Here is a 55,414-nt window from a genome sequence, read left to right on the forward strand (position 1 = left end):
TTCGCTATAATGGCTTTCGATTACAGGAACGAATTACTGAAAGAGGAATCACCATGAACGAGATCATTTTGCTCAAGCTGGGGGAGCTGGTCCTGAAGGGCCTGAACCGCCGCACCTTTGAGGACAAGCTGATTGCCAACGCCAAGCGCCGGCTGAAGCACCACGGAGATTTTAAGGTGTACTGTAAGCAGTCCACCATGTATGTGGAGCCCAAGAACGACGACTGCGATCTGGACGGGGCCTGGGAGGCCATGACCAAGCTCTTCGGCGTGGTGGGGCTCAGCCGGGCCCGGGCCTGCGAGAAGGACGCCGATGCCATGCTGCGCACCGCCATCGAGTACCTGGGGGACAAGCTGGCCGCCGCCCATACCTTTAAAGTAGAGTCCAAGCGGGCCGACAAGACCTTCCCCATGACCTCCATCCAGCTGTCCCAGTATGTGGGGGGCGAGCTGGACGAGAAATACCCCAACCTGAAGGTGGACGTGCACCATCCGGAGCTCACCGTCTATCTTGAAGTACGGGACTACGCCGCCTATGTCCACGCCGATCCCGAGCCGGGCGCCGGCGGTCTGCCGGTAGGCGTGGGAGGCCGGGCGGTGAGCCTGCTCTCCGGCGGCATCGACTCCCCGGTGGCCTCCTGGATGATCGCCAAGCGGGGCATCGCCCTGGAAATGGTCCACTTCTTCTCCTATCCCTACACCTCCGAAGAGGCCAAGCAGAAGGTGCTGGATCTGGCCAAGCTGCTTACCCCCTGGTGCGGACGGCTCACCGTCCACGTGGTGCCCTTCACCGCCATCCAGGAAGAGCTTCGTCGCAAGTGCCCCGAGGAGCTCTTCACCGTGCTCATGCGCCGGTTCATGATGCGCATTGCCGAGGCGGTGGCCGCCCGGTGCGGCGCCGGGGCCATTGTCACCGGCGAGTGCCTGGGCCAGGTGGCCAGCCAGACCATGGAGGCCATGCGGGCCACCACCGCCGTGTGCTCCCTGCCCATTCTGCGCCCGGTGGTAGGCATGGACAAGGAGGAGATCGTGCGCATCGCCCGCAAGATCAACACCTTTGAGACCTCCATCCTGCCCTATGAGGACTGCTGCACCGTGTTCACCCCCCGCCATCCCCGGCTCCGCCCGGTGCTGGGTGAGCTGGAGCACGCTGAGGAGGTCCTGGACGTGGAGGTCCTGGTAAAGGCCGCTGTGGACGGCATCGAGCGTATTCAGGTTTAATGATAGGGGCGCACAGTGTGCGCCCCTCCTCTCTTCTCAATCCAACAAAGGAAGTGCTTCCCCATGTCTCATACCGCGGAACTGATCGCCGTAGGCACCGAGCTTTTGCTGGGCAACATCGCTAACACCGACGCCCAGATGCTGTCCCAGGGGCTGAGCGCCCTGGGCATCAACGTCTACTACCACACGGTGGTGGGCGACAATCCGGACCGGCTGCGTGCCGCCGTGGAGCTGGCCCGCACCCGGGCGGACATCATCATCACCACCGGCGGCCTGGGCCCCACCTGCGACGATCTGACCAAAACTGTGCTGGCCGACTGCTTCGGCCGGAAGCTGGTGTTTCATCAGCCCTCCGCCCAGCGGATCGAGGCCTATTTCCAGCGGATCCACCCCAACCGGCCCATGACGGACAACAACTACCAGCAGGCCATGCTACCCGAGGGCTGCACCGTGCTGGACAACGACTGGGGCACCGCCCCCGGCGTGGCCTTTGAGCAGGACGGCGTCCGGGTCATCATGCTCCCCGGCCCGCCCCGGGAGTGCACCGCCATGTTCACCCACCGGGTGATCCCCTACCTGAAGGAGCTGGCCGACGGGGTCATTTCCTCCCGCACCCTGAAGCTCTTCGGCATCGGCGAGTCAGCCATGGAGGCCCAGCTGCGGGAAAAGATGAACGCCATGACCAATCCCACCCTGGCCCCCTACGCCAAGGAGGGGGAGTGCGAGCTGCGCATCACCGCCAAGGCCGCTGACGAGGCAGCCGCCCGCGCCCTGATGGACCCGGTGGTGGACGACCTGAAGGCCCACTTCGGCCCCCTGGTCTATGGGGTGGATATTCCCTCCCTGGAGGCGGCGGTCTTTGCTCTGCTGAAGGAGAAGGGACTCACCCTGGGCACCGCCGAGAGCTGCACCGGCGGCCTGGTGGCCAAGCGAATGACCGACCTGGCCGGGGTGTCCTCGGTATTCCGGGGCGGCGTGGTGAGCTACGCCACCGAAGTGAAGCACACGGTGCTGGGCGTGGACCAGGCCCTGCTGGACCAATACGGCGCGGTCAGCGAACAAGTAGCCCGGGCCATGGCGGAGGGCGCCCGGCGGGTGCTGGGCTGCGACCTGGCCATCTCCACCACCGGCGTGGCGGGGCCCGATCCCGACGAGCGGGGCAATCCGGTGGGTTTGGTGTTCATCGGTCTGGCCACACCAGAGGGCACCTGGGTGCGCCAGGTGAACCTGTCCATGGGCCGCCAGCGCATCCGCCACATTGCCGCCAGCCACGGCTTTGACCTGGCCCGGCGCTATCTCTCCGGTCTTGAGATGAAATAAGCAAAACACGGTGTATTTTCTCTTTCAGAAAATACACCGTGTTTTTATTTTTAGTCCTGTTCCTTCTTCTCCAGAGAAACGGTCTCCTGCTCCTCCTCCACCTGCTGATAGGCGGCGGGGGGCTGGACGGCGGCAGGGTCGGTAAAGACCAGGGCAAAGGTGTCGGCGTCCATGTTCTCATATTTGAGCAGGTAGTCGGCCACAAAGTCCAGTTCCTGCCGGCGGGCGGAGAGGATCTCCACACAGCGGTTGTAGGCGCCGTCGATGAGGCCCTTGATCTCCTCGTCGATGAGGGCGGCCACCTCTTCGGAGTAGTTCTTGGTCTGGGCCATGGAGCGGCCGATGAACACCTCGTCATGGCCGGAGTCGAAGACCACGTTGCCCACCTTGTCGCTCATGCCGTAGCGGGTGACCATGTTGCGGGCGATGGCGCTGGCCTTCTGCAGGTCGTTGCCCGCGCCGGTGGAGATGTCGCCCAGAGCCAGCTGCTCGGCGGCCCGGCCGCCCAGACAGACGGCGATGCGCTCGGTAAGCTGCTTCTTGGACTGGAAGGTCACGTCCTCCTGGGGCAGGGAGATGGTCATGCCCCCCGCCATGCCCCGGGGGATGATGGTGATCTGATGGACCGGGTCCTGGGTCTCCAGGTCGTGGATCACGATGGCGTGACCCGCCTCGTGGTAGGCGGTGAGCTTGCGCTCCCGCTCAATGACCACCCGGCTCTTCTTCTCGGGACCGGCGATGACCTTGATCACCGCCTCGTTCAGGTCCTCCATGCTGATGAAGTGCCGTCTCTTACGGGCGGCCAGCAGGGCGGCCTCGTTCATCAGGTTCTCCAGGTCGGCGCCGGTGAAGCCGCCGGTGCCCTTGGCCAGCTCCGCCAGGGACACGTTGTCCCCCAGGGGCTTGTTGCGGGCATGGACCTTCAGGATGGCCTCACGGCCCTTGATGTCGGGATAGCCCACATACACCTGCCGGTCGAACCGGCCGGGGCGCAGCAGGGCGGGGTCCAGGATATCCTGCCGGTTGGTGGCCGCCATGACCACCACGCCCTCGTTGTTGCCGAAGCCGTCCATCTCCACCAGCAGCTGGTTGAGGGTCTGCTCCCGCTCGTCATGGCCGCCGCCCAGGCCAGCGCCTCTCTGGCGGCCTACGGCGTCGATCTCATCGATGAACACGATGGCGGGGGCGTTCTTCTTGGCCTGGTCAAAGAGGTCCCGGACACGGCTGGCGCCCACGCCCACGTACAGCTCCACAAAGTCGGAGCCCGAGATGGACAGGAAGTGGACCCCGGCCTCTCCGGCCACCGCCTTGGCCAGCAGGGTCTTACCGGTGCCGGGCGGGCCTACCAGCAGCACGCCCTTGGGGATGCGGGCGCCCAGGTCCAGGAACCGGCGGGGGTCCTTGAGGAATTCCACGATCTCCCGCAGCTCCCCCTTCTCCTCCTCGGCCCCGGCCACGTCGTCAAAGGTGACCTTCTTCTGCTCGTCGGCGCCGGTACGGGTACGGGCCCGGCCGAAGCGGGCGGTGCGGTCGGCAGCTCCGCCGCCCCCTCCCCCGCCGGTCTGGCGGAGGAACATGAAGTACCACAGCAGGCCAAAGACCACCAGCACGGCGATCCAGGGCAGGAAGCTCATCCAGAAGGGGGGCTCGAATCCGGCGGGGTAGTCATAGTCGGTGATGATCCCCTGCCGCATCTGCTCCACGATCAGGTCGTTGAAGTCATCGTAAAACCACTGGGGGTTGGCCACCTGGTAGGTGATGGTATTCTTGCCGCCCACCGCCTCCTTGAGCTGGAGGGTGATGGTCTTGTGGTCCACCTCCACCTGGGTCACCTGCTGTTCCTCCAGCAGGCGGCGGATCTGGCCGTAGGTGACCTGGTCTCCGGCGCTCATGCCTCCCCGGAGCACAAAGATGGAGACAATGAGCAAAATGGCAATGAGCACATAAAAGCCTACGTCACGCAGGCTTCCGTTGCGTTTCAATGGACAGACACGTCCTTTCCGGGCAGATTTGCGCCTTATTCCCCGCCGTAGACGGAGGGCTTCAGTACGCCGATGTAGGGCAGGTTGCGGTACTTCTCCGCGTAGTCCAGGCCGTAGCCCACCACGAAGTAGTCGGGGATGGAGAAGCCGGAGTAGCTGACCTCTACTTCCTTCACCCGGCGGGAGGGCTTATCCAGCAGGGTGCACAGCCGCACGGAGGCGGGCTTGCGGGCCTGGAGCAGCTGGAGCAGGTAGCTCAGGGTGTTGCCGCTGTCCAGAATATCCTCCACCACGATCAGGTCCTTGCCCTCGATGTGCTCGGACAGGTCCTTGACGATCTTTACCTGGCCGGAGCTGGATGTGCCGGCCCCGTAGGAGGACACCGCCATGAAGTCCACGGTGCAGGGCACGTGGATCTGCCGCACCAGGTCGGCCATGAAGACGAAGGAGCCCCGCAGCACGCTGATCAGCAGGGGTGCTTTGCCCTCATAGTCCCTGTCGATCTGAGCAGCGATCTCCGCCACCCGGTTCTTCAGCTCCTCCTCGGAAAAGAGGACCCGTTCCACATCTTTGTCCAGGATATGTTCCATATTTCTCTTACCCTTCCTTCCAAAATACCACTTCCCAGGCCGGTTGGCCCGGCTTTGCCACACGATCTCTATGGGGGCCCAGGCCGGCTGCCGCCAGCACGCCCCGTTCATCCGCCAGCACCGGGATACGGTCCCGGTCCCGTCGGGGAATTTTCTCGTCGATCATCCACTTTTTCAGGGTCTTGGTGTCCCTGCCCGGCAGGGCCAGCTCATCCCCGGTCTGCCTGGGACGCAGCATGGGCGTGCCCTGGACCTCCCGGCTCAGGTACCAGGCCCCCTCTCTTCCCTCGCCGGCATGGGGACAGATCACGGCCCGGCAGGCGCACCGCCAGGGCGTACCCTCCGGGGCGGTCTCCCCGTCGGTGTTCAGGGGACAGGGGGTCATCACCGGGTTGTCAGCCTGGGTGGTAATGAGCAGCTCCTTATAGACCCGCTGGGCCAGCCGCCCGTTGGGCAGGAAGGCCACCGCCGAGGGGTCCTCCCCCACAGCCAGGTCCACCACCGCCTTCAGGTGGGCGGCGGAGCAGTCGGTGTTGCCGTCCCCCGTCATCTCCAGCAGGCGGCGGGCCGCCCGGGGGGCGATGGCGGCGGGCAGGTCGGCAATGTAGTGGGCCTCAATGACCAGGTCGTCCTCCGCCCAGCGGGCGTGGGCACAGGCCATGGCGGCCTGTGCGTTGAGGTAGTCGTTGTCCGCGCGCAGATAGGCCATGGTTTCGGCGGACCGCTGGGTGAGCCGGGGATTCAGCTGGCGCAGCACCGGGATCACCTGATGGCGCAGCTTGTTGCGGGCATAGCTGTCGTCGGCATTGGTGCTGTCCTCCACATGGGGGATGCCGTGGGCCTCCAGATAGGCCTCGATGTCCGCCCGGGGGGTGGTGAGCAGGGGACGCACCAGCTCCCCCCGCCGGGGCGGGATACCCGCCAGACCGTGAAGCCCGGCTCCCCGGGTCAGGTGGAGCAGCAGGGTCTCCAGGTTGTCGTCGGCGTTGTGGGCGGTGGCGATGCGGCTGCACCCCAGCCGTTCCGCCGTCCGGTGGAGAAATTCGTACCGCAGCAGGCGGCCGGTCTCCTCCACACCCAAACCCCGGCGGCGGGCCTCGCCGTACACGTCGCCCCGCTCCACCACACAGGGGATGTTCCGCTCCTTGCAGAAGCCCTCTACAAAGGCGGCATCAGCGTCGGCGTCCGCCCCCCGCATCCCGTGGTGGTAGTGGGCGGCGTACACCTGAAAGTCCCCATCGGCCGACAGGCTGTGGAGCAGATGGAGCAGGCAGATGGAATCGGCCCCCCCGGAGAGGGCGCACAGCACCCTGCCTCCCCGGGGCAGCATGTCGTATTCGGTTGTGAGGGCCTTGACGGTATCCAGCATAAGGATATTCTCCTGTGATATTCCGTAGGGGTGGTGCTAATATTCGCTGTGCCGCCGGTCAATGGAGGAGAAGGTGGTGTACTCGGGCAGCCACTGCAGCTCCACCTTGCCGGTCTCACCGTGGCGGTTTTTGGCGATAATGCACTCGGCCACGTTGTGGTTCTCGCTGTTCTCATTATAATAGTCGTCCCGGTAGAGGAACATGACGATGTCGGCGTCCTGCTCGATGGCGCCCGACTCACGCAGGTCGGACAGCATGGGCCGCTTGTCCGACCGGCTCTCCGGGCCACGGGACAGCTGGGACAGGCAGACCACCGGCACATTGAGCTCCTTGGCCATGATCTTCAGGGCACGGGAGATGTCGGAGACGATCTGCTGCCGGTTGTCGCTGCTGCGGGTGGGACCGCCGGCGGAGGTCATGAGCTGGAGGTAGTCTATGACCACCAGTCCCAGATTATCCACCCGGCGGCACTTGGCGTTCATGTCCGCCACGCTGAGGGAGGGGTTGTCGTCAATGAGGATCTGGGTCTGGTTGAGGGCAGCCGAGGCGGCGGCGATCTTGGACCAGTCCTCCTCCCCCAGCTTGCCGGTGACCAGCTTCTTGTTGTCCACAAAGGCCTCGCCGGAGATGAGGCGCATGGCCAGCTGCTCCCGGCTCATTTCCAGGGAGAAGAAGACCACCGTCTTGCCGGAGAATTTGCCGGCGTGGAGCAGCATGTTCAGGGCAAAGGAGGTCTTGCCCATGCCGGGGCGGGCGGCCAGCAGAATCAGGTCGGACTTGTTCAGGCCGGAGATGGCCCGGTCCACGTCGGGCAGGCCGGTGGACAGGCCGGGCACCTCGGAATCGCTGAGGGCCAGCTCGTTGAGCCGCTCGTACACGTTGAGGATCACACTGGAGATGTGGGCCAGTCCCTGGGAGGCACGGCCCTGGCGGATGGCATAGATCCGCTGCTCGGCGGCCTCCAGCACCTCCTGTCCGGTGCCGGTGCCCTCCTGCACCAGGGCGGTCAGGTCCCCGGCGGTCTCGGCGATGCGGCGGAGCAGGGCCTTGTCCTTGACGATGGCCACATACTCCTTCACATTGGCCGCTGTGGGGGTGACCTCCATGAGCTGGAGGATATAGTTCCGGGAGGTATTCTCGTCGTACACCCCGTTCTGGCGCATGTGATCCAGAACGGTCACCGGGTCGATGGTGAGGGAGAAGTTGAACATGGAGTAGATGGTCTCATAGATCTCCCGGTTGGTGCGCAGGTAGAAATCCTCGGGCTTGAGCTCCTCGATGACCTCGGGAATGCACCGGGCGTCAATGAGCATGGCGCCCAGCACGCTCTGCTCGGCCTCCACGCTGTGGGGCATCTGCCGCAGCAGCAGTTCCTCTTCGGTTGCCATGTTCCTTCACCTCCCCTGGACGGGCCGATGTGGGCATCGGCCCCTACTCTGTATCTGTTTGATAATCTGTTTTCCGGGGAATTCATTTCTCCGGAAAACACCTCGACCCGCGCCGCGGGGCGCGAAACCGGGGGTATCAAAACCGTTGTGCCGCAGCGCGGCGCGGCGGTTTTGTATCTAGGGGGTATGGGATACCCCCTAGATGTTCTTAGGCCTCGGCCACGACCACCTTCAGGGTGCCGGTGACCTCATAGCCCAGCTTCACCTTCAGCTCATAGGTGCCGAAGGCCTTGATGGGCTCGTCCTGGACGATCTTGGTCTTCTGGATGGTGATGCCGTGCTGGGCGCTGAGGGCGTCGGCGATCTCCTTGGTGGTAACAGCGCCGAAGAGCCGTCCGCCGTTGCCCGCCTTGGCGGTCACCTTGACGGAGAGCTCCTTCAGCTTGGCGGCGGTGGCCTCGGCCTCCGCCTTCTCGGCGGCCTCCTGAGCCTTCTTGGCCTTCTCCTGCATCTTCATGGTGTTGATATTCTCCGCGGTGGCGGGGACCGCCAGCTTGCGGGGGAGAAGGAAGTTGCGGGCGTAGCCGTCGCTGGCCTCGATCATCTGGCCCTTCTTGCCCTGGCCCTTTACATCCTGCTGCAAAATCACTTTCATGGTTATTCGTCCTTTCTTATGGCTGCGGGCAGGTCAGGGACCCGCCCCGATGGTTATTCGTCTTCAAGGTATTGGTCAATGGCCTGGAGGAGCATCTTGGTGACCTCATCCACGGTCTTGCCGGGTACCTGGGCGCCGGCGGTGGCGGCGTTGCCGCCGCCTCCCAGCTTCTCCAGCACCACCTGTACGTTCACATCCCCCATGCTGCGGGCGGACAGGATGACCCGTCCCTCCTGGTCGGGGAAGAGCACAAAGGAGGTGTCGATGCCCGAAATGTTCAGCAGCTCGTCGGCGGCCTGGGCGGCGGTGATGCGTCCCACGGTATGGTCCACCCGGGCCACGGCGATGCCGTCCTTGTATATCCGGGCGGTCTGGATGATGTCATACCGGGCGATGGTGCCCTCCAGATCGTTCTGGAACAGCTTCTTCACGTCGCCGGTGTCGGCGCCGGAGCGGCGCAGGAAGGCGGCCGCCTCAAAGGTGCGGCTGCCGGTGCGCATGGTAAACTGCTTGGTGTCCAGCACCATGCCCGCCAGCAGGGCCTCCGCCTCGATCTTCAGCAGGTCGGCGGGCTCCAGCAGGTACTGGGACAGCTCGGTGACCAGCTCACTGGCGGAGGAGGCGTAGGGCTCATGGAAGTTGAGGGCCGCGTCGGCGATATAGGAGGAGGCCCGGCGGTGGTGGTCGATGACCGCCACCTTGTGCACCGCCTCCAGCAGATCCTGGCTCACCACCTGCTCGGGGCGGTTGGTGTCCACCACCACCAGCAGGCAGTTGGAGTCGGCCAGCAGAATGGCGTCCTGGGGGGAGAGGAACACGTCCTTGTACTCGGGCACCTGGCCCAGCCGGTCGCTCATCTCGCTGGCCGGGTTGACCCCCGGCTCCCGCACGATATGGACGGGGGTGCCCTTCTTCCGGGCCATGGCGCACACGCCGGCGGCGGCGCCGATGCAGTCCAGGTCGGGGTACTTGTGGCCCATGACGAACACGGTGGAGGCATCGGCCATCAGCTCGCCCAGGGCGTTGGCCATAACCCGGCTCTTCACCTTGGTGCGCTTCTCCAGCTCCTTGGTGCGGCCGCCGAAGAACTCGAAGTTGAACTTGTTCTTCACTACCACCTGGTCGCCGCCCCGGGAGAGGGCCATCTCCACCGACAGAGCGGCGTACTGGAACAGGTCCCCAAAGTTGTCCCCGTCCTTGCCGATGCCGATGGACAGGGTGGCCTGGATGCCCGAGGGGCTGGTCACCTGGCGCACGGTATCCAGGATGGAGAACTTGCCCTCCTGGAACTGGGCCAGAAAGCGCTCCTCAAAAAGGAACAGGTAGCGGTCCCGCTCGTACCGGGTAAAGACGCCCTGGGCGGGGGCCACCCACTGGGCCAGCCGGTCGTCGATCTCACTGCGCATGGCCGACTTGGCGCTGTCGTTGGCCCCCTTCATCAGCTCCTCGTAGTTGTCCACCGTCAGGATGGCCACCACGGGGCGGGTGGCGTAGAACTCGTCCCGCACGGTGGCAAAGTCGGTGACGTCCACCCAGTAGGTGGTGGCCAGGTAGCCCCGGGCCCCCTGCTCCTCGGTGCGGACCAGATGGCCGTACACCAGGAAGCGCCGCTCCCCGATGCGCACCTCGGTGGGGCACTCGGTCTTGCCCTCCATGAGCCAGCGGGAGGAGAAGTCGGGCACCGCCGCGGTGATCTTGGTGTCGAAGAGATGCTCCCGCTCCCCGGTGATCTGGAGGAAGCGGTCATTGGACCAGATGACCTCGTCATTTTCCGGCCGGAAAATGACCATGGGCAGGGGGGCATTCACCATGGTGTCCTTGGTGGCCGAGTCCATATTGCAGGTCACATTCTCGATGTACTTGAGGATCTCCTTCTGCCGCAGGGAATTGCTGCGGCGGAAATAGAGGTACAGGATCACCACCACCGCCACCTCCGCCGCCGCCGCGGGCAGGGAGAAAAAGGCGGTCACCGCGGCAAATACGATGAGGCATACAAAGTACAGCCGCAGACTGGGTTCCACCAGGTGGGATAATTTGTTCTTCCGCATAGGGACCTCCCAAACGCGTTCAATTACAAGATGACATGTTATTATATCAAAGGTAGCGGCTAAAAACAAGTACGCTTGTCCCTCTTCTTCCCCTGTGATACAATAAGGACGGCGGGCATCGGCCGCTATACCGGCCGGTATCTTTTTCTGCTATTGTATCACGGTTTACATTCTTTTCCCCTTCACCCTGCCATACTGAAAACAAGCAATGAAACTGCAAGGAGGCCATCCTGATGAAGGAATATCCCGTTCAGCGTGCAGCAGTGCTCAAGCCCAAGCCCGACCCCTCCACGCTGGTGTTCGGCAGAACCTTTACCGACCACATGTTTTTGATGGACTACACCGACGGCCAGGGCTGGCACGACGGGCGCATCGTCCCCTACGGCCCCATCGCCCTGGACCCCTCCGCCATGGTGTTTCACTACGCCCAGGAGGTCTTTGAGGGCCTGAAGGCCTACCGCTCCCCCGACGGCACCGTTCAGCTCTTCCGTCCCACTGAGAACATCAAACGCATCAACTCCTCCTGCGAGCGTATGTGCATCCCGCCCCTGGACGAGGAGGACGCCCTGGCCGCCATCGAGCAGCTGGTGCGGCTGGAGGCCGACTGGGTCCCCGATCAGCCGGGCACCTCTCTGTACATCCGCCCCTTCATCATCGCCACCACCCCCACTCTGGGCGTCCATGCCGCCCACAACTACATCTTCGCCATCATCACCTGCCCCGTGGGCGCCTACTACGCCGAGGGCATCAACCCGGTGAAGATCTATGTGGAGAGCGACGACGTCCGGGCCGTCAAGGGCGGCACCGGCTACACCAAGTGCGGCGGCAACTACGCCGCCTCCATCCGGGCCGGTGAGCGAGCCGAGCAGAACGGCTATGCCCAGGTGCTGTGGCTGGACGGCGTCCACCGCAAGTACATTGAAGAAGTGGGCTCCATGAACGTCATGTTCCAGATCGGCGACACGGTGGTCACCCCCATGCTCACCGGCTCCGTCCTCCCCGGCATCACCCGCAAGTCCTGCATCGAGCTGATGCGCGACTGGGGCCTGAAGGTGGAGGAGCGGCTCATTACCGCCGAGGAGCTCTTTGAAGCTGGCGCCAACGGCACCCTGAAAGAAGCCTGGGGCACCGGCACCGCCGCGGTTGTCTCCCCCATCGGTGAGATGGGCTGGGAGGACAAGCACGTGGTGGTCAACGAGGGCAAGATCGGCCCTCTGGCCCAGAAGCTGTACGATACCCTCACCGGCATTCAGTGGGGCACCAAGCCCGATCCCCACGGCTGGGTCGTCAAACTGTAACCTTCCCATTTCCTATACCTTCCCAGACGAAGGGCGGGGCCGTACGGCCCCGCCCTTCGTCGTTTTCTTGGGAAATCGTGACGTTTCCCTGTAGATTTATTTAGCTTTCTTCCCCCAAAACCGCCGCCATGCTACAATCACCTCCACGGCTCCAGCCCCAAAGTGGCTGGCCCATTTCATCGAACGAGGTGTTTTGTCATGCATCGACGGAAAACCGCGCCCCTGCTGCTTCTGGCGCTTCTGCTGACCCTGTCGGCCTGCGGCCGCCCCACGCTCCCTTTCCTGACCGGAGGGGTAGACGTCCAGGCCGAAGCCGCCCGGCTGGCCAATGCCCAGCTGGGCCAGCTGGCCGACCGACTCACCACGGAGGAGCGGGGCCGGATCCTGTTCCTGCTGGAGCAGCTGGTCCCCCTGCGGCAGGCCCGTGCCCAGGCAAACCGCTGGGAGCTGTCTCCCCAGGAGGAGGACCTGGTGGCCCAGCTCAACCAGCTCTATCAGGATCTGACTCAGCGCTATCTGGAGGAGCCCGAGGAGCCGGAGGGGGAAGAGGAGCCCCCCACCCTGGCCCAATATGAGATCGGGGCGGACGGCACCCTGATCCCCGACAAGTCGGACAAGGCGGAGTACCGGACCCTGTGGGACAAGGTGAATGCCCTGCTGCCCCAGGGCAGCCTGAAGCCCTTCACCCGCTTCACCATCTTCACCGACGGAGAGGCCGACATTCTGGCCTATGTGGTCCCGGCGGACGATGAGGGAGCCCGGTGGGAGCTGGCGGTGGACCCGGAGGACGCCGACGATCCCGTGGAGTTCACTGAGACGGTATACCACGAGTACGCCCACTACCTGACCCTCAACAACCATCAGGTCTCCTACGGCGTACCCAAGCGGTACGACTGCTACGGGGAGAACGATATGACCAGCAACCCGGACTCCTACCTCAACGCCTTCTATCAGCGCTTCTGGAAGGACTATCTGGACGACCGGCTGGCCGACCCGGAAAGTGACAGCTTCTATCTGCGGCATGAGGACGACTTCATCACCAGCTATGCCGCCACTGACCCCACCGAGGACATCGCCGAGAGTTTCTCCTATTTCGTCCTCTACGACAAGCCCCAGGGCACGGCGGTATGGGAGCAGAAGCAGAGCTTCTTTTACGACTACCCCGAGCTGGTGGCCTTCCGGGATCAGGCCCGGGCCAGACTGGGGCTGTGACCCTTACCGGGTCAGGGCCCGGAAGCCCCTGGGGGCCTCCGCCCGGAAGATGCGTTCCTCCCCGCTGAAGGGGTCGGTGAGCACCAGCTCATGGGCGTGGAGGCACAACCGCCCCAGGGGATCGGTTTCGGCACCGTAGTCCCGGTCTCCGGCCACGGGACAGCCCAGCTCGCTGAGATGGGCCCGGATCTGATTTTTCCGGCCGGTATCCAGATCCACCTCCAAAAGTGCATATTTCTTTCCGCGACTCAGGGTGGTATAATGGGTCACCGCCTCCTTGCCGCCGGAGCGCACCGAGTACACCTTGTGGGCGGCGTTCTCCCGCAGCAGAGTGCGGATGGTGTCGGAATCCCTGGGGGGCGCCCCCTCCACCACCGCCAGATAGCCCCGGCGGCCCACCAGCTCATCCCAGTTGTCCTGAAAGGCCCGCTTGGTCTCCTCGTCCTTGGCGAAGAGGAGCACGCCGGAGGTGTCCCGGTCCAGCCGGTGGACGATGAACACCCGGCGGCGGGGATCGGACTTGCGGACATAGTCGGTGGCCAGGCGGTAGGCGGTGCGGTGCTTCTCCTTGTCGCTGGCCATGCTCAGCAGTCCCGCCGGCTTTTCGATGACCAGCAGCCGCCCGTCCTCATAGAGGATGGGGAAGGGGGCCTTTTTGTCCCCCGCCCCCTGGGGAAGGACGGTGACGGTCTGTCCCGGCATCAGGGGATGGTCGTGGCGGGTGACGGTCTTGCCGTCCACCTGGACCTGCCCCCGGGTGAGCAGGGATTTGACATTGTTGCGGCTCTTGCCCGCCACATGGGCCAGCAGGAAGGGCAGCAGAGTATCCTGCCCCTCTACGGAATAGCACTTTTCTTGCATAGTTTCACATCCTGTCAGGAGGTTTTTGGTTATGAACGACGTGCTCCACCAGCTCCACGACCGCAAATCGGTGCGGGCCTATCTGGAGAAGCCCATTGCCGCGGAGGACAAGCGGGCCATTCTGGAGGCGGCCTGCGCCGCCCCCACAGCAGGCAATCAGCAGCTGTACACCATTCTGGATATCACCGACCAGAGCCTGAAGGACACGCTGGCGGAGACCTGCGACCACCAGCCCTTCATCGCCCAGGCCCCCCTGGTGCTCATCTTCTGCGCCGACTGCCAGAAGTGGTACGACGCCTTTGCCGCCGGGGGCTGCAATCCCCGGAAGCCGGGGGTGGGGGACCTGCTGCTGGCCTGCTCCGACGCCAACATCGCCGCCCAGAACGCGGTGACCGCCGCCTGGAGCCTGGGGATCGGCTCCTGCTACATCGGGGACATCCTGGAGCAGTACGAGACCCACCGGCATCTGCTGAATCTGCCGGAGTACGTGGTGCCCGCCGCCATGGTGGTGTTCGGCTACCCCACCGCTCAGCAGCAGGCCAGAGAGAAGCCCCGCCGCCGGGCCCTGCCCTACATCGTACACCAGAACGGCTACCGCCGGATGGACGCCGGGGAGCTGGAGCGGATGCTCTCCGACAACGCCGGACAGCGGCCCTACGCCGACTGGCTGCGGGCCTTCTGCGACCGGAAATACAACTCCGACTTCTCCCGGGAGATGAGCCGGTCGGCATCGGAATATCTGAAGGCCTTTCAGGACTGAGTCATCTACAGGCAGTATACCGTGCGCCCACACAAAAAACAAGCTGTGCCGCCTTTGCGGCACAGCTTGTTTCAGCTCATGCGGGAAAAATGCTCAATGGCCTTGGCAAACTCGGCGATGGTGCGGTCGGCGTCCCCGTGCTCGATGCCGTCCCGGACGCAGTGGTTGAGGTGGCCCTCCAGCACCACCTGCCCCACCTTGTGCAGGGCGCTCTTGGCGGCGTTGATCTGCATCAGCAGTTCCTCGCAGGGGATATCCTCGTCCACCATCCGGTCGATGGCGTTGAGCTGGCCGATGATCTTTTTCAGTCTGCGGTGCAGGTTGTCGGCGTCCATACACTGTCTCATGGTAATTCCCCTTTCGGTCAAAAAGGGCCGCTGCCTGGGGCAGCGGCTCTTTTTCGGTTTCAGCTGCGTTCTTCGAAGCTGGCGCCGCAGTTGCGGCAGTTGACGGTAATTTTTCCCTTGCCCCGGGGCACTCGCAGGTACTGCCCGCAGTTGGGACACTTGAAGTAGCGGTGCTCCTTGTCCCGGTGGACGGTGCGCCGCATTTTGAACCAGCGGATCACCGGTCCCGCCAGGGCCAGGAAACGGGCGTTTTCCGCCCGGCGGCGGTCGATGCGGCGGGAGAAGATGCGCCACAGGTCCCACACCAGAATCACCAGGGCCACCCAGGAGATCCACTCCATATGGGGCAGCCCCGAAACCAGAATCAGCACCACATACAGGAAAAGCAGGAAAAAGGAGAGATGATCGCTGCCATACCGTCCATACATCAGTTTTCTGAAGAAATTCATGAGCATGAAATACGGTCGTCTCCTTCAATGTAAAATAGGATACACTTTTGATGTCTCTATGATAGCGCCTGCGGCTTTTTTCGTCAAGAACGCAACCGTAAACATTTCATGAACGATGGACCGGAAGTCATTGTCCCCCTTGCGGTCCCGGCCAAAAACCGGTATACTGGCGGTATGAATTTTCACTCAGGTGAAAGGAGGCGCGCCCATGGGCCGCATCGACAAGGAAAACTACTATTTGGATATCGCCCAGACCGTGGCCGAGCGGGCCACCTGCCTGCGCCGCTGCTACGGCGCCATTCTGGTCAAGAGCGACGAGATCATCGCCACCGGCTACAACGGCGCCCCCCGGGGCCGCAGAAACTGCGTGGATCTGAACTACTGCACCCGGGAGGCCCTCAACATCCCCTCCGGCCAGCGGTACGAGCTGTGCCGCTCGGTCCACGCCGAGGCCAACGCCATCATCTCCGCCGCCCGCAGCGAGACCATCGGCGCCACTCTGTACATGGCCTGCGTGGACCCCGCCACCGGGGAGCTCATCGCCGGCTCCACCTCCTGCTCCATGTGCCGCCGGCTCATCATCAACGCCGGCATCCAGCGGGTGGTCATCCGCAACACCAAGACGGACTACTCGGTGGTCCATGTGGAGGACTGGATCCGGGAGGACGACTCCCTGCCCCAGACCTGACCGCAAAAAAGCCGCCGGACCCTGCCGGCTCCGGCGGCCCCTCCACCTGGAGCAGTTCATTTAAGGTGATCCCGAACAGCCTGGACAGGGCAATCAATTTATCGGTATCGGGCACCGCCCCGTCGGCTTCCCACTTGCTGACCGCCTGACGGGATACCCCCAGCTTGTCCCCCAGCCCCTCCTGGGAGAGCCCCAGCCGGGTGCGGTGGTCCTGGATGCGCTGACCCAGCGTCATGTCCATCCCCCTCCTTTCGCTGTCTCTATCCTAGCGTCCGGCGGCCCAAAAGGCAAGGGCCGCCCCCTTCCATCCTGTCAACCGGCAGTTGACAACACCCTGCTCTAAAATTTTTTGAGAAAAATGAAAAAAAGTGTTGACAGCAAAGGGTGGCCGTGCTAAAATACAATTCGTTCGGTCGGCCTGACCGGCCGCCAAGTGAATATGGGGGTATAGCTCAGCTGGGAGAGCGCTTGAATGGCATTCAAGAGGTCAGCGGTTCGATCCCGCTTATCTCCACCAAAAGACCTGAAACTAGAGTTTCAGGTCTTTTTTTGCTGTTGGGCCCTACTCATCTATGCTGCGTCCGCAGTGGGGGCAGAAGGGCCCCGTGCTTCGGTCCAGATATTTCCCGCAATGGGGGCACCGGTAGAACAGAAGCTGAAACCCCAGCCCGCACAGCATGACCACCACGCCTATGGTAGTCAGCAGATGGATCTCCGCCAGCACTCCCCCGGCAGCCAGGGCACCTCCCACGCCTAACATCAGCCAGACGATCCTTCTGACTTTTTTGGGCGGCAATGGTTTCACGCTGTTTCACCTCCGTGTTTCCTAATTTACAGGCATAGTATACCATCCCCCGGAACGCCCGGCAATGCAAATTGCCGGGCGGGAAATCTTTGGGCCCTCCCGTTTACACCGCCGTGCATTTATGGTAAAATAACTTGTTTCGATGGAATAGGGGGATTACGGATGGAATCACAGCCCTTTTTTGCCTATTTATCCCGCATGCGGTACATCAGCCGCTGGGGGCTCATGCGCAACACCTTTCAGGAAAACATTCAGGAGCACTCCCATATGGTGGCGGTGCTCTCCCACGCCCTGGCGGTGATCCGGCGGGATGTGTTCGGCAAGGAGGCCGACCCCGGTCTGGCCGCCATGGCAGCCCTGTACCATGACGCCCCGGAGATCCTTACCGGCGATCTGCCCACCCCCATCAAGTACTACGACCCCCAGATCCGGGACGCCTACAAAAAGGTGGAGGAGGTTTCCGCCGGCAAGCTGCTGGACATGCTGCCGGAGGAGCTGCGCCCCGCCTTCTCTCCCCTGCTGCGGGAGGAGTACGACCCGGACACCAAGGCTCTGGTGAAGGCGGCGGACAAGCTGTCCGCCCACATCAAGTGCCTGGAGGAGCTGAAGGCGGGCAACACCGAGTTCCAGCAGGCCGCCCGGCAGACCCTGGACGCTCTGAAGGGCTACGGCCTGCCCGAGGTGGACTATTTTCTGGAGCATTTCCTCCCCGCCTTCGGCATGACCCTGGATGAGATGGGCCGGACCTGAGCCGGTTCCCGTTTCCATATCGAGAAATAAAGGAGTTATCAGCTATGAAAGCCATTGTCACCGTTCTGGGCAAGGACCGGGTGGGCATCATGTCCATGGTGTGCGGTCTGCTGGCCCAGCACAACGTCAACGTTCTGGATATCAGCCAGACCATCCTGCAGGATTATTTCACCATGGTCATGCTGGTGGACGCCTCCCAGGCTGACCTGCCCTTTGCCGATCTGGCCGCCCTGCTGGAGCAGGAGGGCAAGGACCGGGATCTGTCCATCCGCGCCCAGCGGGAGGACATTTTCAACGCCATGCATCGCATTTGAGGAAGCGCGGAGCCGCCGAGCAGGGGAGCCTGGACCGGAGCGAGGGCGAGCGCAGGGCCGCTTTGCGGCCCGCAGACCAGCCCGAGACGAAGGGAAGGCGACCCGACCGCGAGGCGTGCGCAGCGTGACAAGAAACGATGATCGTCCGACGATAAGGAGTACATCACTTTATGATCAACGCCAACGAAATTTTTGATACCATCCATATGATCGACCAGCAGCATCTGGATGTGCGTACCATTACCATGGGCATCTCCCTGCTGGACTGCGCCGACTCCGATCCCAACGCCGCCTGCCGCAAGATCTACGACAAGATCACCCGCCAGGCCGAGCACCTGGTGGCCACCGGCGAGGCCATTGAGCGGGAGTTCGGAATCCCCATCGTCAACAAGCGGATCTCTGTGACCCCCATGGCTCTGGTGGCCGGGGCCTCCGAGACGGGAAGCTATGTTCCCTTCGCCGTGGCCATGGACAACGCCGCCAAGGCAGTGGGCGTCAACTTCATCGGCGGCTTCTCCGCCCTGGTGCAGAAGGGGGCCACCCGTGCCGACCGGAAGCTCATCGCCTCCATCCCCGAAGCCCTGGCCCGCACCGAACTGGTGTGCGCCAGCGTCAACGTGGGCTCTACCAAGGCGGGCATCAATATGAACGCCGTGGGCGTCATGGGCCGCACCATCAAGGAGTGCGCCCAGCTCACCGCCGACCAGGGGGGCTTCGGCTGCGCCAAGCTGGTGGTGTTCTGCAATGCTGTGGAGGACAACCCCTTCATGGCCGGCGCCTTCCACGGCGTGGGTGAGCCCGACTGCATCATCAACGTGGGCGTGTCCGGCCCCGGCGTGGTGCACCACGCCCTGAAGGACGTGAAGGGCCAGCCCTTCGACGTGGTGGCCGAGACCATCAAAAAGACCGCCTTCCGGGTAACCCGCATGGGTCAGCTGGTGGCTCAGGAGGCCAGCCGCCGCCTGGGTGTGCCCTTCGGCATCGTGGACCTGTCCCTGGCCCCCACCCCCGCCATCGGCGACTCGGTGGCCCGCATTCTGGAGGAGATGGGCCTGGAGACCTGCGGCACCCACGGCACCACCGCCGCTCTGGCCCTGCTGAACGACGCGGTGAAGAAGGGCGGCGTTATGGCCTCCTCCCACGTGGGCGGCCTGTCCGGCGCCTTCATCCCCGTTAGTGAGGACGAGGGCATGATCGCCGCCGCCCGCTCCGGCGTACTCCACCTGGACAAGCTGGAGGCCATGACCTGCGTGTGCTCCGTGGGCCTGGATATGATCGCCGTCCCCGGCGACACCTCTGCCGCCACCATCTCCGCCATCATCGCCGACGAGGCTGCCATCGGCATGGTCAACTCCAAGACCACCGCCGTGCGCATCATCCCCGCCCCCGGCAAGGTGGTGGGCGACACGGTGGAGTTCGGCGGCCTGCTGGGCTCCGCCCCCGTCATGCCCGTCCATCCCCAGAGTGCCGAGGCCTTCGTGGCCCGGGGCGGCCGTATCCCCGCCCCCATGCAGAGCCTGAAGAACTGAGTCCAGGGGGGACGTTGTCCCCCCTGGATACAAAACCGCCGCGCCGCCTGGGCGGCACAACGGTTTTGATACCCCCCTCGCCTCCGCCCACGGAGGCGGTTGCCCGCGTCCGGGCAAGCAGCGGTGTCCTGCGGCGAAGTGAATTCGCCTTCGGACAGCCTGCAATTCTCACCCTACGTACCGGCCAATCATTTTTATCTCCATGTTTTTGCTCGCAAAAGGCCGCCCACGGGCGGCCTTTTTCAAAAGGAGGTTATCATCATGTCCACTTGTCGTTCTGCCTGTCCCTATGACTGCCCCGAGGGGTGCTCTCTGCTGGTGGAGACGGAGGGCAATACCGTCACCGCCATTACCGGTGATCCGGCCAACCCCTATACCGACGGCTGGGTGTGCGCCAAGATGCGCCACCTGCCCGAGGCCATCAACAGTCCTGCCCGTATCCTTACCCCCCTGCGCCGCACCGGAGCCAAGGGTGCCGGAGAGTTTGAGCCCATCTCCTGGGATCAGGCCATTCAGGAGATCACCGGCCGCTGGAAGGAGCTGATGGCCCAGTACGGCCCGGAGACCATCCTCCCCTACTCCTACGCCGGTACCATGGGTATCGTCCACCGCAACTGCGGCGAGGGCTTCTTCCACGCCCTGGGAGCCAGCCGTCTCAAGCGCACTCTGTGCAGCACCGCCAAATCCACCGGCTGGCAGAAGGTCATGGGGGATTCCTGCGACCTGTCCCCCTGGGATGTGGAGCACAGCGACCTGATCCTGCTGTGGTCCACCAACATTCCCGCTACCCGGGCCCATCTGGCCCCCATCCTGCGCAAGGCCAAGGCCAACGGGGCCAAGATCATCCTCATCGACGTGTATGAAAATCCCTCCGCCGAGCTGGCCGACCAGACCATCCTGATCCAGCCGGGCAGCGACGGGGCTCTGGCCCTGTCCATGCTCCAGGTGCTGGACCAGGAGGGACTGACCGACGAGGCCTGGCTGTCCCAGCACGCCGAGGGCTGGGAGGAACTGCGAACCACCCTGGACGTGTGGGACCCGGAGGAGACCCAGTGCCTCATCGGCCTGAGCCCCGACACCATCCGGGAGCTGGCCCTGGCCTACGGCAGGGCCAAGGCCCCCTGCATCGTGCTGGGCAGCGGCTTCTCCCGCTCGGGCAACGGCGGCGAGGCCACCCGGGCCATCACCGCCCTCCCCGCCGCGGTGGGCGCCTGGGCCAAGCGGGGCGGCGGCACCTACGGTATCTGCTCCTCCCCCGCCCTCATCGACAAGTCATCTGTCAAGCGGCCCGATCTGGCCAACCAGCACACCCAGATGATCAACATCAACCAGCTGGGCCTGGCTCTGGAGGGCAAGGGCCTCTCCACCCCCATCCACAGCCTGTACGTCTACCACGCCAATCCGGCCACGGTGACCTCCGACCAGAATGCCGTCCGCCGGGGCCTGGCCCGGGAGGACCTGTTTACCGTGGTCCATGAGCGGTATATGACCGACACCGCCAAGTACGCCGACATCATCCTGCCCGCCCCCTATATGGTGGAGCAGACCGATCTGTACACCCCTTACGGCTACCGGGAGATCCAGTACGCTCCGGCGGCAGTGCCCGCCCCCGGTGAGGTGAAGAGCAACTGGGAGGTCTTTACCCTGCTGGCCGCCGCCATGGGCATGGAGGACCCCTTCCAGGGCCATACCCCGGAGGAGCTGTGCCGCCAGATGGTGGAGAACAGCTGGGCCCTCTCTTCTGAGGAAAAGGAGAAAGTGCTGGCCGGGGAGCCTGTGGTGCTGGAGAGTCCCTTCCCCCTGCCCATCCAGACCGTAGACAGCAAGATCCACCTGGACGACCCCATTATCGGCTGGTTCCCGCCCCACGGCGGCTCCGACCCCTTCCACCTGATCTGCGCCCCGGTGGTCCACACCCTCAACTCCTCCTTTAATGAGGCTCCCGCCCTGCGGGACCTGCGGGGTGAGATGACGGTGCGCATGAACGGCGAGGACGCCGCCCGGCTGGGCCTGACCCAGGGAGAGCAGGTGGTATGCTACAACAACCTGGGCGAGATGACCTGTACCCTGCTTCTGGACCGGGCCGTGGCCCCTATGACGGTGGTGGCCGAAGGGGTCTATCCCGGCGAAAACACCGTCAACTGCCTGACCCACGCCCGCCTCTCCGACTGGGGCGAGGCCACCACCATGAACGACAACACCATCTGGGTGCGGAAGGCCTAAGTTTTTTCCGTTAATTGGCTTTTTTCTCTGGTCAAAAACTCCACCCTGGTGTATGATAGAGGCATCAGCCGTGACACGGCTTTGTGAAACATAATAAGGAGTGACGTCACCATGATTCAAATCGACACCTCCAACGCCCGTTCTTTCCTCCCGGAAAACTGGCTGACCAGCCGTCTGGACGCCCTGGAGAGCGCCCGGCAGAAGCTGGAGACCGGCAGCGGCGCCGGCGGCGACTTTACCGGCTGGGTCCACCTGCCCCGGGACTACGATAAAGAAGAGTTTGCCCGCATTCAGGCGGCGGCGGAGCGCATCCGCAGCAATTCCCAGGCCTTGGTGGTCATCGGCATCGGCGGCTCCTACCTGGGCGCCCGCGCCGTGGTGGAGCTGGTCAACTCCCCCAACTTCAACCTGACCCACAAGGACGGCCCCGCCATCTACTTTGCCGGCAACGGCCTGTCCACCGACGGCATGCTGGAAGTGATGGACCTCATCAAGGACAAGGACTGGTCCATCAACGTGATCTCCAAGTCCGGCACCACCACCGAGCCCGCCGTGGCCTTCCGGATCTTCAAGAACCTGCTGGAGGAGAAGTACGGCAAGGAGGAGGCCCGCAAGCGCATCTACGCCACCACCGACGCCCACAAGGGCGCCCTGAAGGGTCTGGCCGACGCTGAGGGCTATGAGGAGTTTGTGGTGCCCGACGCCATCGGCGGCCGCTACAGCGTGCTCACCGCCGTGGGCCTGCTGCCCATCGCCTGCGCCGGCGTGGATATCGCCCAGCTGATGGAGGGCGCCCGGGAGGAGATGGAGGCCCTGGCTGTGCCCGGCGAGACCAACCCCGCCTGGCAGCAGGCTGCCGCCCGCCACGCTCTGTACACCGGCGGCAAGAAGGTGGAGATCCTGGTGGGCTATGAGCCCTCCTTCCGCTTCTTCGGCGAGTGGTGGAAGCAGCTCTTCGGCGAAAGCGAGGGCAAGGACGGCAAGGGTCTCTTCCCCGCCAGCGTGGAGTTTACCGCCGACCTGCACTCCATGGGCCAGTACATCCAGCAGGGCGAGCGGCTCATGCTGGAGACCGTGGTGCGCTTTGAGAAGAGCAACGGCCCCGCCATCACCATCCCCCACGATCCCGACAACGTGGACGGCCTCAACTTCCTGGCCGGCAAGGACCTGTCCTTCGTGGCCGAGCAGGCCATGCGGGGCACCCTGCTGGCCCACGTGGACGGCGGCGTGCCCAACCTGATGGTCACCGCCCCCGGCCGCTGCCCCAAGAGCGTGGGCGCCCTGATCTACTTCTTCGAGTACGTCTGCGGCCTCACCGGCTACCTGATGGACATCAACCCCTTCAACCAGCCCGGCGTGGAGGCCTACAAGAATAACATGTATGCTCTCCTGGGCAAGCCCGGCTACGAGGATAAGAAGGCCGAGCTGGAGGCCCGGCTGGGCTAAAAGTAAACCTGACGGTCACCGGCAGGTATCCTGTGGGAATTTTTTGTGAACTTGAGCAAATCAGTTGCAATCCCACCGTAAAAATGGTAACATAAATGCACCAGGCCGGGGTGGTCCCGGCGGACTAAGAAGGAGTGATAACTATGGTGAGAGTGATCATGGGGGTCAAGGGCACCGGTAAGACCAAGCAGATGATCGAGCTCATTAACTCCGCTGTTCACAGCGAGAATGGCAACGTCGTTTGCATCGAGCGCGGCCCCAAGCTGACCTATGACATTCACTATAAAATTCGCCTGGTGGAGGCCAGCCACTTTGATGTCTGCAACTTCGATTTCATGAAGGGCTTCATCAGCGGCCTCTATGCCGGCAACTATGATATTACCCACGTGTTCATCGACAGCCTGACCAAGATCGTGGCCGCCGACGTCACCGATCATGCGGTGGAGGAGTTCCTGGATTGGCTGAACAGCTTCTCCGAGAAGAACAACATCAAGTTCACCGTCACCATCAGCGCTGACGAGTCCCTGGCCACCGAGGGCATCAAGAAGTACTTCTGAGACAGGTGAAAACCGGCCTGCCGCATAGCGGCAGGCCGGTTTTTTGTTTATGGGCTCCGCCGGGGCTGGAGCGCTTTGGCAAAGCGGTACATCTCCTCCAGGGTGATGGGGCCGGTCTCATAGCGGTAGTCCGGAATGCCGTAGTACATGGGGCAGTTTTTGTCCACCTTGTGGGGCAGGGGCGGCAGGAGATCCGGCCCCCAGGGGCCGTCCTCCTGCCAATAGAGCATATATTTCACGCAGATGGGAGAGCCAAGTGGACAGTCAGCGTCATGGAAGTCATAGAAGCGTTTCGTACTGCCCGGCCTGGGGTCCCGCAGAGGCCCATCCTTCCGGTGGTCGCCGTACTGGGCGTCATAGGCGGAAAACAGGGTTCTGGCCTCCTCGCCCTCCAGCAGACGAATCTCCCTGCCCCGCAGGTGGAACCCGGCCAGGATCTGCTCCGCCATAGTCCGCTTCGGGTCCCAGCGCTCATCCCCGTCCCCAAATACCACCACCAGATCCAGCTGATCGGTGACCTGCGCTGCCAGCAGGACCCAGTAGTCCAAAAGCTCATCGGGAAAGGGATTTTTGTCACTGTAGTACCCGTTGATCCCAATGTAGCCGTCAGGGTGGACCCAGCCGCAGCATACCATTTCCGGCTGAGGAAACCAGTCCAGATCATATCCCAGCAGCGACTGATACAGGGAAATGCGGTCCGGCCGCTGTTTCAGCAGGGCCTCCACATCCCAGGGCGTACGATTTCCCAGCTGAAACTGGACCGCGTCAAAATTGGTGGACCAGAGCAGGATCTCCAGGGCGGTCTCCCGGTCTACCGGTTTGCCCCGTACGGCGTAGGCAGGGCGTCGGGGCAGATCGTCCAGACGACGCAGCGCAGACTCCGACCACTCCACCATAATCCGTTCCCCCACGGAGGGGAATTGCTCATCCAGCCTGTAACTCAGCTTGCGGTAAAAGTCGCAGTAGGAACCGCGGTGTCTCATCATGTTCCTCTCCTTTCTTTTGGCAGTTCCAGCATACACCTCTTTCCGCTGCAAATTTTATCAGCAGGCAATAAAAAGCCGCAGCAGTTCTTTTGAAACTGCTGCGGCTTTTGGCACGCCTGAGGGGATTCGAACCTCCGACCTACCGCTTAGGAGTACGGCGTACCATTTCGTAAATTGTTCATATCATATCTTCCCGTGTTGTTTCTTCGCAAATTGTGCTGCCTGGAGGCAGGTCAATTTGCACAAATTCCCCTGAAATATGCTGCCTTACAACGGCTTTTCAAATGTCGTATTAGCAAGGTATTAGCAGGAACCCCTTGTGACAGAGGGCTTCCAGGGGCCATTTCAAAATCATATTAGCAAGGGAGATAGTTTTATGAGCACCAACGAAAAAGGGACGCCCCAAAGCAGAACATACACTGTGAATGACATCGCAGCCATTCTCGGTATCGGCCGCGCTTCGGCCTATAAACTTGCCAACTCCGGATTGTTCAAGACGATCCGCATCGGCAACATGATCCGCATCTCCAGGAAATCCTTTGAGGATTGGCTGAAGATGGAGGAAATGATAGAAGAATAGACTTAGGTGGATTTTTTTATAGCGTAAGGTAAAAAACAGGGCCCCATAACTATTGGGGCCCTGCTTTTTTTAAACTGCCAACTCGTCGCGTCCGTAGAGTAGCTTATCCAGCTCGTAATCGCTCATTATCTGGGGGCAACTACGATATGAAAACCTGTGATCGGTGTGAAATTCGTCGACCATTCTAGGATAGCGGTGCCCCATTTCAAGCAAATATGCTTTTTCAGGAGTCCCCTTCATTTCAAAGGCTTGAATCTCCTTTTTGGCGGGGGGCTTCCAAGTTTCTACCCCATTCTTGTCGACCTTGCGGTGGCACAGATCGCTTCTAATGTCGAGATGCTCTTGCTGTCGATAGCGCAGGGCATATTTCTGGAGAAGTTCTCCCGGAGATGACAACATGCTCCTACCAACAAAGCATTTTGGAACAAGCAACGTTTGATAGCTTCCTGAACTAATTTTGGGGAAATCTCTTCTTTCCCATTGGTGAGTTGTAGAATTCCACATACAGGAAACGGCAGTAGCTTCACCCGCATTTGAGATGCCCCAATACTCGTACTGTTCGAGGGTATAGTCAATCAGAACCGCCCGGATAATGTTGGTTGTCAGGTCTGAAAGGCGGTCATAACCAAAGTTTGGAGTCCACAGATGAAGATCACCAAGTTGGGTAATTAGCCCTTTGTCAAAGAGATGCTCTCTTATCATCTCTTCAACAATCGGCATTAGGATTTCGGGAGATGTACCCCGTCCTTGCGAACGGGAAGCAGAAAGACCTAGATGCGTTTCATTAGGTTCCCGTCCAAAAGACAGCATGTCGTACAAATGCTTCGAATTTCTCTCCGCCGCAACCTGGCAAAGTGTGGCGAAGAAATCATCTATGCAGTGAGATGCGGATGCTGAAATGGGATGGTTACTAAGTGCAATACGCTCAGGATCAACATATAGACTAGTATCCGTTTCAAGGCGGATGTCTACAAAGTCGATGTCCTTATGCCCAGTAATAGGAAGACGGTGGAATGTAGAAAAATTCATGTGTATTCTCCTTAAAAACTAAAATTTTTTTGGCCATCTCTGTTAGCCCCTTTCTTGATTTTTAAGGAGGAATCCTGTATAATAAATTGGCTGTTGCGATACAGGACACCTCCGAGCATAAGATGTGTGCTACCACATACTCATGCTTGTAAACCGCCGGTGGTATCGCTTAAGGGTTTCTCTGAATTTGTCGGAATTCAGAGAGGCCCTTTTTTATTCCACCGTGACTGCCTTCTGCATTGGAATCACTCCCCCCTTGACTTTGATGCTGTGGATAACATTTCCACGCTGAGCATTATACCACAACGTGGCCGTAAGTGCAAGAGGATACGACATAAAAATCGGAAAATATTTTCCTATTAATTATTTGAGGAAAAATATTGCGCCTTTTTAAGCTGCGTGGTAGAATGTGATAGATGAGGAGGATAAGCCTATGCCTAAGATAATATTTACACCAGAGTTATCCGCTACAATTAAAGCTCTGCGTATTGAAAATAATGTACCAGCTAAAACCGTTGCAGAGGCAATCGGCCATAGCCCATCGTATGTATCCAAGTTAGAGAGTTACGGGATAAAATCTCTGGAGCAAGAGGAGTTTGATAAGCTGTTAGAAGTCATTATGCAAAACAGCAGTAATATAAACGAGCGTAGAGAGCAGTTATTGTCCCTGTGTTCCATCAGGTATTCAAAAGATGAACTTGCAGAGCAACTATGGTTCCTAAATCTAGATACAGTTGTGCGACAGTTGCCTATTCCAAATACATTAATTGAAGAAATAAACGCATTACTGCATCAAAATAACATATCAATTTCTAGTTTGGTAACTCGCATTAATAAGAATGAAGAGTTGAATTTTGACAATTTAAAAAGTCGCAATGTTCCTGTTAATGAATGGTTTGAAACAAAGAATGATCCTGAAGCAAGATATTCAATAAAAATGGATTTGCGTGAACACCAAGTAGAGCAAATCCTCGCTGGAGAAAAAGCATCTTGCAATTATGTGACTATGTTAGCAATCGTTCATTATGCTTTAAAAATGATTCAACACGAAGATGACTATATTTGGACACCAGATGAGCTCCGCAACAATTGGCAAGAGACTTATGAGCTGCTAGATAAACATAGATTTTTTTCTATGGAGCGAAAAGCTATATTACGGTCTAAAGCACATTCAAAAATTGAAGAAGAAAATCTGCTGAGTGAATTCGACCTTAAGAATCAGGAAATTATAAATGCTATTTTAAAATATTTAAAAATAGCTACAGAATTAAATGTTATCAAAACCAATAAAGTGTTAGAGCAATTTGTTCAGAATCTGGAATGGGACTTTAACTTTATGCTTCAGTTATCCAGCATAAAGTTTGATTCAATCGGTGAATGTAGTTTTTCCAATAAGAACGAATTGTTAAAAGAAATATCTGCTGTAGTAAAAAAGTATCGGGAAATGCCAGAAGATTTAAAAAAAGCCGAAAACTATGAGTTTGATATATAGGTCTATTGCATTTTGAGCAAAGTATATTAATACCAATAAGAAACAAAATATCTCGTGCAATTAATTATTTCCCTAATTCAATAAAAAGCCATAGGAATTAACCTATGGCTTTTTTTGTGCCCCAATTTCCTGTAATTCTATTATACAGTATCCGACATATTCAAAACGGCATCGAAAGGGGGCAAAAAATCCATATTTTTTAACCTAAATCAGCCAGGAGGCCACCGCCCATAGGTTTTCCCCTCTGGGGTATCCGGGGGCATAGAGGCTGTTTTTCCCCGAAAATGAACACTTTTTCAAACCGCCGAAAGGAGGTGATAACATGGCGGTATTTCGCATTGAGAAAACCCGCGACTACACGGTGATGTCCAACCACCATCTGCGCAACGCGGGGCTGTCCCTTAAATCCAAAGGGCTGCTCTCCATGATGCTGTCCTTGCCGGAGGACTGGAACTACACCACCAGGGGGCTGGCTAAAATTTGTAAGGAGGGCACGGACAGCATCGGATCAGCCCTGAAGGAGCTGGAGCGTGCCGGGTACATAGTCCGCAATCGGCTGCGGGACAGCAAGGGCAAAATCGTGGATGTGGAGTATGTCATCTACGAGACGCCCCATCCCCCGGACACGGGCCAGCCGTGTGAGGACGAGCCGGATAAGGCTTGTCCAGATACGGAAAACCCGGATATGGATAACCCGTGTCTGGAAAACCGGCCGCAATTAAATAAAGAGAAAAGAAATCCTGAAAAACAAAATACTGATTCAACAAGTACGGAAGGATCAAATCCTATCCAATCAAGCCCCCAAGCCCCCGCAGGGGTCAAACGGACCGGACGGGACTGGATGCGGGAGCGAGAGAGTTATCGGGAGCTGATTTTGGAGAATATCGAGTATGACTATCTATGCCGGGATGACCGGCTGGATCGGGATATGCTGAACGAGCTGGTGGAGCTTATGGTGGACACCGTCTGTTCCCGCAGGGAGATGATCCGCATTGCCGGGGACGATTATCCGGCGGAGGTGGTCAAATCCCGGTTCCTGAAGCTGAACAGTTCCCACATCGAGTATGTGTTGGAACGTATGCGGGAGAACACCACCTATGTCCGCAACATCAAGAAATATCTGCTGGCTACCCTGTATAATGCCCCGGCCACCATCGACAGCTACTATGCGTCCCTGGTGAACCACGACCTGTACGGCAGTGGAGAAAGGAGATGATGACTCATGCAGGAAGAAGTCACCCAGCGCACTGTTGCCCTCTGTGTGGAGGCCACCAAGCTCTCCGCCGGGATGCTACAACAGGCCATGAAAAAAGTGCTGGACGAGATGCAGAAAGGAGTGACCGGCCACAAGACCAAACTGCACCACGGCAAGCAGACCCTCCGGCAGCTTATGAAGCACAATACCGGCGTTTCCAACATCGAAATCACCGACCAGAACATCCGGGCCTTTTCCGCCACCGCCAAGAAGTACGGCATTGACTTCGCGCTGAAAAAGGACACCAGCGGAGAGATACCCCGCTATCTGGTGTTCTTCAAGGGCCGGGATGCCGACGTCATTACGGCGGCCTTCCGGGAGTTCTCCGCAAAGAACCTGGAGAAAGAGCAAAAGCCCTCCATCCGCAAAGAGCTGGACCAGGCAAAGCAGCAGGCCAAAGCCCAGCACCGCCAGAGGGAGAAGGTCAAGACCAAAGACCGGGGTGTGGAATTATGACCGACACCTGGAAAAAGATTCTCATCCTCAACCTCCCGTATCTGCTGTTTGTCTATCTCTTTGATAAACTCTGCCAGGCGGTGCGCCTCGCGCCCGGCCTTGACGCCTCTGAAAAGTTCCTGCATCTAAGCCAGGGCTTTACGGAGGCGTTTTCTTCTGGGCTGCCCAGCCTGCATCCGCTGGACCTGTTGGCAGGTATCGTCGGGGCGGTCATTGTCCGGCTGGCGGTGTACGCCAAAGGGAAAAACGCCCGCAAATACCGCAAGGGCATCGAGTACGGGAGCGCCCGATGGGGCACTGCGGCCGATATTGCCCCCTATGTCGATCCGGTCCCCGACTGGAACATCCCGCTGACCCAGACGGAAAAGCTCACCATGTCCAGCCGCCCCAAAAATCCCAAGTACGCCCGGAACAAAAACATCCTGGTCATCGGCGGCAGCGGCAGTGGCAAGACCCGGTTCTTCGTCAAGCCCTCCCTCATGCAGATGCACAGCAGCTATGTGGTCACCGATCCCAATGGTAATTTACAATAAGGATAAAGGGAGCGCGCACCCTCAAGAAAGGAGGTTACACCCCATGAAGAAACAGCCGGACAAGGGAAAAATCACAGCCCTGTACGAGCGTCTTTCCCATGACGATGAGCGAGCCGGGGAAAGCGTGTCGATAGAAAACCAAAAGCGCATTTTGGAGGACTACGCCCAAAAGAACGGCTTTACGAATATCCGGCACTTCACCGATGACGGAGTGCGGGGAACGACTTTCAAGCGTCCGGGGCTGGACGCTACCCCGAAGCCCCATATCGGCCACTATGGGCGGCTGCGGAAAGCCTATCTGGAACAATACCGCCACCGTCTTTATACCGCCCTTGTTGCCAGCGAGAAGCTATATCCCCACCTTGCGGAAACAGACCGGGCGGCGCGGGATATGCTGGACTACCTCATGCCCCGCCTTGCCAGAGAAGCAGGAGCCACCGAAGCCCTCAAAGCCGCCGACCCGATGAAATGGGTAGGTTTGATGAACAACTGCAAGGCGAGAGCCGAGGAAATCGTAATGCATGAGTTAATCTATGTTTAACGGTCAAGAGCCGGAAAAAACAGAAATCTTGCGATAACAGCCGCCCCGACGAACCATTCCCCGTCCGGGCGGTTTTTATCGTCAAAAACGCCGTTTTCTCCAAGTCAAGAGCCGGAGAAAACACCCGAAAAATGCCCCTATTGCGTAACAGGGGCGCAGAAAGGAGCTTGCATGAGAACAGGGATTACCAAGCAGGAAAAGACCACCGATATTTGGTTTGACGAGAAAGACCCCCTTATCCATATCCGCACCCACAACACCGCCTTAAAGAAGCGTCTGCTTGCATACAGCCGCCGTTATCCGGCAATCTGCCAGCAGACGGACGCAGACCCGGAAACGGGCTGCATGGAGTTTGATATTGAGAAAGGACGCTTCTCTTTCCGCCTGACCGCCCCATACAGCGAGGAACGGCGGAGAGCAGCGCGGCAATATGCCAAAGAGAACAACGCCGCCGACAGGCTGAAATGATGTAGATTTGTTCATACTCTTGTGATATACTTTAGTCAAGAAACAAAGCGACAAATCGGAATTTGAAAACTATCATCCTGAATTGCCGCTTCGTAAAGCAGCCGAAAATCTTGGGGTATCTTTAAATACTGTAGAAAAGAGGAAGGAAATAATAAATGGCTAAAATGAGAATATCACCGGAATTGAAAAAACTGATCGAAAAATACCGCTGCGTAAAAGATACGGAAGGAATGTCTCCTGCTAAGGTATATAAGCTGGTGGGAGAAAATGAAAACCTATATTTAAAAATGACGGACAGCCGGTATAAAGGGACCACCTATGATGTGGAACGGGAAAAGGACATGATGCTATGGCTGGAAGGAAAGCTGCCTGTTCCAAAGGTCCTGCACTTTGAACGGCATGATGGCTGGAGCAATCTGCTCATGAGTGAGGCCGATGGCGTCCTTTGCTCGGAAGAGTATGAAGATGAACAAAGCCCTGAAAAGATTATCGAGCTGTATGCGGAGTGCATCAGGCTCTTTCACTCCATCGACATATCGGATTGTCCCTATACGAATAGCTTAGACAGCCGCTTAGCCGAATTGGATTACTTACTGAATAACGATCTGGCCGATGTGGATTGCGAAAACTGGGAAGAAGACACTCCATTTAAAGATCCGCGCGAGCTGTATGATTTTTTAAAGACGGAAAAGCCCGAAGAGGAACTTGTCTTTTCCCACGGCGACCTGGGAGACAGCAACATCTTTGTGAAAGATGGCAAAGTAAGTGGCTTTATTGATCTTGGGAGAAGCGGCAGGGCGGACAAGTGGTATGACATTGCCTTCTGCGTCCGGTCGATCAGGGAGGATATCGGGGAAGAACAGTATGTCGAGCTATTTTTTGACTTACTGGGGATCAAGCCTGATTGGGAGAAAATAAAATATTATATTTTACTGGATGAATTGTTTTAGTACCTAGATTTAGATGTCTAAAAAGCTTTAACTACAAGCTTTTTAGACATCTAATCTTTTCTGAAGTACATCCGCAACTGTCCATACTCTGATGTTTTATATCTTTTCTAAAAGTTCGCTAGATAGAGTTCTATATTAGAGATGTAAAGAGTTTTGGTGAAGAGGTTTGTGAGTATGGCTTTTATAACCAGGCGTTGCTGTGTGGTATAATATTCCAATCGACTTGATAAATTTAGACCCTAATGAAGTCATGGAAATTGTTGTTTTTAATGGTAATAGCGGAAATACAACACACATTGAAGATATCCTCTGGCGAGAGGAACCCGCAGATGTCCCCCGCATAACTGATGACACGAAGGACCGGGCCCTGCGCCTGAAAACCCTGGGCAACGCAGTCTGCCCGCCCCAGGCCTATCCCATTTTTCACTATATCGCGGCGATTGAGACCGGGGCGTGCGCCAGCATCTGCCCCTATGGAGGAGGTGACGGATAAATGCAGGAATGGAAAGCCTCCGAGAAGGAGGCCCAGAAGATGACCCGTGACGGGGCCATTTCGGTGAACCTGGTGACCGGCGAGGCCACCCACATTTCGGACCGCCCCCAGGAACAGGACTATTCCTCTGCTGATGAAACGGCGGGGACATTGAGCCGGGCGGTGGACGAGGTGGAGGGCCATGTGGAACGGCGCCAGGCGAAAAAAGCGCGGCGCAAGCGGCGCGACACCTTCCGGGAGGGTGAGGCGGCCAGGGACCGCCCTTCCTCCCGTTTGCAGTTTTCGGAGGCAGACCGGGCGGCGCCGGAGCTGAAAAAAGCTGTCCGCAAGTCGGACAAGGAGGCGGATAAGCTGGACGCGGCAAAGGCCGCCGTCCCCGTGAAGCCTCCCGGTAAGGAGCATGGCAACCCCTTATCCCGGCCGGTGCAGGAGGTGAAGTCCACCCTCCACAGCGAAGTGAGCAAGGTGGAGGGGGAAAATTCCGGCGTCCAGGCCGGCCACCTGGGGGAGCGGCAGATCGAGAAGGCCGTGGGCTATGGCGGCCGGCGTATCCATCAGGCACGCACGGACCGGAAACTGAAACCCTGGCGGGATGTGAAACAGGCGGAGCAGGCAGCGGTGAAATCCAATGCCGATTTCTACTGGCGGAAGTCCGTCATGGAAAATCCCCAGCTTGCGTCCAGTAACCCCATCTCCCGCCTGTGGCAGAAGAAACGGCTGCAAAAACAGTACGCCGCCGCCCACCGGGCAGGAACCGGCGCAGCCCAGGCCGCGGGCAAGGCGTCCCAGACCGCCGCCTCTGCCGCAAAGAAGGGCGGCGGGACCATCGCCCAGAAGCTGGGCGGCTTCGTTACCAAAAACAAGCACACCCTCCTCATCGTGGGCGGGATCGGCCTGATCCTCATGCTCATCATGGGGCTGATGCAGTCCTGCACCTCTATGTTCGGGGGCGGGACCTCCGGCCTGGTGGCGTCCTCCTATCTTTCGGAGGACGCGGACCTGACCGGGGCCGAGGCCGCCTATTGCGGTATGGAGGCGGAGCTTCAAGAATACCTGGACACCTACGAGGCCACCCACGACTATGACGAATATCACTTTGACCTGGATGAGATCGAGCATGACCCTTATGTGCTGTTGTCCATCCTGTCGGCGCTCCACGAAGGGGTGTTTACCCTGGACGAGGTGCAAGGCGACCTGGAAATGCTCTTTGACAAGCAGTACATCCTCACGGAAACGGTCACCACGGAGACCCGCTACCGCACCGAGACCCGGACAGACAGCGAGGGCAACGAGTACGAAGTGGAGGTGCCATACATCTGGTATATCTGCACCGTCACGCTGGAAAACTTTGACCTCTCTCATGTGCCGGTCTACATCATGGGCGAGGATCAGCTTTCCATGTATGCCGTGTATATGTCCACCCTGGGCAACCGGCCGGATCTGTTTCCGTCCTCCGGGTATGTGGGCAAGTACATCGAGAACCCGCCTACGGCCTGGGACATCCCCGCCGAGTACCTGACGGATGAACGGTTTGCTACCCTCATCACCGAGGCGGAGAAATACCTGGGATACCCCTATGTGTGGGGCGGGAGCAGCCCGGAGACATCGTTTGACTGTTCCGGCTTCGTCAGCTATGTGCTGACCAATACCGGACTTTGTAACACCGGGCGGCTGGGCGCCCAGGGACTCTACAATATCTCCACCCCGGTATCCGATCCCCAGCCGGGCGACCTGGTGTTTTTCGTGGGGACCTACGACACTCCAGGCGTTTCCCATGTGGGCATCTATGTGGGCGACAATATGATGCTGCACTGCGGAGATCCGATTTCCTACGCGAACCTGAACACCAGCTACTGGCAGTCTCACTTTTATGCCTACGGCCGGCCGCCGTACAACTGATGGGAGGTGTTCCATGCTATCTTTATGTCCGGTATCCCTGGCCGAGGCCAACGCTTTTGTCGCAGAGCACCACCGTCACCACAAGCCGGTGCGGGGGCACAAGTTTTCCCTGGGCTGTATGGCGGATGGACAGCTTGTGGGCGTCGCTATCGTGGGGCGGCCTGTCAGCCGGTATTTGGATGACGGGCTGACCCTCGAAGTAAACCGGCTGTGTACGGATGGAACGCAAAATGCTTGCAGTTTCCTCTACGGCGCGGCGGCGCGGGCAGCCAGGACCATGGGATACCGAAAAATCATCACTTACATTTTGGATACGGAGAATGGCGTGAGCCTCCGGGCGGCGGGCTGGAAATGCGCCGGCCTGGCCGGAGGCAGGATGTGGACCGGAAAACGCCGCCCTTCTGAACCTCTGTATCCCGCACAAATGAAATACCGATATGAAAAAGAATGGAATGGAAAGGAGTTTTGCGAACATGGCAACTGTTGAGAAGATCCGCCGTGATATTGAAAAGACCAAGGAGAAGATCTCCGAGCAGCAGAAGCGCCTCCGCACTTTGGAGGCCCAGCTCACCGAGGAGGAGAACCTGGAGATCGTCCGCATGGTCAAGGCGGTGAAGATGGACAACCGGGAACTGACGGCCTTCCTGAAGGCCTACGCCAGCGGCCTCATCACCCTGCCGGAGGGCATGATGGAGGCGGAGGCCGCGGCGGACCCCGGCGAGAATGAGATGGAGGATACCGAGTATGAAGAATAAGAAGATCATCCGCCTGTTTACGGCGGCCCTGGCCGTGGCGCTCTGTGCCACGGCCTTTGCTGTCCCCGCTTTCGCCGGCGGTGGGGAGGGCGAACCCTACTACACCGAAACTGCCGGGACGGAGGCGGACCCTGCGGAGGACGCCGAGGCCCCGGAGGTCACTATCACTGATGAGGAAGATCCCGCCGGCGATGATAGCGCGGACAATAACACGGAGGCAGACGGGGACACCCTGGACCAGATCACCGAACTGCTGGGCGGCCTGGGGACTGTGACTGTCACCGAGGACGGTATCCTGTTCACCCCTGACACGGAGAAATGGGAAACCCAGCAGACCGGCACCGTGACCACCTGCGGCGGCAACCTGAATGTCCGCACCGGCGCTGGGCTGGATAACGACGCCTTCACCCAGCTTCCCGATGGGGCGCAGGTAGAAGTCATCGGCACCGAGGGCGAATGGGTCAAGGTGCTTCTGCCGGAGCGGGAGGGCTATGTTCATTCCGACTACCTGACCATCACGGACACGGGCAGCTTCTCCCTCTCCCTGGACGGGACGGACCTCTCCGCCCTGCTGGAGCTGTTCGCCTCCGGCCTCTCCGGGGGCGGAGGGGCAGCCCTGACCCCGGATGGGAACCTGTCCCTCATTGACGACCTGGGCGGGACATCCTCCGGCAAGCAGTTCATCACGGTGGAGACAAAGGGCGGCAACGTGTTCTATCTCATCATCGACCGGGATGACGAGGGGGCGCAGACCGTCCACTTCCTGAACCAGGTGGACGAGGCGGACCTCCTGGCACTGATGGAGGATGGCGAGGCCCAGGAGGCACCGGCGGTCTGCACCTGTACGGAGAAATGCCAGGCCGGGGCGGTGAACACCTCCTGCGAGGTGTGCGCGGTGAATATGGCCGAGTGCGCCGGCGCGGAGCCGGAGCCGGAACCCGAACCGGAGCCGGAGGCGGAGAAGTCCGGGGGCATGGGCGCCCTGGCGCTGGTCCTGGCGCTGGTGGTGCTGGGCGGCGGCGGAGCCTTCGCCTATATCAAGTTTATCCGTCCCAAGCAGGCGTCCAAGGTCAGCGCAGACCCGGACGACTATGATTTTGCGGATGAGGAGGAGTATATCAACGAGGACGAACCGGAACCGGAGGAAGAAACGGAGGATACGAAATGAAGCTGGTGATCTGTGAGAAACCGAGTGTTGCAAAAGCCGTCGCGTCGGCCCTGGGTGTCACATCCAGGGCCGATGGCTGTTTTGAAGGAAATGGGCTCATCGTTTCCTGGTGCGTGGGGCATTTGGTGTCCCCGATGGACGCAGCCGGGTACGACCTTGGTTATAAGAAATGGAAGTATGATGACCTTCCCATCCTGCCGGAGCCCTTCCGCTATGTGCTGGCGAAGGGCAAGGAGGACGCCTTCCAGAACTTGAAGCACCTCATGGAGCGAGAGGACGTCACCGAGCTGGTCAACGCCTGCGACGCCGGGCGGGAGGGCGAGCTCATCTTCCGGCTGGTCTATGAGATGGCGGGATGCCAGAAGCCCTTCTCCCGTCTGTGGATCTCTTCCATGGAGGACGCGGCGATCCGGGAGGGCTTCGCTGACCTGCGCCCCGGTGCGGAGTACGACCCGCTGTACCAGTCCGCCCTCTGCCGCCAGAAAGCAGACTGGCTCATTGGGATCAACGCCACAAGACTTTTTTCTGTCCTCTACCACCGCACCCTGAATGTGGGGCGGGTGCAGACCCCCACCCTTGCCATGCTGGTGGACCGGGACAGCAAAATCACAATGTTCCGCAAAGAGAAATACCATCATGTGCGCCTGACCCTGGGCGGGGCCGAGGCGGTGTCGGAGAAGATCACCGCCCCGGAGGAGGCGGAGGCCCTGAGGGCGGCCTGTACCGGCGCGGAGGCAGTCTGCGCTTCCGTCACCCGTGAACAGAAGAAAGAGGCACCGCCCAGGCTCTACGACCTGACCACCCTCCAGCGGGAGGCCAACCGCATCTTCGGCTACACGGCGAAACAGACGCTGGACTACGCACAATCCCTCTATGAGAAAAAGCTGCTGACCTATCCCCGGACGGACAGCCGGTTTTTGACCGCCGACATGGCGGAGACCGCTTCGGTGGTCCTCCACCTGGCGGCCAAGGTACCGCCCTTTGACGGGTGCGGGGAGTTCTTCCCGGATGTGTCCTTGCTGGTAAATGACAAGAAGGTGTCCGACCACCACGCCATCATCCCCACGCTGGAGCTGGAGAAGGCGGACCTGTCCGAACTGCCCGTGGGTGAGCGCAATATCCTTCTGCTGGTCTGCCGGGAGCTGCTGTGCGCGGCGGCGGAGCCGTATGTGTACGAGGCTGTCACGGCCGCCTTTACCTGCGGCGGGCACACCTTCACCGCCAAGGGCCGCCATGTACTGTCCCTGGGATGGAAGGACATTGACCGCATTTTCCGCGCCTCCCTGAAGGAGAAGCCGGAGGACGAGGCAGAACCTACCGCCCTGCCGGACTTTACCGAGGGGCAGACTTTCGACCGGGTGGAGGCCGCTGTCACCGAACACTTCACCACCCCGCCCAAAGCGTACACGGAGGACACCCTTCTGTCGGCAATGGAGAACGCCGGCAAGGAGGACATCCCGGACGATGCCGAGCGCAAGGGGTTGGGGACTCCGGCCACCAGGGCGGCGATCCTGGAAAAGCTAGTGGCGGCCGGGTTTGTGGAGCGCAAGGGCAAAAGTCTCATTCCCACCAAGGCGGGGATCAACCTGGTCACGGTCCTGCCGAACGCCCTGACCTCTCCCATGCTCACGGCGGAGTGGGAACAGAAGCTGACCGGCATTGCCAAGGGCGAGGCGGACCCTGCTGCGTTTATGGCGGGGATCACCGGGATGGCGCGGGAGCTGGTGAAACAGTATTCCCACATCTCCGAGGAGGGCCAGAAGCTGTTCGCCCCGGAGCGCGAGACCGTGGGCGTCTGCCCCCGCTGCGGCAAGCCGGTCTATGAAGGCAAGAAGAATTTTTACTGCTCCGACCGCTCCTGTCAGTTTGTGTTGTGGAAGGATGACCGCTTCTGGACCTCCCGCAAAAAGGAGCTGACCCGCAAGATGGCCGGCGACCTGCTGAAGAAGGGCCGTACCTCCGTCAAGGGGATGTGGTCTGAAAAGAAGGGCTCCACCTATGACGCGGTGGTGGTGCTGGATGATACCGGCGAGAAGTATGTCCGCTTCAAGCTGGAGTTCCCCAAACGGAAGGAGGGCGTGAATGGCAAAAAGTAAATCGGATATTTCTCTGAATGATCTGAAAGCGATGCTCCCCCAGGAGGGGAGTTCCGCAGAGCAGGTGGCGGCGCTTCGGGCGCTGTCCACCCTTTCCCCGGAGGACCAGGGGCTCCTGGCCGCTGTGCAGGAATCCCCCTATCGGCTGACTACTCTGGAACAGTTCCGGGAATTTCCCGCCAATACCGAGTATTTCATCCTGGAGGCCAACATCAGTAAGGTGGAGGATGTGGGCTGGCGCTACTTGGCGCAGCATCTGGACACCCTTTTGCCCCCGGAACTGCTGGACGCCATTGACCCGGTTCCCTTCGGCAAATACGCCGTGCAGGAGGAACAGGGCTGCTTCACCAGCCGGGGATATTTAACGCTGTCTGGGGATGAGTGGCAGCACGACCGCCCCCAGGCGAAGCAGGCGGACCGCAAGCCCTCCATCAGGGAGCGGCTGGAACAGAGCAAACAGGAGTGCAGGAACAAAAATAAGGCCCAGGCGCCCCACAAGGGGAAATCTGAGCCGGAGCTGTAAGGAGGTGCGTATATGCCCCATTATGAATATGACAAGGACTATCCCTTTGCCGCCTTCATCACCAACCTGGGCAAGTACAACGAGGGCGACCTGGTGGGCGAATGGGTAAAGTTCCCCACCACGCCGGAGGAAATGCAGAAGGTGTTTGAACGGATCGGCATTGGGCAGAAGGACGACTTCGGCCAGCCCTATTGAGATGGCTGAGTGGTCCTATGAAAATGGCTACTGGTGTAGCAAGAGCGGTTCCTACCACGCGTTGATCCCTGCCGCCGCCAAGGCGTGGGGCCTTCCGGTAGAGGGGTGCTCCGCATCCGAACCGCAGCGGATCGTGGACGCGCTCAGTGAGGGCAAGCTGGTGGTCGCCCTGATGACCAAGGGGCATTTTACCTCCAGCGGCCACTTCATTGTCCTGCGGGGCGTGGAGAATGAGCAGATCCTGGTGGCTGACCCTGCCAGCACCACCCGCAGTCAGAAAGCGTGGGATCTGTCCATCATTTTGAATGAGGCCAGCAAGAGCGCGGCGGCCGGCGGTCCCTTCTGGATCATTGGATAGTCATATGAACAGCAAGAGGCACCCCGGAGTGGGGTGCCTCTCTAAGTTCAAGCGTTTGCCTGCTGGAGATAGAACTCGCTTTCTGCCACCCGTGTGACAAAGTCGAATTCCATTCTCGTTGCCTTCGACAGCGAGATGTTGTAGCGTTTGCACACGCCGCGGAGATAGGCCAGGTAGTCTTTATCCTCGTGAGAGAGGGGGGCTACCCATCCTGTCCGGGAGGCGTGATCTTCAATGCTGCGAAGGTATTCTAATTCTCTTTGATCCATTGTTACACCTCCACAATAAATTCTGATATAAGTTTTGCTGCGGCATCCTCTAAAATGAGCATTCGGAAAGGGTCATATCGGACGGGAGCAATCGCTCCAAATCTTGTTCTGTAATATTCGGCTAATTCGCTGGTTTTAGCACGGAAATACAGAACACCGTCAAAATGGTTATCAAAGGACACTTGGATCGCATAGGCAAACAAAGCTTTGGCTATACCAATATATTTTTTGTGCCCGCCTTCGGCACTGAGCAAATTTGCATTGCTGTGACGGGCGCTCTCTACATAGATAATTTCAACCGCCAAGCCCTTTTCATCCAATTCATAGGACATCAGGCCCAGCAGTTCACCATCATCCGCGCGGTGCAAAGCGACTTTGTTGGGCAGACTGAGCGCATACGGTGTTGTCCAATTCGTTTGCCAGTCCTGTGTGGCCGCCAAATCTTGTTCTGTCGCTGTATCTACTGTTACAGGGACTTTTTCCCCAGAACTTGCATCTAAAACAAATAATTTAAGCACCGGGTAGTATCCCCCCTTTATAAGTAGTTTATCACAAAGAAGGATGAAACACAAGGCATAGTTCTCCGCAAAAACTGTTGTTATAAAGGTGGAACTGTATTTCCACCTCAAATTGTATCCAATAATAGCTGGAATTAAAATGCCATCCTTCAGCCCCCATGTCTTATGGGAGGCTGATTTATTGTTTACAAAAAGTTCATTCTTTTTCGGGCCCAAACCCGCGTTTTGCGGTGCGTATTGAAGGAGAAGAGTATATGAAGGAAATCACTTCCGCATCTGCCCGGAGGCTGTACCGTTTTCTATCTGCCTGCGGCGGGAACTGGCGCAATACCATCCATATTGCCGCCCAAGGCGGCCATACCGGCTGGCTCATGGCCGCGGACCAGGACGGGAAACCAGTTGTGATGGCCGTAGATGCTTTTCAAAAGTTGACACAGGAACAGATCGACCCTGCGGAATGCCGGGGATACCTGACAGAATCCGCCTTTGGGGATATTTTCGCCAGGTATCTCCTCTGGCAGATCCCGGATGCCGGCGGCCCCCCTGCAGATGCGCTGAGCCTGTTGTCATCATCATTTTAAGAACATAGGAGGGATCTATCCATGAAACGAGTCAACATCAAATGCCCTTACTGCGGCGCCCGGGCCTTTCTGCGGCCAGCCTCCGTGGTATATGGGGAGCGGGCCGCCCTGGGGAGCAAGCTCTATGTGTGCGGCAACTATCCCGCCTGCGATTCCTATGTGGCCGCCCACCGCACCAGCCAGTTGCCGATGGGGACGCTGGCCGATAAGCAGCTGCGGCGGGAGCGGCAGGCCGCTCATGCCGTATTCAATCAGCTATGGAAAAGCGGCCTGATGTCCAAGCGACAGGCCTATCTCTGGCTCCAGGCGAAGCTGGATCTTCCGGAATGCGAGGCCCATATTGCCAAGTTTTCCGAGGGCCGCTGTCAACTGGTCATTGACCTGTGTGAAAAGTTCCTCGGCGCCCAGCGCCGGGCCGCTTAGGGAGGTGTGCCCAGTGAAATTCGACCACCCCCTCACCAGGGAACAGCAGCATCTGGTAGAGCAGAATATTTCACTGATCCATTGGACGATTTGGAAGTACATCGATGTCAAGGAGGAGATCTGCGGTTTAGCCTATGACGATCTGCACCAGGAGGGGGCCTTGGCCCTATGTTATGCCGCCGCCACTTACCTTCCCGGCGGCGCGCAGTTCAAAACCTATGCCATCACGGTCATCCGCAATCACCTACTGGACCATTGCCGCCGCATTGCGGCGCAGCTGAAAAACGTGCCGACCTGCTCTTTGGATACGCCGCCCTGTGAAGACCGGCCGCCTCCCGTCAGAGAGGCAGAGGTCGCGCAGGACGATTCAGAACAGTGGGTTTCAGCCATCTATGTCGCGCAACTGCTGGAACATGGGAAGCGACACTACAGCGGGGTCGCCAAATTGGGCGTTGAGGCGCTGGAGCTGAAGATCAAAGGCTACAGCGGCGCCGATATTGCCCGGCTGTATCATACGAAGCCGAATCATGTGGGCGCGTGGATCGCCCGTGCGGCGGAAAAGTTCCGGCAGGATGCGATCTCCGCAGATCTGCTCTCCCAAATGGGATTTGAAAAAGGGGCTTGAGATTCGTAGAAAATAGTAACCGGGAAAGGAGAACCTTATTATGGACAAACGGACATATTACACGGCGGTTGGCCGGTTCACCAAGCGGCATGATGCGGATGGGAATACATATCCCGTGATCTATGTCAATCAGCAGGAGCATCTTCTGGACCTCCAGGAAATGGCCGTGTGGACGGCGCTGACTTGGCGCCTGTCCGATTTCCGCCAGTTGGAGCGAAAGTATGATTTGCTGGCAAGGGAACTGCATCTGCTGGAGCCGCGCACCCTGGAAAACTGTCTGCACCATCTGGAGGTGCGCGGGCTGGTGCCCTCCGGTAGCGGCGAGGATGACCTGGAGGCCCTGTATGATTTGCTCGGCGGATTGTATGTGGTGCCGATTTCAGAGAGCCTGTTTCTTCGCATCGCCACCTTTGCAAAACTGACATTTCTGGGCGGTGTACCGTTCTCCACCACAAAGAACCTGTTTCAGCGGCGGAAGATGGATGAATGCGAGAATCGGATTTTGGCGCTGTCCAGACAGGCGCTGCTATCCACTGCGGAGTTGGTCAAATGCGTAGAACTGGGGATCTTTGACCTCTCCTCCGGCGAGCGGGTCATAGACGCTCTGTACGATGACGTCGATACGACCAGCGATAATATCCGCTATCTGATGCTCAGCGCGGACAGCCGCGCATCTGTCACCCTGGCGGTAGCGAACCTGTGTCTGGGCAAACAGATCATTTTTGAGAGGGTATAGGCGATGCGGCAGTTCAGAGACTGGCCCGCCGCCCTTCAGCGCAAATGGCTCTTGTCCTGGGCGGCGGGCGCGGCCTTCCTTACCGTAGGAATCGCGGTCTTTCTCGCGCTGGAGGACCGGCCCCTGTTGATCATCAGCACCCTGCTGGCGGCTTGTGTCGCCCTGCGCTGCATGGCCTTTTACCGGACAGCGGCAGGCGGAAACTATGAAGTCATCACAGGCATCTGCGTCGGCCTGGGACACGCCGGCCTAAGACGGAGCCGGACGGTTCGGATGCTCTTGACCGACGGAACGGAATATGAGGTGGCGTTGGATAAGCGCATCGCTCTTCGGATCGGGAACCGCTACCAGCTTTACTTCCGCCTGGTCCCCGGCTTGTCCGGCGGCCAGGCGTTCCCCAGGCAGGCGCTTATGGACAGCCAGTTTTTAGCCCTTGAGGATCTGGGTGAGTACCACATAGACAAAGATGCTGAGGACGCCGTGCAGAAATCTGAACTGCACTGATGTGTTTTCCATACAGAAAGGCATTGAGGCGGAATTACGGCATACCGGCGGGAAAGGAGTATCCTTATGGACAAACCTCGGGCATATGAAAAAGTCAGCCAAATCACGCTTCCTGACCCCAGTGACCAGGACCCACACCCTCGGCTCCGGGTAAATGGACGCGGCATCCATGCCGGGGAGAGTTTTACAGCCCTCTTCCCAGACGGGTGGCACGACGTCACCCTGGAAGTATGCTGGGATGTCGCGGGCCCGGCCTGCTGGTATATCTCCAATGCCGGATTCTCCGGCATCTGCCCGGTCGGTCTTTTTGTTCGCCGGTAATTTCCGGCACCCATATCAGAGACACAAATTCTTGTAGAAAATTCAGCCGCGGCATACTATATATAGTATAATAACGCTTGACAAAATCAATATATAGTGGTACACTACCATTGTAATTGATTCTTTGTGCGCTCCTCATTTTGAGGGTAGGCTATGAAACAGCCTATGAGCGAGAGGTCTCGCATTGCACACGTTGTCAGGTTTGTACGTGAGTGCCAGCGGAACGACTGCGCCCTTTTGAGGGGTGTGTCTGCTCCCTGGTGCTTTTTATATATATTTAGTAAAGCCGTCAGGCGGAAAGGAGTGTTATGGCCCAAGCGATTGTTTTTGGCCGGGTCACCACTGGTCTTGAACTGAAAACCAGTTTGAAGAACAACCCCTATGTGATGTTTTCCCTGGCCGAACACTTTGGATTCGGGGAGGCCGCACGCACCCAATTCATTCAGGTGTGGGCGTGGGGGCATCTGGCACATCAACTGGTAAAATGCAGTGTGGCAAAGGGAAGCACGATTTGGGTATCCGGTTTTCTGGAGTTATCCGATTACACCAGAAAAGACGGCGTCACCAAGGACAAGCGCCTGAAGCTCACACTGAAAGACTGGGGGTTTCTTCCCGGCACAGGACGATCCAGGCAAGAACCTGCATCCCAAACCGGCGCAATGGAGGCGCCCGCAGCAGAACCGCCCACTGCCGACATCATCGACGGTGAGCGGGAGGAACTTCCGGAGTAAGGCTCCGGGTACGCAAGAGGCACGATAAAGCGGATCAGATGGTCATGGTATCGGTAGGGGCTGCGGGCGTCTTCAGGGACCATCATATCGGCCGTTTTCATCCGAAGGACGGCAAATCTGCTTGCCTCATTGTAGAAGAGTACGCGATCAAATGCCGCTACAAAGCCCATTTTTAATCATCACCTCCGTGTAATCATGCCGCACTGTCCGAAACCTTTTTGACAAGAAACCTTCGGCTCTCGGACGTCTTGACATATTCGCTGTAGATTTCCGGGTGGACCGCTTTGAGCCGGTCCAAGCCCTCTTTGGGAATGCTCTGCTTATAGACCGGGTTGTAGGTAATGGTATAGTTGCCCTCGGCATCCTCATAGAGCGCCTTGCAGCTATTTCCCATATCCGCCACGATCAGGGCTTTCAAGCGGGCCATTTCCTTATCCAGCTTTTTGATCTCGGCGTCAAAGCCGGATTTCTGTTCCTGCAACTGCATAAACTGCTTCACTCGGCTGAACTGCGGCGGTGTAATAACCACCGGCGGCGCGTCTGTGGCCGCAGGACCCAAGAGGCGCTGGACGCTTTTCATGACCAGATCGCCGTTCTCGGTGTATTCCGGCGGTAGCTGTTTCACCACGTTTTCATTCCAGAACGTGTCCTCCAAGGCAATTAGTTCCTCCTCATAGGCCATATCGCGGTCAATGCTTCGGATGATCGCCTCCCGGGTGTCTGTGAACAGGCAGCAGAAGAAGGTCTTGCCGTAATTCATCACTGCCATATAGTGACGCCCCTGGCTTTCATAGTACGCGGGGACGATTTCTTTCCCGGCATACCACCAGTTTTCAGAGGAATTTGACGTGCTTGTTTTACACTCCAGGATGGCTATGCTGCCGTCTGGCAGTTCCACCAGATAGTCCAGGTCCGCCAGCATCCAGGGATATTGCGGATGCTGGAACATGAACTTCTTTTGGAATACCTTCAGTCCGGTGCGCTTTGAAAAGATCTCCGCCACCAGCGGCTCCAGACGGTGCCCGATCTCCTTGGCGACCCAGTTTTCGTCATCCGCCGCTGCGGAGATCCCCAGTTTGTCGTAGTACAGATCACGGCCCGTCATAAAGGGGGAGATCCCAAGGACCGCGGCGGCATCGCTCCCGCCAATCCCTCTCCGCCGGTAAGCAAGCCATTCCTCACGCGGCAATTCTGAGGTTTCTACCAGTACCAGCGGCTGATATGCCGTTGTCCCCATAGACGTCGAAATCCTCCTCTCCAAGCATCACGGTTCTCAGTTCTTCCTTTAAGACCTGCCTGTTGTTGCCCCTCCGCAGTTTCTTGTGGAGCCTGCTGCGGCGGTGGGGCCGCCATTTCTTTCGGTGCTTCATGGTTGTCGTTCTCCTTTCGATTTTGATATATTCTCAAAGCCTGTCGGCTTTTGAGCAAAAAAAGAAAGCGAGAACAACTGAGGCCGACATATGCCAGCGATCCATCCGCCTTTCGGCGGCGTACAGTCATTCTCGCTTTCGCGATGGGGAATACCCCTATAAAATTGAAAATATCAGCAGCAGTCCACCCCCTGGGCGCACCAATGCCGCTGATCAACCGTTCAAACCTAACAACGTGTGCAATGCGATACCCTATCGCTCACAGGCCGTTGACCTGCCCTCAAAATGAGGAGCGCACAAAGAATCAATTACATGATGGATTGTACCACAATATATTGTGCATGTCAATATGGATCGAACATGATTTTGTGTATTCAGACAATCGGAGACAATATGAGCCACGACTACGCCGGATGAAGTTCTATGGCACGGGAGGTCGCGGGGAACCAAGGGAACCCCCACCGGACTTCCCGTGTTTTGCTTTACACAGGGCATTTTACAAACGGAAAATGCCTTCTGTCTGCACCTTGACAAATGCCGGCGGCGAACTGCCAGGGCCATATCTCTGTTCCGGGAGTCATACAGGAGCGGCAGACAGTGTGCATTTGCGCGCCTGCCGTTGAAATCGCGCATAGCGCAGCCTGGAAATACGCGGTCTGAAGCGAGAGCGCAGGAATTGGCCCGGAGCGGATTAGAATTTGGTTTAGAACGTGTTGTTTTTGCTGACGGAAATTCGTACAATATCTTTGTAAGGGTACTGTGGAATTTCCTCAGCCACACATGAAAGGAGGATTTTTGTGGCTGAAATCACTTCAACGAACCCAAGAGCCACTCCTGAAAAGAGAAGCTATTCTGTCGCAGAAGTCGCCGAAATACTCGGCGTAAGCAAGCGGTCTGTATATAATCTCTGTTCCAGCGGCGAACTGAAAAGCGTCCGCATTGGGACAAAACTGCGGATCTCAAAGAAATCTTTTGATGAGTGGCTTGACGGTGTAGATCATGTTGATTGAAAGGAGTCCACAGAATTATGGCATCCATCCAAAAGCGCGGCAAGAAATATGCCGTGGTTTACACCTACGAAGATTCATCAGGGACCAAAAGACAAAAGTGGGAAACTTTTACCACGAAAAGGGAGGCCGCCGCAAGAAAGAGCCAGGTAGAATATGAAATCGACAACGGTTCCTTCATCCCGCCGTCAACGATAACGGTCAAAGACTTCTTGAAAGACTTTGTTGACCTCTATGGGGCAAAGCGATGGGGGCTTTCCGCTTTTTCTGGGAACACAAGCCTTATCAACAACTATATCAATCCGCTGTTGGGTGAGTACAATGTCCAGGACATCAACCGGCGTGTTGTTGACGGCTTCATCCAGAAGCTGCAGAAGACCACCCCGGTGTCCACCCCTTTTCGCCGGGCGCGCACCGAGTTTCTGCCGCCGTGTACCATCGAAAAGATCTGCAAGGTGATGCATTGTGCCTTTAGGCAGGCCGTGAGATGGGACATGGTGGCAAAAAATCCGTTCGATGATGTCCTGCTCCCCAAGAAGGAAAAGAAACGGCGGGAAATCTGGACGGTCGAGATCATCCGCAAGGCGCTGGACAACTGCTCAGACGGAAAGCTCTTTGTGGCGATCAATCTGTCGTTTGCCTGCTCACTGCGGATGGGAGAGATCACAGGTTTGACCTGGGACTGTGTCCATATCACCGACGATGATATTGCGCGAGACGACGCCTATATCATCATCGACAAGGAGTTGGCCCGGGTGAGCCAGGATGCGATCCAGGCAATCGGGGAAAAGGACATCCTGTTCATGTTCCCCCGGATCACAAAGGCCAAGTCCACGACACGTCTGGTGCTGAAAAGGCCCAAGACTGAAACCAGTATCCGAAAGGTCTGGCTCCCCAAGACCCTGGCCTATATTCTTCGGGACTGGAAGCAGAAGCAGGACAAGCTCAAGGAACTTATGGGCGAGGAATACAGTGATTATAACTTGGTGCTTGCCTTGGAAACTGGACGGCCCTGCGAGGATCGCGTGATCGGCAATCAGTTTGAGCGGCTGAAAAAGTCGGCAGGACTGCCCGATGTAGTTTTTCATTCCCTGCGTCACTCCAGCACCACCTATAAGCTGAAGATCAATCACGGAGATATTAAGGCCACCCAGGGGGACACTGGACACGCACAGGCCACGATGGTCACAGAGGTCTACGCCCATATCATCGACGAGGAGCGCAAGATCAACGCCCAGAAGTTTGAGACCGCCTTCTACGCAAATCCGGATATGCGACTTGTAGAGCGACAGCTCCAGCCCCCGGTGGAACAGCCAAAGCCTGGTCTGGATCTTCAGCAGCTACTTACACAGTTGCAGGAAAACCCGGAGTTGGCGAGTCAGTTGAAATCCCTTCTGCAAGCGGGGTAATAAAAGGACTCGAAACATACACCAGAGGACACAAAACGACCCATTAGCAAAAACCCCATTTTCATTAGCAGACATACCTAAAATCGTTCGATTCCCCCACGGCAAGATGGTTGGAAACACATAGGATAATTGGGAAATTGATTGATTTCACTCCGTAACAATTTTGAATAAAAAACGCCGTGATTTCGCAAAATCACAGCGTTTTTGGCACCCCCGGGCAGGCTCGAACTGCCGGCGTTCCGCTTAGGAGGCGGACCCTCTATCCATCTGAGGTACGGGGGCATATGAAGTTTTCTCTCGCCAGGTGATAGGTGAGCATGGACTTAGGAGGCGGACCCTCTATCCTGGTGAGGTACGGGGGCATATACAGAAATTATTCAGTTATACATGGCTCCGGGATTCGAACGGTTCGATTGTTAGGAGGCGGTCGCTCTATCCTGCTGAGCTACAGGGACATCTATAAAATATTAAGTTATTGACTATTGCCTTTTTCCTAAAGGTGTTTGTTGTAACGCGACCTTAGGAGGCGACCGCTCTATCCAACTGAGCTACGGGGGCTTATACAGAAAATATTCAATTTTACAGGGCTCCAGGATTCGAACGATTCGATTTTTAGGAGGCGGTCGCTCTATCCTGCTGAGCTACAGGCGCATATGAATCTGCGGGCGGAACAAAAACCCGCCAATACCGAATTATTGTAACCCAATTTCCGGTTGGTGTCAACGCTGACGGGTGGAAACATGCGGGTTTTTGTTGGTTTTTTTGCGGAAAGCTGTTGCATCGCCCGCGGGGCGTGCGGTATAATTAAGAGTCGAGCTTATCAGAATATTGCATACACCCAAATGTATGCCTTTTTGCGGGATATTTGCCGGGAAACTCAGGGCCCGGCGGTCTTGCCAGTATATCGGGAGGAAAGTTTACATGCAGAACGAGAAATTACGCAACGTAGCCATCATCGCCCACGTCGACCATGGCAAGACCACCCTGGTGGACGAAATGCTCAAGCAGGGCGGCATCTACCGCGAGAACCAGGCCACCGTGGAGCGCGTCATGGACTCCAACGATCTGGAGCGTGAGCGCGGCATCACCATTCTGGCCAAGAACACCGCCGTCCACTACAAGGACGTGAAGATCAACATCGTGGACACCCCCGGCCACGCCGACTTCGGCGGCGAGGTGGAGCGCATCCTGAAGATGGTCAACGGCGTCATCCTGCTGGTGGATGCTGCCGAGGGCCCCATGCCCCAGACCCGCTTCGTGCTGTCCAAGGCCCTGGAGCTGGGCCACAAGGTCATCGTGGTGGTCAACAAGATCGACCGCCCCGACCAGCGCATCCACGAGGTCATGGACGAGGTGCTGGAGCTGCTGCTGGACCTGAACGCCACCGACGAGCAGTTCGAGTCCCCCACCCTGTTCTGCTCCGGCCGCCAGGGCACCGCCTCCTACTCCCCCGACCAGCCCGGCACCGATCTGGTGCCCCTGTTTGAGACCATCGTCAACTATATCCCCGCCCCCGAGGCCGATGTGGAGGCTCCCTTCCAGATGCTGGTGTCCTCCATCGACTACAACGAGTTTGTGGGCCGGATCGCCATCGGCCGCATTGAGCGGGGCACTGTGAAACAGAACCAGGAGATCGTGGTGTGCAACTACCACAACCCCGATGAGGCCCCCAAGAAGGCCAAGGCCACCGCTCTGTACCAGTTTGACGGTCTGGGCAAGGTGCCCGTCACCGAGGCCGACGCCGGCAACATCATCGCCATGAGCGGTATCGGCGAGATCACCATCGGCGACACCATCTGCGCCCCCGACGCGGTGGAGCCCATCGAGTTCGTCAAGATCTCCGCCCCCACCATCGAGATGACCTTCTCCGTCAACGACTCCCCCTTCGCCGGCAAGGAGGGCAAGTTCGTCACCTCCCGCCAGCTGCGTGAGCGTCTGTTCCGGGAGACCATGAAGGACGTGTCCCTGCGGGTCACCGAGACCGACTCCACCGACGCCTTCAACGTGGCCGGCCGCGGCGAGATGAGCCTGTCCATCCTTATCGAGACCATGCGCCGCGAGGGCTACGAGTTCCAGGTCTCTCCCCCCCGTGTGCTCTTCCAGGAGATCGACGGCAAGAAGTGCGAGCCCATCGAGCGCCTGGTGGTGGACGTGCCCTCCGACAGCGTGGGCGCCGTCATCGAGAAGATCGGCTCCCGCAAGGGCGACCTGCTGGAGATGACCCCCGTGGGCGACCGGATGAAGATCGAGTTCCTGGTGCCCTCCCGCGGCCTGTTCGGCTACCGCAACGAGTTCCTCACCGACACCAAGGGCGAGGGCATCATGGCCTCCGTGTTCGAGTGCTACGCCCCCATGAAGGGCGAGATCCAGCGCCGCAACTCCGGCTCCCTGGTGTCCTTCGAGACCGGCGAGAGCGTGACCTACGGCCTGTTCAACGCTCAGGAGCGCGGCGTGCTCTTCATCGGCGCGGGCGTGCCCGTGTATGCCGGCATGGTGGTGGGCGAGACCCCCAAGCAGGAGGATATCTCCGTCAACATCTGCAAGAAGAAGCAGCTGACCAATATGCGTGCCTCCGGCTCCGACGAGGCCCTGCGCCTCACCCCGCCCCGCCAGATGTCCCTGGAGCAGTGCCTGGAGTTCCTGGCCGACGACGAGCTGCTGGAGGTCACCCCCCAGAGCCTGCGCCTGCGCAAGCGCATCCTCAGCCACGCCGACCGCATGAAGGCCCTGAAAGGCGGCAAGTGATCTGACTTGTAAAAACAGCGGCCCATCTCCCCCGGGATGGGCCGCTGTTTTATGGACATACATGATCGTAAGGAGAGAGTGAGAGATGCTGGATCTTCTGTTAGCCATCCTGTCCAGCGCGCTGGTGTCCGCCATGCTGCGCATCGGAGAGCGCCGTACCTCCGGCATGTACGGCCGTTTCGCCATGAATTACCTGTCCGGGGCCATCCTGGCCTATCTGGCCATGTCCTCCCGGGCCTTCTCCCTGGAGGGGGGCGGCTGGGCGGCCCTGGGGCTGGGCGCCGCCCAGGGCCTACTCTACCTGGGCACTCTGGTGATCCTCCAGGGCAACATCCGCAGAAACGGTGTGATTTTGTCGGGCACCTTTGCCCGGCTGGGCCTGGTGGTGCCCATGCTGTTCGCCGTGGTGGCTTTTGGGGAGCTGCCTACCGGGGTGCAGCTGGCGGGCTTCGTGCTGGCCTGCGCCGCCATCTGGCTCATCCGCACCGACAGCGCCGGAGAGGCGGTGACCAGCAAGACCGGCCTGTTGCTGCTGCTGGTGTGCTCCGGCCTCACCGACAGCCTGGCCAAGATCTTTGAGGCGGTGGGCAGCCGGGACCTGGACGGCTGGTTTCTGCTCATCACCTTCCTGGTGGCCCTGGTGGTATGCCTGGGCATGGTGGTCTATAAAAAGGAGCACCTGGGCTGGCGGGAGGTGCTGTACGGCTGCTTGGTGGGCATTCCCAACTACGGCTCGGTGTTCTTCCTGCTGCGGGCCCTGACCCAACTGCCCGCCGTGCTGGTGTACCCCACCTACAGCGCCGGCACCATTCTGGTCATCAGCCTCATCGGCGTGGCCGCCTTCCGGGAGCGTCCCGGCAAGCGCCAGTGGTGCGGCCTGGCCATCATCCTGGTGGCGCTGGTGCTGCTCAACCTGTGACCGCGAAAAAAGCCTGCTGCGTGTGCAGCAGGCTTTTTTGATATTGCAGGTCACAGCTGCTTCTTGCGCTGGAGCCGGATGTCCTCGCCGTAGAAGGGAAGCACCCGGTACTCCCCCTCCAGCCGGGAGGAGATCTGGGGCGTGTAGCGCTGGCGCACCTGGGCCATGGTCAGGTTGGAGGAGATCACCGTCTGCTTGTTGGCCATGAGCCGGGCATTGACCAGGGTGTACAGGGCGGACTGGACGAAGGGTGTGGTGAGCTCGCTGCCCAGATCGTCCAGGATCAGCAGGTCGCAGCCCAGGTACCGCTTGGTCTCGTCCTTGGCCTCCTCGGCGTCCAGCCGGTCCCGGGCGAACTTCTGCTCCTCAAACCGGGCAAACACGTTGACCGCCGTGTCGTACACCACGGAGAAGCCGTTTTCCGACACGGTGCGGGCGATGCAGGCGGACAGGAAGGTCTTGCCCAGCCCCGGCGGGCCCGAAAGAAACAGGTTGCGCAGCCTGAACCGGCCGAACTTCCGGGCGTAGTTGGAGCACATATCGAAGATGAACTCCATGTTCTCCCGGGGGGAGATCTCCTCCCCCGGCCAGGCCAAGGGGGAATAGTAGTCCATGGAGAAGGTCTCAAAGGACTGCTCCCCCAGGTCCAGCAGCTTGGACAGCTCCTTGATCTGCTCCTCGCCGCACAGTTTTTTCAGGCAGGTGCACATACGGGCTCCCACCCAGCCGGTGTCGTTGCACTTGGGGCAGGCGGGCTGCTCGTCCAGAGCGTCGGCCCCCCAGCCGTTCTGAAGGAGCAGATGGGTACGCTCGGCCTGGAGGGACAGGTTGTGGTCCTTGATGACCTGGATGGAGGGGGCCGGGTCCCGGCCCTCCCGCAGGGAGGAGGCGATGATCTGATACACCGTCCCTTTCAGCTCCCGGTCGATCTCCCGGAGCCGGGGCAGCTGGGCATAGATCTCCTCCTTGCGGCGGGCAAGGGCCTCCTCCCGCCGGCGGCGCTCCTCCTCCAGCCGCCGGGTGGCCCGACTCAGCACGCTGGCCTCGTATCCCATGGCTTATCCCTCCTTGTCCCGTTCCTTCTCCTGCCGGAGAAACTCCCGCATGCGTTCCAGATCCTCCCGCACCCGCCGGTCCACCTCGCCGGGGGCGGCGGGGTGGTCCTGCATGGCGGGTCTGCTGCCGCCGGCGGAGCCGGCAGTCTGGGCCGTCCGGGCGGGCTTGTCCCCCGCCTCGATCTCCGCCAGGGTGTGTAGGTTCTTCTTGTGCCAGCCCAGCAGGATACCGTTCATGTAGTCCCAGTCCATCTGCTGCTTCTTGTACACTGTCTTTTCGTAGGCCAGCCGCAGCACCTCGTCGGGGAAGCCCATGTCAGTCCAGGCGGCCACCTTCTTCTTCTCCTTCTCCACCAGAGGCCGGGGCTTGAGGCCCAGCAGCTGGAGAATGGCCCCCTCCCGGGTGCGGTAGAGGCTCTTGCGCTTTAAGTGGGCGTCAGCGGCCTGAGCGGTATCCACCCCCAGCCGCTTCCAGGCAAAGCCCTCCTTCAGTACCTGGGACATGCGGGGCCGCTGGCCCGCGCCGTATTTCCGTTCAAACTCCTCCACGCACCAGCTCACCAGCAGGCAGATCACCTCGGCAGGGAGGGCTAAATAGTCATACAGAGTGTACAGGCTCTTGAGGTCGGAGGTGGACAGCACCTTGCCCAGCCGCCGCTGGACCTCGTTCACCAGGCCGGGGAAGGTGGAGGTGGCGTCCTCGATCTCCCGGGTGATGTCGGCGGCGGTATAGTCGGGAGGGCCCTGGGGGGCGGGGATAGGGGCGGCCTCCTCCCGGGCCTTACCGTCGGACAGGCCCAGATTCACCAGGGCGGCGGAGGCCTCCTCCAGCCGCTGGCCGTCCCACTTGAGCCCCTTCCGGGCCTGGGCCGGGTCCAGCTCTCCCCCGTGGCGGAGCAGCCACAGGTAGAGCAGGGCGGCGTCCCCGTTGCCGCAGGCGGTGAGCCGGTCGGCCGCCCGGGCGTCCATGGATATGATATTGCCCGGCAGCAGCAGCTCCGGCATAGGGCATCCCCCTCTCTGTGATATCGTACCTGTTATCATACCACATACCCGGGGGGCGGTACAATCCCGGAGCAGATATTTCCGCCGGAGCTTTGGGCCAGCTCGAAAATTAACGAAGAATTTGTTTTTCTTCCAGGACGGGATGTGATATAATAACATATCTAATTATGGTCAGGAGGGGTTTGCATGAAAAACCGCGTCGCCGTTACCATTGCCGGGCAGGAATACACCCTGGTTGGCACCGAGGACGCCGGCTATACCGAGAAGGTGGCAGCCCACGTGGACGAAAAGGTGCGGGAGGTCATGGAAGGCGCCCGCGTCTCTCTGGTGGACGGTGCCGTCCTGGCGGCGGTGAATATTGCCGACGAATATTTTAAAGAGGTGGAGGCGGCGGAGAACCTGCGCCGCCAGCTGAAGGAATATCTGGAGGAGGCCACCAAGATGAAGCTGGAGCTCTCCGAGGCCAAGCGGGAGATCTTCAAGCTGCAGAACAAGAAGTAAGGAAACGGGGGGCGCCATGCCCCCCTGCTCCGGGAGGGATCGTATGTTGGAACTGCTCGCCCCCGCCGGGTCCATGGAGGCCGTGGCGGCGGCTGTTCAGAACGGCGCGGACGCCGTCTATTTGGGATACGGAGATTTTAATGCCCGCCGCAACGCGAAGAATTTCTCCCGGGAGGAATTTGCGGCGGCGGTTTCTTATTGCCATGTGCGGGGCGCCAAGGTGTATCTCACCCTGAACACCCTGCTCACCGACCGGGAGCTGCCCCAGGCCGCTGACTTTGCGCTGGAGGCCAGCAGTCTGGGGGCCGACGCGGTGCTGGTGCAGGACATGGGGGTACTGCGGATGGTCCGCCAGGTGGCCCCCGACCTGCCCGTCCACGCCTCCACCCAGATGACCGTCCACAACCTGGACGGCGTCAAGATGGCGGCCGACCTGGGTATGACCCGGGCGGTGCTCTCCCGGGAGCTGTCCCGGGACCAGATCGAATATATCTGCCAGAATTCCCCCATCGAGATCGAGGTGTTCGCCCACGGGGCCCTGTGCATGTGCTATTCCGGCCAGTGCTTCCTGTCCTCCGTCATCGGGGGCCGCTCTGGCAACCGGGGCCTGTGCGCCCAGCCCTGCCGGCTGAAGTACGGCTGGGAGGGCAAGGCGGACTCCTATCCCCTGTCCCTGAAGGACCTGTCTCTGGCGGGCTACCTGCGGGACCTGCGGAAGATGGGGGTAAAGTGCGTCAAGCTGGAGGGCCGCATGAAGCGGCCCGAATATGTGGCGGTGGTCACCGGCATCTACTCCCGGGCCATCCATGAGGACCGGGAGCCCACCCCCGAGGAGGTCAACCAGCTCCAGGCCGCCTTCTCCCGCCAGGGCTTCACCCAGGGCTACTATCTGGACCGGCAGGGGAGCCACATGTTCGGCGTGCGGGAGGAGACGAAAGAGCCCAAGGAGCTCTTCGCCATGGCCCGCAACACCTACCAGAGCGGAGAGGCCCAGCGGGTGCCAATTACCTTCTACGCCATGCTCCGCCCCGGCGAGCCCGCCCACGTGGGGGTCAAGGACCCCGACGACCGGGTGGCCACGGTGGAGGGGCCGGTGCCCGAGGAGG

Annotated in this window: 56 protein-coding genes, 2 tRNA genes and 5 pseudogenes (1 of these 63 running past the window's edge); 43 read left to right on the plus strand and 20 right to left on the minus strand. The window is 59.3% G+C overall.

Annotated features, from left to right (window positions below):
* The first annotated feature begins 53 nt into the window (after positions 1–53).
* A complete protein-coding gene (gene thiI, locus B5G34_RS10530) occupies positions 54–1,220 on the plus strand; it encodes a tRNA uracil 4-sulfurtransferase ThiI (RefSeq protein ID WP_087336955.1) in 1,167 nt (388 codons plus the stop codon).
* Positions 1,221–1,283: 63 nt separating this feature from the next.
* Entirely contained in the window at positions 1,284–2,540 is a 1,257-nt protein-coding gene (locus B5G34_RS10535) for a competence/damage-inducible protein A (protein ID WP_087336958.1), read from the plus strand.
* Between the two features lie 50 nt (positions 2,541–2,590).
* Here B5G34_RS10535 and ftsH read toward each other — a convergent pair whose 3' ends face one another.
* The 6 genes from ftsH to B5G34_RS10565 all read right to left on the minus strand — a co-directional run bounded on the left by ftsH (position 2,591) and on the right by B5G34_RS10565 (position 10,573).
* Positions 2,591–4,522 carry an ATP-dependent zinc metalloprotease FtsH gene (gene ftsH, locus B5G34_RS10540; protein WP_087336961.1) on the minus strand — a complete coding sequence of 644 codons (1,932 nt, stop codon included), beginning with the start codon at positions 4,520–4,522 and terminating at the stop codon, positions 2,591–2,593.
* A 35-nt stretch (positions 4,523–4,557) separates the two neighbouring features.
* On the minus strand, positions 4,558–5,112 hold the full coding sequence (hpt, locus tag B5G34_RS10545) for a hypoxanthine phosphoribosyltransferase (RefSeq protein WP_087336963.1): 555 nt from the start codon (positions 5,110–5,112) through the stop codon (positions 4,558–4,560).
* A 7-nt stretch (positions 5,113–5,119) separates the two neighbouring features.
* Positions 5,120–6,481, minus strand: coding sequence for a tRNA lysidine(34) synthetase TilS (gene tilS, locus B5G34_RS10550; RefSeq protein WP_087336966.1), 1,362 nt, complete (start codon positions 6,479–6,481; stop codon positions 5,120–5,122).
* 36 nt (positions 6,482–6,517) lie between these two features.
* Positions 6,518–7,870: a replicative DNA helicase gene (gene dnaB / locus B5G34_RS10555; RefSeq protein ID WP_087336969.1), complete on the minus strand. Its 1,353-nt coding sequence runs from the start codon at positions 7,868–7,870 to the stop codon at positions 6,518–6,520.
* A gap of 208 nt (positions 7,871–8,078) precedes the next feature.
* Positions 8,079–8,525: a 50S ribosomal protein L9 gene (gene rplI, locus B5G34_RS10560; RefSeq protein ID WP_087336972.1), complete on the minus strand. Its 447-nt coding sequence runs from the start codon at positions 8,523–8,525 to the stop codon at positions 8,079–8,081.
* Between the two features lie 53 nt (positions 8,526–8,578).
* The gene (locus tag B5G34_RS10565; protein ID WP_087336975.1) at positions 8,579–10,573 is read right to left on the minus strand and encodes a DHH family phosphoesterase; all 1,995 of its coding nucleotides are present in this window, start codon (positions 10,571–10,573) and stop codon (positions 8,579–8,581) included.
* Positions 10,574–10,806: 233 nt separating this feature from the next.
* On the opposite strand from B5G34_RS10565, the gene B5G34_RS10570 reads away from it, so the two are divergent.
* Both B5G34_RS10570 and B5G34_RS18770 read left to right on the plus strand, forming a co-directional pair.
* Positions 10,807–11,871 carry a branched-chain amino acid aminotransferase gene (locus B5G34_RS10570; RefSeq protein WP_087336978.1) on the plus strand — a complete coding sequence of 355 codons (1,065 nt, stop codon included), beginning with the start codon at positions 10,807–10,809 and terminating at the stop codon, positions 11,869–11,871.
* A gap of 198 nt (positions 11,872–12,069) precedes the next feature.
* Positions 12,070–13,083 carry a hypothetical protein gene (locus B5G34_RS18770; protein WP_087336981.1) on the plus strand — a complete coding sequence of 338 codons (1,014 nt, stop codon included), beginning with the start codon at positions 12,070–12,072 and terminating at the stop codon, positions 13,081–13,083.
* A gap of 3 nt (positions 13,084–13,086) precedes the next feature.
* On the opposite strand, the gene B5G34_RS10580 is transcribed toward B5G34_RS18770, so the two are convergent.
* A complete protein-coding gene (locus B5G34_RS10580) occupies positions 13,087–13,944 on the minus strand; it encodes an RluA family pseudouridine synthase (RefSeq protein ID WP_087336985.1) in 858 nt (285 codons plus the stop codon).
* Positions 13,945–13,975: 31 nt separating this feature from the next.
* On the opposite strand from B5G34_RS10580, the gene B5G34_RS10585 reads away from it, so the two are divergent.
* Entirely contained in the window at positions 13,976–14,704 is a 729-nt protein-coding gene (locus B5G34_RS10585; protein WP_087336987.1) for a nitroreductase family protein, read from the plus strand.
* A gap of 71 nt (positions 14,705–14,775) precedes the next feature.
* Here the strand turns inward: B5G34_RS10585 and B5G34_RS10590 are convergent, their stop codons facing one another.
* Together B5G34_RS10590 and B5G34_RS10595 are read right to left on the minus strand one after the other, a co-directional pair.
* Complete coding sequence (locus B5G34_RS10590; protein ID WP_087336989.1) at positions 14,776–15,051, minus strand: metal-sensing transcriptional repressor; 276 nt, start codon at positions 15,049–15,051, stop codon at positions 14,776–14,778.
* Positions 15,052–15,110: 59 nt separating this feature from the next.
* Positions 15,111–15,506 (minus strand): hypothetical protein, encoded by a 396-nt coding sequence (locus B5G34_RS10595; protein WP_087336992.1) that lies wholly within the window; start codon positions 15,504–15,506, stop codon positions 15,111–15,113.
* 202 nt (positions 15,507–15,708) lie between these two features.
* Here B5G34_RS10595 and B5G34_RS10600 point away from each other — a divergent pair, with 202 nt between their 5' ends.
* Entirely contained in the window at positions 15,709–16,188 is a 480-nt protein-coding gene (locus B5G34_RS10600; RefSeq protein ID WP_087336995.1) for a deaminase, read from the plus strand.
* On the opposite strand, the gene B5G34_RS10605 is transcribed toward B5G34_RS10600, so the two are convergent.
* Complete coding sequence (locus B5G34_RS10605; protein WP_343286567.1) at positions 16,106–16,429, minus strand: helix-turn-helix transcriptional regulator; 324 nt, start codon at positions 16,427–16,429, stop codon at positions 16,106–16,108. The genes B5G34_RS10600 and B5G34_RS10605 overlap by 83 nt on opposite strands.
* Positions 16,430–16,629: 200 nt before the next feature.
* On the opposite strand from B5G34_RS10605, the gene B5G34_RS10610 reads away from it, so the two are divergent.
* Positions 16,630–16,705: transfer RNA gene (locus B5G34_RS10610), tRNA-Ala, on the plus strand.
* Positions 16,706–16,750: 45 nt separating this feature from the next.
* Here the strand turns inward: B5G34_RS10610 and B5G34_RS10615 are convergent.
* Positions 16,751–16,993 carry a hypothetical protein gene (locus B5G34_RS10615; RefSeq protein WP_140397229.1) on the minus strand — a complete coding sequence of 81 codons (243 nt, stop codon included), beginning with the start codon at positions 16,991–16,993 and terminating at the stop codon, positions 16,751–16,753.
* A 162-nt stretch (positions 16,994–17,155) separates the two neighbouring features.
* Here B5G34_RS10615 and yfbR point away from each other — a divergent pair, with 162 nt between their 5' ends.
* The 6 genes from yfbR to B5G34_RS10645 all read left to right on the plus strand — a co-directional run bounded on the left by yfbR (position 17,156) and on the right by B5G34_RS10645 (position 23,812).
* A complete protein-coding gene (gene yfbR, locus B5G34_RS10620) occupies positions 17,156–17,743 on the plus strand; it encodes a 5'-deoxynucleotidase (RefSeq protein WP_087337003.1) in 588 nt (195 codons plus the stop codon).
* A gap of 44 nt (positions 17,744–17,787) precedes the next feature.
* Positions 17,788–18,057 (plus strand): ACT domain-containing protein, encoded by a 270-nt coding sequence (locus B5G34_RS10625; RefSeq protein WP_087337006.1) that lies wholly within the window; start codon positions 17,788–17,790, stop codon positions 18,055–18,057.
* A 170-nt stretch (positions 18,058–18,227) separates the two neighbouring features.
* Entirely contained in the window at positions 18,228–19,586 is a 1,359-nt protein-coding gene (locus tag B5G34_RS10630; protein WP_087337009.1) for a PFL family protein, read from the plus strand.
* 261 nt (positions 19,587–19,847) lie between these two features.
* A complete protein-coding gene (locus B5G34_RS10635; protein ID WP_087337013.1) occupies positions 19,848–21,809 on the plus strand; it encodes a molybdopterin-dependent oxidoreductase in 1,962 nt (653 codons plus the stop codon).
* Between the two features lie 111 nt (positions 21,810–21,920).
* Entirely contained in the window at positions 21,921–23,255 is a 1,335-nt protein-coding gene (locus B5G34_RS10640) for a glucose-6-phosphate isomerase (RefSeq protein WP_087337016.1), read from the plus strand.
* Between the two features lie 143 nt (positions 23,256–23,398).
* Positions 23,399–23,812 (plus strand): hypothetical protein, encoded by a 414-nt coding sequence (locus tag B5G34_RS10645; protein WP_087337019.1) that lies wholly within the window; start codon positions 23,399–23,401, stop codon positions 23,810–23,812.
* 47 nt (positions 23,813–23,859) lie between these two features.
* Here B5G34_RS10645 and B5G34_RS10650 read toward each other — a convergent pair whose 3' ends face one another.
* Positions 23,860–24,798, minus strand: a complete 939-nt coding sequence (locus B5G34_RS10650; protein ID WP_140397230.1) for a hypothetical protein — start codon at positions 24,796–24,798, stop codon at positions 23,860–23,862.
* Between the two features lie 376 nt (positions 24,799–25,174).
* On the opposite strand from B5G34_RS10650, the gene B5G34_RS10655 reads away from it, so the two are divergent.
* Positions 25,175–25,378 (plus strand): helix-turn-helix domain-containing protein, encoded by a 204-nt coding sequence (locus B5G34_RS10655; protein ID WP_087337024.1) that lies wholly within the window; start codon positions 25,175–25,177, stop codon positions 25,376–25,378.
* 69 nt (positions 25,379–25,447) lie between these two features.
* Here B5G34_RS10655 and B5G34_RS10660 read toward each other — a convergent pair whose 3' ends face one another.
* Positions 25,448–26,407 (minus strand): hypothetical protein, encoded by a 960-nt coding sequence (locus B5G34_RS10660; RefSeq protein WP_087337027.1) that lies wholly within the window; start codon positions 26,405–26,407, stop codon positions 25,448–25,450.
* A gap of 433 nt (positions 26,408–26,840) precedes the next feature.
* Between B5G34_RS10660 and B5G34_RS10665 the strand changes: the two genes are divergently transcribed.
* From B5G34_RS10665 to B5G34_RS10745, 17 genes and pseudogenes are all read left to right on the plus strand, one after another.
* Positions 26,841–27,899, plus strand: coding sequence for a helix-turn-helix transcriptional regulator (locus tag B5G34_RS10665; RefSeq protein WP_087337030.1), 1,059 nt, complete (start codon positions 26,841–26,843; stop codon positions 27,897–27,899).
* 322 nt (positions 27,900–28,221) lie between these two features.
* Positions 28,222–29,115 (plus strand): DUF6017 domain-containing protein, encoded by an 894-nt coding sequence (locus B5G34_RS10670; protein ID WP_087337033.1) that lies wholly within the window; start codon positions 28,222–28,224, stop codon positions 29,113–29,115.
* A gap of 6 nt (positions 29,116–29,121) precedes the next feature.
* Positions 29,122–29,610 carry a PcfB family protein gene (locus B5G34_RS10675; protein WP_087337036.1) on the plus strand — a complete coding sequence of 163 codons (489 nt, stop codon included), beginning with the start codon at positions 29,122–29,124 and terminating at the stop codon, positions 29,608–29,610.
* A pseudogene (locus B5G34_RS10680) lies at positions 29,607–30,181 on the plus strand (type IV secretory system conjugative DNA transfer family protein); the annotation flags it as partial. The gene B5G34_RS10675 and the pseudogene B5G34_RS10680, both read left to right, overlap by 4 nt.
* Positions 30,182–30,186: 5 nt before the next feature.
* Positions 30,187–30,333 (plus strand): annotated as a pseudogene (locus tag B5G34_RS19155) (resolvase); the annotation flags it as partial.
* A gap of 21 nt (positions 30,334–30,354) precedes the next feature.
* Positions 30,355–30,684, plus strand: a complete 330-nt coding sequence (locus B5G34_RS10685; protein WP_242956988.1) for a TnpV protein — start codon at positions 30,355–30,357, stop codon at positions 30,682–30,684.
* A 171-nt stretch (positions 30,685–30,855) separates the two neighbouring features.
* The gene (locus tag B5G34_RS10690; RefSeq protein ID WP_087337046.1) at positions 30,856–31,152 is read left to right on the plus strand and encodes a hypothetical protein; all 297 of its coding nucleotides are present in this window, start codon (positions 30,856–30,858) and stop codon (positions 31,150–31,152) included.
* Between the two features lie 155 nt (positions 31,153–31,307).
* A complete protein-coding gene (gene aph(3')-IIIa, locus B5G34_RS10695; RefSeq protein WP_001096887.1) occupies positions 31,308–32,102 on the plus strand; it encodes an aminoglycoside O-phosphotransferase APH(3')-IIIa in 795 nt (264 codons plus the stop codon).
* Positions 32,103–32,595: 493 nt separating this feature from the next.
* Positions 32,596–34,494, plus strand: a complete 1,899-nt coding sequence (locus B5G34_RS10705; protein WP_087337049.1) for a C40 family peptidase — start codon at positions 32,596–32,598, stop codon at positions 34,492–34,494.
* 13 nt (positions 34,495–34,507) lie between these two features.
* The gene (locus B5G34_RS10710) at positions 34,508–34,981 is read left to right on the plus strand and encodes an XF1762 family protein (RefSeq protein ID WP_087337053.1); all 474 of its coding nucleotides are present in this window, start codon (positions 34,508–34,510) and stop codon (positions 34,979–34,981) included.
* The gene (locus B5G34_RS10715) at positions 34,968–35,249 is read left to right on the plus strand and encodes a DUF4315 family protein (RefSeq protein WP_003510898.1); all 282 of its coding nucleotides are present in this window, start codon (positions 34,968–34,970) and stop codon (positions 35,247–35,249) included. The genes B5G34_RS10710 and B5G34_RS10715 overlap by 14 nt, the downstream gene beginning before the upstream one ends.
* Positions 35,239–35,748 (plus strand): annotated as a pseudogene (locus B5G34_RS19490) (SH3 domain-containing protein); the annotation flags it as partial. The gene B5G34_RS10715 and the pseudogene B5G34_RS19490, both read left to right, overlap by 11 nt.
* 117 nt (positions 35,749–35,865) lie before the next feature.
* A pseudogene (locus tag B5G34_RS19495) lies at positions 35,866–36,417 on the plus strand (DUF4366 domain-containing protein); the annotation flags it as partial.
* A complete protein-coding gene (locus tag B5G34_RS10730; RefSeq protein ID WP_087337056.1) occupies positions 36,414–38,513 on the plus strand; it encodes a type IA DNA topoisomerase in 2,100 nt (699 codons plus the stop codon). The pseudogene B5G34_RS19495 and the gene B5G34_RS10730, both read left to right, overlap by 4 nt.
* A complete protein-coding gene (locus tag B5G34_RS10735; RefSeq protein ID WP_242956984.1) occupies positions 38,500–39,036 on the plus strand; it encodes a hypothetical protein in 537 nt (178 codons plus the stop codon). The genes B5G34_RS10730 and B5G34_RS10735 overlap by 14 nt, the downstream gene beginning before the upstream one ends.
* Positions 39,037–39,048: 12 nt before the next feature.
* Positions 39,049–39,228, plus strand: a pseudogene (locus tag B5G34_RS10740) (antirestriction protein ArdA); the annotation flags it as partial.
* 4 nt (positions 39,229–39,232) lie between these two features.
* On the plus strand, positions 39,233–39,589 hold the full coding sequence (locus B5G34_RS10745; protein ID WP_242956986.1) for a C39 family peptidase: 357 nt from the start codon (positions 39,233–39,235) through the stop codon (positions 39,587–39,589).
* A gap of 47 nt (positions 39,590–39,636) precedes the next feature.
* On the opposite strand, the gene B5G34_RS10750 is transcribed toward B5G34_RS10745, so the two are convergent.
* Positions 39,637–39,858 carry a hypothetical protein gene (locus B5G34_RS10750; protein ID WP_087337059.1) on the minus strand — a complete coding sequence of 74 codons (222 nt, stop codon included), beginning with the start codon at positions 39,856–39,858 and terminating at the stop codon, positions 39,637–39,639.
* A 2-nt stretch (positions 39,859–39,860) separates the two neighbouring features.
* Positions 39,861–40,592: a hypothetical protein gene (locus B5G34_RS10755; RefSeq protein ID WP_140397232.1), complete on the minus strand. Its 732-nt coding sequence runs from the start codon at positions 40,590–40,592 to the stop codon at positions 39,861–39,863.
* A 38-nt stretch (positions 40,593–40,630) separates the two neighbouring features.
* Between B5G34_RS10755 and B5G34_RS10760 the strand changes: the two genes are divergently transcribed.
* From B5G34_RS10760 to B5G34_RS10790, 6 genes are all read left to right on the plus strand, one after another.
* Positions 40,631–40,957, plus strand: coding sequence for a hypothetical protein (locus B5G34_RS10760; RefSeq protein WP_087337066.1), 327 nt, complete (start codon positions 40,631–40,633; stop codon positions 40,955–40,957).
* A 21-nt stretch (positions 40,958–40,978) separates the two neighbouring features.
* Positions 40,979–41,380 (plus strand): zinc-finger-containing protein, encoded by a 402-nt coding sequence (locus B5G34_RS10765; protein ID WP_087337071.1) that lies wholly within the window; start codon positions 40,979–40,981, stop codon positions 41,378–41,380.
* Positions 41,381–41,393: 13 nt separating this feature from the next.
* The gene (locus B5G34_RS10770) at positions 41,394–42,005 is read left to right on the plus strand and encodes a sigma-70 family RNA polymerase sigma factor (RefSeq protein WP_162609467.1); all 612 of its coding nucleotides are present in this window, start codon (positions 41,394–41,396) and stop codon (positions 42,003–42,005) included.
* A gap of 40 nt (positions 42,006–42,045) precedes the next feature.
* Entirely contained in the window at positions 42,046–42,741 is a 696-nt protein-coding gene (locus tag B5G34_RS10775) for a hypothetical protein (protein ID WP_087337074.1), read from the plus strand.
* 3 nt (positions 42,742–42,744) lie between these two features.
* On the plus strand, positions 42,745–43,245 hold the full coding sequence (locus B5G34_RS10780; RefSeq protein ID WP_087337077.1) for a hypothetical protein: 501 nt from the start codon (positions 42,745–42,747) through the stop codon (positions 43,243–43,245).
* 629 nt (positions 43,246–43,874) lie between these two features.
* Positions 43,875–44,297 carry a single-stranded DNA-binding protein gene (locus B5G34_RS10790; protein WP_087337084.1) on the plus strand — a complete coding sequence of 141 codons (423 nt, stop codon included), beginning with the start codon at positions 43,875–43,877 and terminating at the stop codon, positions 44,295–44,297.
* Positions 44,298–44,490: 193 nt separating this feature from the next.
* Here B5G34_RS10790 and B5G34_RS10795 read toward each other — a convergent pair whose 3' ends face one another.
* Together B5G34_RS10795 and B5G34_RS18775 are read right to left on the minus strand one after the other, a co-directional pair.
* Positions 44,491–45,534 (minus strand): lambda-exonuclease family protein, encoded by a 1,044-nt coding sequence (locus B5G34_RS10795; RefSeq protein WP_087337087.1) that lies wholly within the window; start codon positions 45,532–45,534, stop codon positions 44,491–44,493.
* Positions 45,476–45,667, minus strand: coding sequence for a hypothetical protein (locus B5G34_RS18775; protein WP_162609468.1), 192 nt, complete (start codon positions 45,665–45,667; stop codon positions 45,476–45,478). Before B5G34_RS18775 ends, B5G34_RS10795 begins: the two co-directional genes overlap by 59 nt.
* A gap of 797 nt (positions 45,668–46,464) precedes the next feature.
* Between B5G34_RS18775 and B5G34_RS10800 the strand changes: the two genes are divergently transcribed.
* Complete coding sequence (locus B5G34_RS10800; RefSeq protein WP_087337090.1) at positions 46,465–46,677, plus strand: helix-turn-helix domain-containing protein; 213 nt, start codon at positions 46,465–46,467, stop codon at positions 46,675–46,677.
* A 17-nt stretch (positions 46,678–46,694) separates the two neighbouring features.
* Positions 46,695–48,083, plus strand: a complete 1,389-nt coding sequence (locus tag B5G34_RS10805) for a site-specific integrase (protein WP_087337093.1) — start codon at positions 46,695–46,697, stop codon at positions 48,081–48,083.
* 205 nt (positions 48,084–48,288) lie between these two features.
* Here B5G34_RS10805 and B5G34_RS10810 read toward each other — a convergent pair.
* A tRNA-Arg gene (locus tag B5G34_RS10810) sits at positions 48,289–48,365 on the minus strand.
* A gap of 639 nt (positions 48,366–49,004) precedes the next feature.
* Here B5G34_RS10810 and typA point away from each other — a divergent pair.
* Entirely contained in the window at positions 49,005–50,828 is a 1,824-nt protein-coding gene (gene typA, locus B5G34_RS10815; RefSeq protein WP_087337096.1) for a translational GTPase TypA, read from the plus strand.
* A gap of 85 nt (positions 50,829–50,913) precedes the next feature.
* Complete coding sequence (locus tag B5G34_RS10820) at positions 50,914–51,747, plus strand: EamA family transporter (protein ID WP_087337099.1); 834 nt, start codon at positions 50,914–50,916, stop codon at positions 51,745–51,747.
* Between the two features lie 50 nt (positions 51,748–51,797).
* Here B5G34_RS10820 and B5G34_RS10825 read toward each other — a convergent pair whose 3' ends face one another.
* Together B5G34_RS10825 and B5G34_RS10830 are read right to left on the minus strand one after the other, a co-directional pair.
* On the minus strand, positions 51,798–52,802 hold the full coding sequence (locus B5G34_RS10825; RefSeq protein WP_087337102.1) for an ATP-binding protein: 1,005 nt from the start codon (positions 52,800–52,802) through the stop codon (positions 51,798–51,800).
* A gap of 3 nt (positions 52,803–52,805) precedes the next feature.
* Entirely contained in the window at positions 52,806–53,807 is a 1,002-nt protein-coding gene (locus B5G34_RS10830; RefSeq protein ID WP_087337105.1) for a DnaD domain protein, read from the minus strand.
* Positions 53,808–53,993: 186 nt separating this feature from the next.
* Here B5G34_RS10830 and B5G34_RS10835 point away from each other — a divergent pair, with 186 nt between their 5' ends.
* Complete coding sequence (locus B5G34_RS10835) at positions 53,994–54,308, plus strand: cell division protein ZapA (protein ID WP_087337108.1); 315 nt, start codon at positions 53,994–53,996, stop codon at positions 54,306–54,308.
* A 43-nt stretch (positions 54,309–54,351) separates the two neighbouring features.
* Positions 54,352–55,414, plus strand: the 5' portion of a protein-coding gene (locus B5G34_RS10840; RefSeq protein ID WP_087337111.1) for a U32 family peptidase. Its footprint extends 1,016 nt past the window's final position; only the first 1,063 of its 2,079 coding nucleotides appear in the window; the start codon lies at positions 54,352–54,354; its stop codon lies off the right edge, out of view.

This window comes from Flavonifractor sp. An82, assembly GCF_002159265.1.
In the GTDB taxonomy this organism is placed as follows: domain Bacteria; phylum Bacillota; class Clostridia; order Oscillospirales; family Oscillospiraceae; genus Flavonifractor.

Excerpts from the sequence above, each read along its gene's own strand:
- hpt (WP_087336963.1), bottom strand. The coding sequence starts at position 5,112 with ATGGAACATATCCTGGACAAAGATGTGGAACGGGTCCTCTTTTCCGAG.
- B5G34_RS10760 (WP_087337066.1), top strand. The coding sequence starts at position 40,631 with ATGAAGGAAATCACTTCCGCATCTGCCCGGAGGCTGTACCGTTTTCTA.
- B5G34_RS10655 (WP_087337024.1), top strand. The coding sequence starts at position 25,175 with ATGAGCACCAACGAAAAAGGGACGCCCCAAAGCAGAACATACACTGTG.
- B5G34_RS10705 (WP_087337049.1), top strand. The coding sequence starts at position 32,596 with ATGCAGGAATGGAAAGCCTCCGAGAAGGAGGCCCAGAAGATGACCCGT.
- B5G34_RS10775 (WP_087337074.1), top strand. The coding sequence starts at position 42,046 with ATGGACAAACGGACATATTACACGGCGGTTGGCCGGTTCACCAAGCGG.
- B5G34_RS10650 (WP_140397230.1), bottom strand. The coding sequence starts at position 24,798 with ATGATGAGACACCGCGGTTCCTACTGCGACTTTTACCGCAAGCTGAGT.
- B5G34_RS10790 (WP_087337084.1), top strand. The coding sequence starts at position 43,875 with ATGGCCCAAGCGATTGTTTTTGGCCGGGTCACCACTGGTCTTGAACTG.
- B5G34_RS10600 (WP_087336995.1), top strand. The coding sequence starts at position 15,709 with ATGGGCCGCATCGACAAGGAAAACTACTATTTGGATATCGCCCAGACC.
- B5G34_RS10795 (WP_087337087.1), bottom strand. The coding sequence starts at position 45,534 with ATGGGGACAACGGCATATCAGCCGCTGGTACTGGTAGAAACCTCAGAA.
- B5G34_RS10625 (WP_087337006.1), top strand. The coding sequence starts at position 17,788 with ATGAAAGCCATTGTCACCGTTCTGGGCAAGGACCGGGTGGGCATCATG.
- B5G34_RS10630 (WP_087337009.1), top strand. The coding sequence starts at position 18,228 with ATGATCAACGCCAACGAAATTTTTGATACCATCCATATGATCGACCAG.
- B5G34_RS10675 (WP_087337036.1), top strand. The coding sequence starts at position 29,122 with ATGCAGGAAGAAGTCACCCAGCGCACTGTTGCCCTCTGTGTGGAGGCC.
- rplI (WP_087336972.1), bottom strand. The coding sequence starts at position 8,525 with ATGAAAGTGATTTTGCAGCAGGATGTAAAGGGCCAGGGCAAGAAGGGC.
- B5G34_RS10595 (WP_087336992.1), bottom strand. The coding sequence starts at position 15,506 with ATGCTCATGAATTTCTTCAGAAAACTGATGTATGGACGGTATGGCAGC.
- B5G34_RS10835 (WP_087337108.1), top strand. The coding sequence starts at position 53,994 with ATGAAAAACCGCGTCGCCGTTACCATTGCCGGGCAGGAATACACCCTG.
- yfbR (WP_087337003.1), top strand. The coding sequence starts at position 17,156 with ATGGAATCACAGCCCTTTTTTGCCTATTTATCCCGCATGCGGTACATC.
- B5G34_RS10640 (WP_087337016.1), top strand. The coding sequence starts at position 21,921 with ATGATTCAAATCGACACCTCCAACGCCCGTTCTTTCCTCCCGGAAAAC.
- B5G34_RS10825 (WP_087337102.1), bottom strand. The coding sequence starts at position 52,802 with ATGGGATACGAGGCCAGCGTGCTGAGTCGGGCCACCCGGCGGCTGGAG.
- B5G34_RS18770 (WP_087336981.1), top strand. The coding sequence starts at position 12,070 with ATGCATCGACGGAAAACCGCGCCCCTGCTGCTTCTGGCGCTTCTGCTG.
- B5G34_RS10805 (WP_087337093.1), top strand. The coding sequence starts at position 46,695 with ATGGCATCCATCCAAAAGCGCGGCAAGAAATATGCCGTGGTTTACACC.
- thiI (WP_087336955.1), top strand. The coding sequence starts at position 54 with ATGAACGAGATCATTTTGCTCAAGCTGGGGGAGCTGGTCCTGAAGGGC.
- B5G34_RS10565 (WP_087336975.1), bottom strand. The coding sequence starts at position 10,573 with ATGCGGAAGAACAAATTATCCCACCTGGTGGAACCCAGTCTGCGGCTG.
- B5G34_RS10830 (WP_087337105.1), bottom strand. The coding sequence starts at position 53,807 with ATGCCGGAGCTGCTGCTGCCGGGCAATATCATATCCATGGACGCCCGG.
- B5G34_RS10710 (WP_087337053.1), top strand. The coding sequence starts at position 34,508 with ATGCTATCTTTATGTCCGGTATCCCTGGCCGAGGCCAACGCTTTTGTC.
- B5G34_RS10585 (WP_087336987.1), top strand. The coding sequence starts at position 13,976 with ATGAACGACGTGCTCCACCAGCTCCACGACCGCAAATCGGTGCGGGCC.
- B5G34_RS10765 (WP_087337071.1), top strand. The coding sequence starts at position 40,979 with ATGAAACGAGTCAACATCAAATGCCCTTACTGCGGCGCCCGGGCCTTT.
- B5G34_RS10660 (WP_087337027.1), bottom strand. The coding sequence starts at position 26,407 with ATGAATTTTTCTACATTCCACCGTCTTCCTATTACTGGGCATAAGGAC.
- B5G34_RS10670 (WP_087337033.1), top strand. The coding sequence starts at position 28,222 with ATGGCGGTATTTCGCATTGAGAAAACCCGCGACTACACGGTGATGTCC.
- B5G34_RS10605 (WP_343286567.1), bottom strand. The coding sequence starts at position 16,429 with ATGGACATGACGCTGGGTCAGCGCATCCAGGACCACCGCACCCGGCTG.
- B5G34_RS10635 (WP_087337013.1), top strand. The coding sequence starts at position 19,848 with ATGTCCACTTGTCGTTCTGCCTGTCCCTATGACTGCCCCGAGGGGTGC.
- B5G34_RS10745 (WP_242956986.1), top strand. The coding sequence starts at position 39,233 with ATGGCTGAGTGGTCCTATGAAAATGGCTACTGGTGTAGCAAGAGCGGT.
- dnaB (WP_087336969.1), bottom strand. The coding sequence starts at position 7,870 with ATGGCAACCGAAGAGGAACTGCTGCTGCGGCAGATGCCCCACAGCGTG.
- B5G34_RS10645 (WP_087337019.1), top strand. The coding sequence starts at position 23,399 with ATGGTGAGAGTGATCATGGGGGTCAAGGGCACCGGTAAGACCAAGCAG.
- B5G34_RS10665 (WP_087337030.1), top strand. The coding sequence starts at position 26,841 with ATGCCTAAGATAATATTTACACCAGAGTTATCCGCTACAATTAAAGCT.
- B5G34_RS10535 (WP_087336958.1), top strand. The coding sequence starts at position 1,284 with ATGTCTCATACCGCGGAACTGATCGCCGTAGGCACCGAGCTTTTGCTG.
- B5G34_RS10730 (WP_087337056.1), top strand. The coding sequence starts at position 36,414 with ATGAAGCTGGTGATCTGTGAGAAACCGAGTGTTGCAAAAGCCGTCGCG.
- B5G34_RS10690 (WP_087337046.1), top strand. The coding sequence starts at position 30,856 with ATGAGAACAGGGATTACCAAGCAGGAAAAGACCACCGATATTTGGTTT.
- B5G34_RS10820 (WP_087337099.1), top strand. The coding sequence starts at position 50,914 with ATGCTGGATCTTCTGTTAGCCATCCTGTCCAGCGCGCTGGTGTCCGCC.
- B5G34_RS10590 (WP_087336989.1), bottom strand. The coding sequence starts at position 15,051 with ATGAGACAGTGTATGGACGCCGACAACCTGCACCGCAGACTGAAAAAG.
- B5G34_RS10715 (WP_003510898.1), top strand. The coding sequence starts at position 34,968 with ATGGCAACTGTTGAGAAGATCCGCCGTGATATTGAAAAGACCAAGGAG.
- B5G34_RS10570 (WP_087336978.1), top strand. The coding sequence starts at position 10,807 with ATGAAGGAATATCCCGTTCAGCGTGCAGCAGTGCTCAAGCCCAAGCCC.
- B5G34_RS10780 (WP_087337077.1), top strand. The coding sequence starts at position 42,745 with ATGCGGCAGTTCAGAGACTGGCCCGCCGCCCTTCAGCGCAAATGGCTC.
- tilS (WP_087336966.1), bottom strand. The coding sequence starts at position 6,481 with ATGCTGGATACCGTCAAGGCCCTCACAACCGAATACGACATGCTGCCC.
- B5G34_RS18775 (WP_162609468.1), bottom strand. The coding sequence starts at position 45,667 with ATGAAGCACCGAAAGAAATGGCGGCCCCACCGCCGCAGCAGGCTCCAC.
- B5G34_RS10580 (WP_087336985.1), bottom strand. The coding sequence starts at position 13,944 with ATGCAAGAAAAGTGCTATTCCGTAGAGGGGCAGGATACTCTGCTGCCC.
- B5G34_RS10750 (WP_087337059.1), bottom strand. The coding sequence starts at position 39,858 with ATGGATCAAAGAGAATTAGAATACCTTCGCAGCATTGAAGATCACGCC.
- typA (WP_087337096.1), top strand. The coding sequence starts at position 49,005 with ATGCAGAACGAGAAATTACGCAACGTAGCCATCATCGCCCACGTCGAC.
- B5G34_RS10735 (WP_242956984.1), top strand. The coding sequence starts at position 38,500 with ATGGCAAAAAGTAAATCGGATATTTCTCTGAATGATCTGAAAGCGATG.